The sequence below is a fragment of the Corynebacterium sp. HMSC11E11 genome (assembly GCF_001807025.1).
Classification (GTDB): domain Bacteria; phylum Actinomycetota; class Actinomycetes; order Mycobacteriales; family Mycobacteriaceae; genus Corynebacterium; species Corynebacterium freneyi.
This window is the reverse complement of sequence record NZ_KV787163.1, coordinates 1-50,632: the sequence shown is the minus strand read 5'-3', so window position 1 is coordinate 50,632 and position 50,632 is coordinate 1. Positions and strand designations below refer to the sequence as shown.

At 68.6% G+C, this 50,632-nt stretch carries 46 protein-coding genes, 5 tRNA genes and 2 riboswitches; of the genes, 33 read left to right on the top strand and 18 right to left on the bottom strand.

Annotated features, from left to right (window positions below; all coding sequences use genetic code 11):
• Positions 1–206 precede the first annotated feature (206 nt).
• Positions 207–623: an arsenate-mycothiol transferase ArsC gene (locus tag HMPREF3121_RS10285; protein ID WP_070523126.1), complete on the top strand. Its 417-nt coding sequence runs from the start codon at positions 207–209 to the stop codon at positions 621–623.
• 53 nt (positions 624–676) lie between these two features.
• Here the strand turns inward: HMPREF3121_RS10285 and HMPREF3121_RS10280 are convergent, their stop codons facing one another.
• Complete coding sequence (locus HMPREF3121_RS10280) at positions 677–1,645, bottom strand: acyl-CoA thioesterase (protein ID WP_070523140.1); 969 nt, start codon at positions 1,643–1,645, stop codon at positions 677–679.
• 21 nt (positions 1,646–1,666) lie between these two features.
• Between HMPREF3121_RS10280 and HMPREF3121_RS10275 the strand changes: the two genes are divergently transcribed.
• The 3 genes from HMPREF3121_RS10275 (at position 1,667) to purM (ending at position 4,827) form a co-directional block, all read left to right on the top strand.
• Positions 1,667–2,074, top strand: a complete 408-nt coding sequence (locus HMPREF3121_RS10275; protein ID WP_070523123.1) for a sterol carrier family protein — start codon at positions 1,667–1,669, stop codon at positions 2,072–2,074.
• A 53-nt stretch (positions 2,075–2,127) separates the two neighbouring features.
• Entirely contained in the window at positions 2,128–3,687 is a 1,560-nt protein-coding gene (purF, locus tag HMPREF3121_RS10270; RefSeq protein ID WP_052054321.1) for an amidophosphoribosyltransferase, read from the top strand.
• A 78-nt stretch (positions 3,688–3,765) separates the two neighbouring features.
• Positions 3,766–4,827, top strand: a complete 1,062-nt coding sequence (gene purM / locus HMPREF3121_RS10265) for a phosphoribosylformylglycinamidine cyclo-ligase (RefSeq protein ID WP_035122780.1) — start codon at positions 3,766–3,768, stop codon at positions 4,825–4,827.
• A 140-nt stretch (positions 4,828–4,967) separates the two neighbouring features.
• On the opposite strand, the gene HMPREF3121_RS10260 is transcribed toward purM, so the two are convergent.
• Both HMPREF3121_RS10260 and HMPREF3121_RS10255 read right to left on the bottom strand, forming a co-directional pair.
• Positions 4,968–5,153 (bottom strand): DUF3073 domain-containing protein, encoded by a 186-nt coding sequence (locus tag HMPREF3121_RS10260; RefSeq protein ID WP_070523120.1) that lies wholly within the window; start codon positions 5,151–5,153, stop codon positions 4,968–4,970.
• A gap of 222 nt (positions 5,154–5,375) precedes the next feature.
• Positions 5,376–6,488 carry a CAF17-like 4Fe-4S cluster assembly/insertion protein YgfZ gene (locus tag HMPREF3121_RS10255; RefSeq protein WP_070523115.1) on the bottom strand — a complete coding sequence of 371 codons (1,113 nt, stop codon included), beginning with the start codon at positions 6,486–6,488 and terminating at the stop codon, positions 5,376–5,378.
• 34 nt (positions 6,489–6,522) lie between these two features.
• Between HMPREF3121_RS10255 and HMPREF3121_RS10250 the strand changes: the two genes are divergently transcribed.
• Positions 6,523–7,407, top strand: a complete 885-nt coding sequence (locus HMPREF3121_RS10250; RefSeq protein WP_035122772.1) for an aminodeoxychorismate lyase — start codon at positions 6,523–6,525, stop codon at positions 7,405–7,407.
• Here the strand turns inward: HMPREF3121_RS10250 and HMPREF3121_RS10245 are convergent.
• Together HMPREF3121_RS10245 and HMPREF3121_RS10240 are read right to left on the bottom strand one after the other, a co-directional pair.
• Entirely contained in the window at positions 7,404–8,054 is a 651-nt protein-coding gene (locus tag HMPREF3121_RS10245; protein ID WP_035122769.1) for a heme-binding beta-barrel domain-containing protein, read from the bottom strand. The genes HMPREF3121_RS10250 and HMPREF3121_RS10245 overlap by 4 nt on opposite strands.
• 10 nt (positions 8,055–8,064) lie before the next feature.
• On the bottom strand, positions 8,065–8,904 hold the full coding sequence (locus tag HMPREF3121_RS10240) for an LmeA family phospholipid-binding protein (RefSeq protein ID WP_070523114.1): 840 nt from the start codon (positions 8,902–8,904) through the stop codon (positions 8,065–8,067).
• A gap of 103 nt (positions 8,905–9,007) precedes the next feature.
• Between HMPREF3121_RS10240 and HMPREF3121_RS10235 the strand changes: the two genes are divergently transcribed.
• The 6 genes from HMPREF3121_RS10235 (at position 9,008) to pstB (ending at position 14,874) form a co-directional block, all read left to right on the top strand.
• The gene (locus HMPREF3121_RS10235) at positions 9,008–9,694 is read left to right on the top strand and encodes a winged helix-turn-helix transcriptional regulator (RefSeq protein ID WP_070523111.1); all 687 of its coding nucleotides are present in this window, start codon (positions 9,008–9,010) and stop codon (positions 9,692–9,694) included.
• Complete coding sequence (mshD, locus tag HMPREF3121_RS10230) at positions 9,691–10,575, top strand: mycothiol synthase (protein ID WP_035122763.1); 885 nt, start codon at positions 9,691–9,693, stop codon at positions 10,573–10,575. Before HMPREF3121_RS10235 ends, mshD begins: the two co-directional genes overlap by 4 nt.
• 226 nt (positions 10,576–10,801) lie before the next feature.
• Complete coding sequence (gene pstS, locus HMPREF3121_RS10225; RefSeq protein ID WP_070523108.1) at positions 10,802–11,893, top strand: phosphate ABC transporter substrate-binding protein PstS; 1,092 nt, start codon at positions 10,802–10,804, stop codon at positions 11,891–11,893.
• A 168-nt stretch (positions 11,894–12,061) separates the two neighbouring features.
• A complete protein-coding gene (gene pstC / locus HMPREF3121_RS10220) occupies positions 12,062–13,114 on the top strand; it encodes a phosphate ABC transporter permease subunit PstC (protein ID WP_070523100.1) in 1,053 nt (350 codons plus the stop codon).
• 10 nt (positions 13,115–13,124) lie between these two features.
• Positions 13,125–14,060 (top strand): phosphate ABC transporter permease PstA, encoded by a 936-nt coding sequence (gene pstA / locus HMPREF3121_RS10215; protein WP_070523097.1) that lies wholly within the window; start codon positions 13,125–13,127, stop codon positions 14,058–14,060.
• A gap of 37 nt (positions 14,061–14,097) precedes the next feature.
• Complete coding sequence (gene pstB / locus HMPREF3121_RS10210; RefSeq protein WP_070523092.1) at positions 14,098–14,874, top strand: phosphate ABC transporter ATP-binding protein PstB; 777 nt, start codon at positions 14,098–14,100, stop codon at positions 14,872–14,874.
• 187 nt (positions 14,875–15,061) lie between these two features.
• Here pstB and phoU read toward each other — a convergent pair whose 3' ends face one another.
• The 5 genes from phoU to HMPREF3121_RS10185 all read right to left on the bottom strand — a co-directional run bounded on the left by phoU (position 15,062) and on the right by HMPREF3121_RS10185 (position 20,832).
• On the bottom strand, positions 15,062–15,790 hold the full coding sequence (gene phoU, locus HMPREF3121_RS10205) for a phosphate signaling complex protein PhoU (RefSeq protein WP_070523089.1): 729 nt from the start codon (positions 15,788–15,790) through the stop codon (positions 15,062–15,064).
• 91 nt (positions 15,791–15,881) lie between these two features.
• Positions 15,882–16,991: a tRNA dihydrouridine synthase DusB gene (gene dusB / locus HMPREF3121_RS10200; protein ID WP_070523137.1), complete on the bottom strand. Its 1,110-nt coding sequence runs from the start codon at positions 16,989–16,991 to the stop codon at positions 15,882–15,884.
• A 103-nt stretch (positions 16,992–17,094) separates the two neighbouring features.
• On the bottom strand, positions 17,095–18,912 hold the full coding sequence (locus HMPREF3121_RS10195) for a penicillin-binding transpeptidase domain-containing protein (RefSeq protein ID WP_168161399.1): 1,818 nt from the start codon (positions 18,910–18,912) through the stop codon (positions 17,095–17,097).
• Between the two features lie 70 nt (positions 18,913–18,982).
• Positions 18,983–19,909 carry a serine hydrolase gene (locus HMPREF3121_RS10190; RefSeq protein ID WP_035122752.1) on the bottom strand — a complete coding sequence of 309 codons (927 nt, stop codon included), beginning with the start codon at positions 19,907–19,909 and terminating at the stop codon, positions 18,983–18,985.
• A complete protein-coding gene (locus tag HMPREF3121_RS10185) occupies positions 19,906–20,832 on the bottom strand; it encodes a LysR family transcriptional regulator (RefSeq protein WP_070523083.1) in 927 nt (308 codons plus the stop codon). Before HMPREF3121_RS10185 ends, HMPREF3121_RS10190 begins: the two co-directional genes overlap by 4 nt.
• 159 nt (positions 20,833–20,991) lie before the next feature.
• Here HMPREF3121_RS10185 and HMPREF3121_RS10180 point away from each other — a divergent pair, with 159 nt between their 5' ends.
• Positions 20,992–22,284: an acetyl-CoA hydrolase/transferase family protein gene (locus HMPREF3121_RS10180; protein WP_141743072.1), complete on the top strand. Its 1,293-nt coding sequence runs from the start codon at positions 20,992–20,994 to the stop codon at positions 22,282–22,284.
• 303 nt (positions 22,285–22,587) lie between these two features.
• Positions 22,588–23,616 carry a chymotrypsin family serine protease gene (locus HMPREF3121_RS10175; protein WP_070523081.1) on the top strand — a complete coding sequence of 343 codons (1,029 nt, stop codon included), beginning with the start codon at positions 22,588–22,590 and terminating at the stop codon, positions 23,614–23,616.
• Positions 23,617–23,705: 89 nt separating this feature from the next.
• On the opposite strand, the gene cydC is transcribed toward HMPREF3121_RS10175, so the two are convergent.
• The 4 genes from cydC to HMPREF3121_RS10155 are packed head-to-tail and all read right to left on the bottom strand — an operon-like array spanning position 23,706 to position 29,453.
• On the bottom strand, positions 23,706–25,322 hold the full coding sequence (gene cydC / locus HMPREF3121_RS10170; protein ID WP_070523078.1) for a thiol reductant ABC exporter subunit CydC: 1,617 nt from the start codon (positions 25,320–25,322) through the stop codon (positions 23,706–23,708).
• Positions 25,319–26,848, bottom strand: a complete 1,530-nt coding sequence (locus HMPREF3121_RS10165; RefSeq protein ID WP_083291615.1) for an ABC transporter ATP-binding protein/permease — start codon at positions 26,846–26,848, stop codon at positions 25,319–25,321. The genes cydC and HMPREF3121_RS10165 overlap by 4 nt, the downstream gene beginning before the upstream one ends.
• Positions 26,845–27,864, bottom strand: coding sequence for a cytochrome d ubiquinol oxidase subunit II (gene cydB / locus HMPREF3121_RS10160; protein WP_070523130.1), 1,020 nt, complete (start codon positions 27,862–27,864; stop codon positions 26,845–26,847). Before cydB ends, HMPREF3121_RS10165 begins: the two co-directional genes overlap by 4 nt.
• A 14-nt stretch (positions 27,865–27,878) precedes the next feature.
• Positions 27,879–29,453, bottom strand: a complete 1,575-nt coding sequence (locus tag HMPREF3121_RS10155; protein WP_070523076.1) for a cytochrome ubiquinol oxidase subunit I — start codon at positions 29,451–29,453, stop codon at positions 27,879–27,881.
• A 310-nt stretch (positions 29,454–29,763) separates the two neighbouring features.
• Here HMPREF3121_RS10155 and HMPREF3121_RS10150 point away from each other — a divergent pair.
• The 10 genes from HMPREF3121_RS10150 (at position 29,764) to HMPREF3121_RS10105 (ending at position 34,615) form a co-directional block, all read left to right on the top strand.
• A tRNA-Lys gene (locus tag HMPREF3121_RS10150) sits at positions 29,764–29,836 on the top strand.
• A 120-nt stretch (positions 29,837–29,956) separates the two neighbouring features.
• The gene (locus tag HMPREF3121_RS12465; RefSeq protein WP_070523074.1) at positions 29,957–30,559 is read left to right on the top strand and encodes a TetR/AcrR family transcriptional regulator; all 603 of its coding nucleotides are present in this window, start codon (positions 29,957–29,959) and stop codon (positions 30,557–30,559) included.
• Complete coding sequence (locus tag HMPREF3121_RS10140) at positions 30,556–31,893, top strand: YhgE/Pip domain-containing protein (RefSeq protein ID WP_070523072.1); 1,338 nt, start codon at positions 30,556–30,558, stop codon at positions 31,891–31,893. Before HMPREF3121_RS12465 ends, HMPREF3121_RS10140 begins: the two co-directional genes overlap by 4 nt.
• A 110-nt stretch (positions 31,894–32,003) precedes the next feature.
• Positions 32,004–32,981 carry a PepSY-associated TM helix domain-containing protein gene (locus HMPREF3121_RS10135; protein WP_070523070.1) on the top strand — a complete coding sequence of 326 codons (978 nt, stop codon included), beginning with the start codon at positions 32,004–32,006 and terminating at the stop codon, positions 32,979–32,981.
• A gap of 58 nt (positions 32,982–33,039) precedes the next feature.
• Positions 33,040–33,115: transfer RNA gene (locus HMPREF3121_RS10130), tRNA-Glu, on the top strand.
• A gap of 28 nt (positions 33,116–33,143) precedes the next feature.
• Positions 33,144–33,220, top strand: a tRNA-Asp gene (locus HMPREF3121_RS10125).
• 254 nt (positions 33,221–33,474) lie between these two features.
• A tRNA-Asp gene (locus HMPREF3121_RS10120) sits at positions 33,475–33,548 on the top strand.
• A gap of 26 nt (positions 33,549–33,574) precedes the next feature.
• Positions 33,575–33,647 (top strand) — tRNA-Phe (locus HMPREF3121_RS10115).
• A 134-nt stretch (positions 33,648–33,781) separates the two neighbouring features.
• Entirely contained in the window at positions 33,782–34,252 is a 471-nt protein-coding gene (locus HMPREF3121_RS10110; protein WP_070523129.1) for a hypothetical protein, read from the top strand.
• 84 nt (positions 34,253–34,336) lie between these two features.
• Positions 34,337–34,615, top strand: coding sequence for a GNAT family N-acetyltransferase (locus HMPREF3121_RS10105; protein ID WP_070523068.1), 279 nt, complete (start codon positions 34,337–34,339; stop codon positions 34,613–34,615).
• A 170-nt stretch (positions 34,616–34,785) separates the two neighbouring features.
• On the opposite strand, the gene epsC is transcribed toward HMPREF3121_RS10105, so the two are convergent.
• Positions 34,786–35,379, bottom strand: coding sequence for a serine O-acetyltransferase EpsC (epsC, locus tag HMPREF3121_RS10100; protein WP_070523065.1), 594 nt, complete (start codon positions 35,377–35,379; stop codon positions 34,786–34,788).
• 85 nt (positions 35,380–35,464) lie between these two features.
• On the bottom strand, positions 35,465–36,397 hold the full coding sequence (gene cysK, locus HMPREF3121_RS10095; protein ID WP_070523062.1) for a cysteine synthase A: 933 nt from the start codon (positions 36,395–36,397) through the stop codon (positions 35,465–35,467).
• Positions 36,398–36,585: 188 nt separating this feature from the next.
• A riboswitch (cobalamin riboswitch) is annotated at positions 36,586–36,764 on the top strand.
• Between the two features lie 87 nt (positions 36,765–36,851).
• Here cysK and HMPREF3121_RS10090 point away from each other — a divergent pair.
• Genes HMPREF3121_RS10090 through HMPREF3121_RS10075 form a run of 4 tightly spaced genes read left to right on the top strand, consistent with a single transcriptional unit; the run spans position 36,852 to position 39,475 of the window.
• Entirely contained in the window at positions 36,852–37,607 is a 756-nt protein-coding gene (locus HMPREF3121_RS10090) for an energy-coupling factor ABC transporter permease (protein WP_083291612.1), read from the top strand.
• Complete coding sequence (locus tag HMPREF3121_RS10085; protein WP_070523060.1) at positions 37,604–37,942, top strand: energy-coupling factor ABC transporter substrate-binding protein; 339 nt, start codon at positions 37,604–37,606, stop codon at positions 37,940–37,942. The genes HMPREF3121_RS10090 and HMPREF3121_RS10085 overlap by 4 nt, the downstream gene beginning before the upstream one ends.
• 1 nt (position 37,943) lies before the next feature.
• Positions 37,944–38,684, top strand: a complete 741-nt coding sequence (locus HMPREF3121_RS10080) for an energy-coupling factor transporter transmembrane component T (RefSeq protein ID WP_070523057.1) — start codon at positions 37,944–37,946, stop codon at positions 38,682–38,684.
• Positions 38,681–39,475, top strand: a complete 795-nt coding sequence (locus HMPREF3121_RS10075; protein WP_035122745.1) for an energy-coupling factor ABC transporter ATP-binding protein — start codon at positions 38,681–38,683, stop codon at positions 39,473–39,475. Before HMPREF3121_RS10080 ends, HMPREF3121_RS10075 begins: the two co-directional genes overlap by 4 nt.
• Before the next feature lie 135 nt (positions 39,476–39,610).
• On the opposite strand, the gene metE is transcribed toward HMPREF3121_RS10075, so the two are convergent.
• A complete protein-coding gene (gene metE / locus HMPREF3121_RS10070; RefSeq protein ID WP_070523055.1) occupies positions 39,611–42,031 on the bottom strand; it encodes a 5-methyltetrahydropteroyltriglutamate--homocysteine S-methyltransferase in 2,421 nt (806 codons plus the stop codon).
• A gap of 137 nt (positions 42,032–42,168) precedes the next feature.
• Positions 42,169–42,389, bottom strand: a riboswitch (cobalamin riboswitch).
• Positions 42,390–42,653: 264 nt separating this feature from the next.
• On the opposite strand from metE, the gene HMPREF3121_RS10065 reads away from it, so the two are divergent.
• The 5 genes from HMPREF3121_RS10065 (at position 42,654) to ramA (ending at position 48,411) form a co-directional block, all read left to right on the top strand.
• Complete coding sequence (locus tag HMPREF3121_RS10065; protein WP_070523052.1) at positions 42,654–44,174, top strand: CoA-acylating methylmalonate-semialdehyde dehydrogenase; 1,521 nt, start codon at positions 42,654–42,656, stop codon at positions 44,172–44,174.
• Between the two features lie 83 nt (positions 44,175–44,257).
• Positions 44,258–45,415 (top strand): acyl-CoA dehydrogenase family protein, encoded by a 1,158-nt coding sequence (locus HMPREF3121_RS10060; RefSeq protein WP_070523048.1) that lies wholly within the window; start codon positions 44,258–44,260, stop codon positions 45,413–45,415.
• A gap of 128 nt (positions 45,416–45,543) precedes the next feature.
• Positions 45,544–46,461, top strand: coding sequence for a 3-hydroxyisobutyrate dehydrogenase (gene mmsB, locus HMPREF3121_RS10055; protein ID WP_141743070.1), 918 nt, complete (start codon positions 45,544–45,546; stop codon positions 46,459–46,461).
• 8 nt (positions 46,462–46,469) lie between these two features.
• On the top strand, positions 46,470–47,249 hold the full coding sequence (locus tag HMPREF3121_RS10050) for an enoyl-CoA hydratase (RefSeq protein ID WP_070523041.1): 780 nt from the start codon (positions 46,470–46,472) through the stop codon (positions 47,247–47,249).
• Between the two features lie 325 nt (positions 47,250–47,574).
• Positions 47,575–48,411: an acetate metabolism transcriptional regulator RamA gene (gene ramA, locus HMPREF3121_RS10045; protein WP_035122738.1), complete on the top strand. Its 837-nt coding sequence runs from the start codon at positions 47,575–47,577 to the stop codon at positions 48,409–48,411.
• 66 nt (positions 48,412–48,477) lie between these two features.
• Here ramA and HMPREF3121_RS10040 read toward each other — a convergent pair whose 3' ends face one another.
• Positions 48,478–49,086: a cob(I)yrinic acid a,c-diamide adenosyltransferase gene (locus HMPREF3121_RS10040; RefSeq protein WP_070523038.1), complete on the bottom strand. Its 609-nt coding sequence runs from the start codon at positions 49,084–49,086 to the stop codon at positions 48,478–48,480.
• A 101-nt stretch (positions 49,087–49,187) separates the two neighbouring features.
• Here HMPREF3121_RS10040 and murA point away from each other — a divergent pair, with 101 nt between their 5' ends.
• The gene (murA, locus tag HMPREF3121_RS10035) at positions 49,188–50,450 is read left to right on the top strand and encodes a UDP-N-acetylglucosamine 1-carboxyvinyltransferase (protein WP_210387273.1); all 1,263 of its coding nucleotides are present in this window, start codon (positions 49,188–49,190) and stop codon (positions 50,448–50,450) included.
• The last annotated feature ends 182 nt before the right edge of the window (positions 50,451–50,632 follow it).

Genomic DNA, 50,632 nt, shown 5'->3' with positions numbered 1-50,632 from the left:
CGATTCCTTCGAACATTGGGTAACGATTCGGGTTCGTTTCGCCTCACCGTTCACATGTGCATCGGGCCGCATCCGTACCCGCCGCCGTCGTCAAGCAAAAACATCCGCCCCACAAGAAACGTTCGACGATCCGCCCCCGCACGTATCCTGGTCGCGACCGCGGCCCCGGCGCCACCCCACGCCCCACCTAAGAAAGCGACGCGACGATGTCCGACAAGCCCACCGTCTACTTCCTGTGCAACACCAACGGCGGCAAATCCCAGATGGCCGAAGCCATCATGCGCCTGCGCGCCGACGAAGCCGGCCACGACATCGACGTGCGCTCCGCCGGCCTCACGCCCGCCTCGACGATCAACGCGGACTCCGCGGCCTCCGTCTCCGAAATCGGGGCCGACATGACCTGCGGCACGCCCACCGCCATCGACGACGCCGTCATGCGCGGCGCCGACCGCGTCATCATCGTCGGCGGCGCGGACATCCCGGCCCGCGACGGCATGAAGGCCGACGTCGAGCGCTGGGAAGTCGACGAGCCCAGCCTCCGCGGCATCGAGGGGGAGGAGCGCATGAACCTCATCCGCGACGACATCGACGGACGCGTCCGGAAGCTCCTCGACGACATGTGACCCCGGCTCGCGGACCACCACGCGGGCCGTCGTCAAGCCAAAAACGCCCGGACCTACTCGCTGTCCCGGGAACCGACCAGCGGCATCGGCTTGTACTTGCTGCGCAGCTCCTTCAACGCCAGATCGTGGGCGTACAGGCGCTTGTCCTCGTCCGTCGTCGGCTGGAAATGCGGCACCGGCTGCGGCTTGAAATCATCGTCGATGGCCACGTACGTCATCGACGAATGCAGCGCCAACTGCAGGCCGCCGCGCCCCTTGCGGGGTTCACCCGAATGGACGTGGACGCTCATGTGCATCGACGTCGTGCCCGTGCGCAGAATACGGGCCCGGACCTCCACCAGGTCGCCGATGTGGATCGGCTTGTAGAACCGCACGCCGCCCGCGTACACCGCGATGGTCTGCCGCCCCGCCCAATTCATGGAGCACGCCGACGCCGCCTCGTCGATCCACTCCATCGCCGTGCCGCCGTGTACGTTGCCGCCCCAGTTGACGTCGGACGGCTTGGCCAGGAAACGCGTCACCAGCTCCGGGGCCGAAGACTCGGAGGTGTACGTCTGCGCGCGCATGGCGGCCTCGATGTCGCGGCGCAGCTCGAAGCGGGACAGCGCGGCTTCCCGGGTGCGCTTCTCCTCGTCCGTCTGCGGCTCCCACGGCGGCACCGGGGTCGGCTTCCGGTTTTCGTCCATGGCCACGAAAATGACCAGGCAATCCGCGGCGCGGGTGAACTCGCCCTCGCGGGGGTCGCGCGACAGCACCTCGTTGATGATGTGCATCGACGTGCGGCCGGTGTACGCGATCTTCGACCGGACCTCCACGATGTGGCCGGACGGGATCGGGCGGTCGAAGTGGATGTGGCCGAAATACGCGGTCACGCAGTACTGCCCCGACCAGCCGGTCGCGCAGGCGTAGGCCGCCTTGTCGATCCACTGCAGCACGCGGCCGCCGTGGACGCTGTTGGAGCCGGCCATGAGCACGTCCGTGGGGGCGGCGAGGAAACGGAGGGTCACCGAAGACGAAGGCATGACGTCCACAATAATGCGGGCATGGCAAAGAAGGTCGACCCGATCGAATTGAGGACCGCCATGACGGCGGTGGGGCAGTGGTTGCTTGACGACGGCCAGCCGGCCGCGCGCCCGGGGCGTGCGGAGCTGGCCAAGGCCGTTCGGCTGTCCGCCCGGATGCTCGCCGAAGAAGCGCCCGGGCACAGCGTGGAACTGCGCGTGCCCCCGTTCGTGGCGGTGCAGTGCATCGAAGGGCCCCGGCACACCCGAGGCACCCCGCCCAACGTCGTCGAGATGACGCCCCGGACGTGGCTGCGCATCGCCGCCGGCCTGGTCGGATTCGACGAGGCGCGCGAGCGTGAGGGGGAGGAGCCCGGCGAGTCGATGGACGTGTCGGGCACCCGCGCGGGCGAGCTGGCCGCGCATCTGCCCGTGTGCAGGTTGGGGTGAACGGCAAGGGGCGGTTTGGTCTGCGCCCCGGCGGCGCGACTATCCTGGGCGGCGTGGCCGATACCCTGAACTACGGTTCCCCCGTCCCGGCGTCATCCCAGTCACCCGCCTCCCCGCTCGACGATCTCGGGGAGCAGCCGCCCCGCGAAGAGTGCGGAGTGTTCGGCGTCTGGGCGCCCGGCGAGGACGTCTCCAAGCTCACCTATTACGGGCTGTTCGCCCTGCAGCACCGCGGCCAGGAGGCCGCCGGCATCGCGGTGGGAGACGGAGACCAGATCCTCGTCTTCAAGGATCTGGGTCTGGTGTCCCAGGTCTTCGACGAGCAGTCGCTCGACGCGCTGAAGGGGCACATCGCGGTGGGGCACACTCGATACACCACGGCCGGTTCGCCGTCGTGGGAAAACGCCCAGCCCATGTTCCGCATGGCGCCGGACGGCACCGACATCGCCCTGGGGCACAACGGCAATCTGATCAACCACGTCGCGTTGGCGGAGGAGGCCGCGGGGCACGGCCTCGTCGACCTGTCCGGCCACCTGCCCAGCGACTCCGACATCATGTGCGCCCTGCTGGCGCACGAGACCGGGCTGGTCGCCGACGAGCGTCGCGCCGACGACGGCGCCGCGCACACCGGCACGACGGTGGAGGCGGCGGCCCTGCGTCTGCTGCCGCGGCTCGAGGGCGCGTTCTGCCTGACCTTCACCGACGGCGAAACCCTGTACGCCGCACGCGACCGCCAGGGCGTGCGCCCGCTGGTGCTGGGCCGGCTGTCCAACGGTTGGGTCGTCGCGTCGGAGACCTGCGCCCTCGACATCGTCGGCGCCTCGTTCGTGCGCGAGATCGAACCGGGCGAGCTCGTGGCCATCGATGCCTCCGGCGTGCGGTCCAGCCGTTTCGCCGAAATCAAGCACAAGGGCTGCGTCTTCGAGTACGTCTACCTCGCGCGCCCCGACTCCGTCATCCGCGGTCGCTCCGTCAACGCGGTGCGCCTGGAGCTCGGCCGCCAGCTGGCGCGCGAGTTCCCGGCGGACGGTGATCTGGTCATCCCGGTTCCGGACTCCGGCACCCCCGCCGCCGTGGGCTACGCCCAGGAGTCGGGCATTCCCTTCGGCCAGGGCCTGACCAAGAACGCCTACGTCGGCCGCACCTTCATCCAGCCGTCGCAGACCATTCGCCAGCTGGGCATTCGCCTCAAACTCAACCCTCTGAAGCAGGTCATCGCCGGCAAGCGCCTGGTCGTCGTCGACGACTCCATCGTCCGCGGCAACACCCAGCGCGCGCTGATCCGCATGCTGCGGGAGGCCGGCGCGGCGGAGGTGCACGTGCGCATCGCGTCGCCGCCGGTGAAGTGGCCGTGCTTCTACGGCATCGACTTCGCCTCGCCGGGCGAGCTCATCGCCAATGGTCTGCCCGAGGGCGACCTGGTGCAGGGCATCGCCACGGCCATCGGCGCCGACACCCTCGGCTTCGTGTCCGTGGAGGGCATGACCGAGGCGTCCGAGCAGGCGCCCGCCGACCTGTGCCGCGCCTGCTTCGACGGCGTGTACCCGCTGGGCCTGCCCGCCGGGGACGCCAACGCCGAAGCCGTCGCGCGGATGCAGGCCTCCCCGGCCTGACCCGCGCCGGATACGCTGGACGGCGGATCCGACACAACATTTCCGACAACGAACCTCACCGGGAGACGTGAAGCCGACATGACCGACAACCAGAACACCGGCGCCTCCTACGCCGCGGCCGGCGTGGACATCGAGGCGGGCGACCGCGCCGTCGAGCTGTTCGCCCCGATCGCCAAGAAGGCGACGCGGCCCGAGGTGCGCGGCGGGCTCGGCGGGTTCGCCGGCCTCTTCGCCCTCGGCGACTACAAGAAGCCGCTGCTGGCCGCCGCGTCCGACGGCGTCGGCACGAAGCTGGCCGTCGCGCAGGCGATGGACAAGCACGACACCATCGGCCGCGACCTGGTGGCCATGGTCGTCGACGACCTGGTGGTCTGCGGCGCCGAGCCGTTGTTCCTGCAGGACTACATCGCCATCGGCAAGGTCGTGCCGGAGCACGTCGCCCAGATCGTCTCCGGCATCGCCGAAGGCTGCATCGAGGCGGGCTGCGCCCTGCTGGGCGGCGAGACCGCCGAGCACCCGGGCGTCATGGAGCCCGACGAGTACGACGTGTCCGCCACCGGCGTCGGCGTGGTGGAGGAGGACAAGCTCCTCGGCCCCGACCGCGTCCGCGAGGGCGACGTCATCATCGCCATGGCATCGTCCGGCCTGCACTCCAACGGCTACTCGCTGGCCCGCCACGTCCTGCTCGACAACGCCGGCCTGCCGCTCGACGAGCACATGGAGGACTTCGGCCGCACCCTCGGCGAGGAGCTGCTCGAGCCGACCCGCATCTACGCCAAGGACTGCCTGGCGCTGATGGCGGAGGCGGAGGTCCGCACCTTCTGCCACGTCACCGGCGGCGGGCTGGCCGGCAACATGGCCCGCATCATGCCGGAGGGCCTGGTCGCCGACATGGACCGCGCCACCTGGACCCCGGGCCCGATCTTCCGCACCATCGCCGAGCTGGGCCGCGTGTCCCGCGAGGAGATGGAGAAGACGTTCAACATGGGCGTCGGCATGGTCGCCGTCGTGTCCCCGGAGGACCGCGACCGCGCCCTGGCCATGCTCACCGCCCGCCACATCGACGCCTGGGAGCTCGGCGTCGTCCGCGCCGGCGAGGACGAGCGCGCCGTGCTGCGCGGCGACCACCCGCGCTTTTAGCCAGGGCCGCCGTACGACGGGGAATAAAAGGACGAGGCACAAAAGAAGGGGGCGGGCTTGGCCACATCGGCCGGGGCCCGCCCCCTTCTTTTCACGCTGTGCACGGCATGTTCACCACGGTCGGTGAAACTCCGGGTGCGTCAGCGGTCGTCGCCGCTGTTCCAATCCTCCCAGTCGGAGTAATCGGAGTAGTCATCGTAGGCGCCGTCATCATCCGACTTGCCCACGAGCTCCCGCTGGAGACGCTCCAGATCCATATCCGGAGTGTCGTACTTCAGCTGACGAGCAACCTTCGCCTGCTTTGCCTTGGCACGGCCGCGACCCATGGCCTGACCCCCTTGTTTAGGTCCGGGGCGCGGCACGGGGATTCGGCCGCCCCTCCATCATCTAATGCGTTAATTCCTGAGTGACACCATAGCCCATCTGCGGACGAAGCGTTGACGCCTATCCGCCACACCGCGCCACGGGGCGCGTGATCGGGGGTTGAATCAGGCCGTTGACCTGCGATTTAGATGAAAATGGAGAATTTTCGGCCCACGCCGCGGACGTCAGCGCCCCCGGAGCTTGTCGACGGCCGCCCGTCCCGGCCGCACCGATTCGTCCCGATCCACCGTGGACGGATCCACGGCCACCGCGACGCCGCCCGCGGCGAGATCGACGCCTTCCTGGGAGGACCGCTTCACCAGCGCCAGCGCGACGGGGCCCAGTTCGTGGTGCTCGACGACGGTGCCCACCCGGCCGACGGTGCGCTTGCCCGCGGTCACCGGGTCACCCGGCTCGGGGAGGGCGGAATCGGATCCGTCGACGTGCAGCAGCACCAGGGTGCGCGGGGGTCGACCGAGGTTGTGGACGCGGGAGACGGTTTCCTGGCCGCGGTAGCAGCCCTTGTCCAGGTGCACGGCGGGGCCGATCCACGTCGGGGCCTCGTGGGGGATCATCTTCCCGTCGATGTCCAGGCCCGGCTCGGGGTGCAGGGACACCACGCGTTCGGCCTCCCACGCCATCAGGCCCGTCGGCGTCGCGCCGGCGGAAACCAGGCGATCCCAGGCGTCGGTCAGCCCGTCGCGGGCGACGAACACGTCGCGGGCACCGGTCGCCGGCCACGTCGTGCCGCGCACCACGGTTCCGTCGTCGGACACGGCCACCGCACCGGCGCCCGGGTCCGGCAAACCCGCGGCGGCGAGCACCTTCCCGGCGTCGGGGCCGAGCACCGACACGATCGCCAGGTCCGCGAACTCGACGGTGACGTCGGAGCGGAAGATCATCATGGTCAGGAAACGGTGCAGCGACTCCGCGCCCAACGGGGAGACGTCGAGAAGCACGGAATCCTCCAGGACCGACACGCCCATGTGGTGCAGGACGCGCCCCTGCGGATCCAGGTCGAGGGCCTCGGTGGCGACGCCGGCGCCCGCATCATCGAGCTTCTGGGAAAAAAGGGTGTTCAACCACTCCAGGCGATCCGGGCCGGACACCCGGATGACGCGGAGGTGGGAACGATCCACCAGTGCGGCGCCGTCGGCGATCGCCCGCTGTTCGACCAGAGGCGAGCCGTAATGCCATGCGACGCCCGCCCGCCCACCGGGATCACCGTCCGGGACGGCGACCGCCCCGGCGACGTGATGAACGATCGGACTGAACTCATCGATGGTCACGTCGGCCATCGTAACGCGCCGCCCGGGGAATAAGCTATGGGGCATGACAGCCCCGCATCGCGACATCATCCTCGTCGACGTCCTCTCCGGCGACGCCCCCCGCGTCGCCGACGGTTCGGCGCCCTTCCTCTACCCGGATGACCTCGGCGCCGTCCGCGGCGACGGCGTCTTCGAAACACTGTTGATCAGGGATGGTCACGCCTGCAACGTCGCCCGCCACGAAGACCGGTTCCTGTCCTCGGCCGACATGCTGCAGCTGCCCGCCCCCGACCTCGACCGGTGGCGCGAAGCCTCCGCGCTGGCCGTCGCCGAATGGAACGACGGGGCGATCGACGGCGATGCGTCGATGCGGTGGGTCTACTCCCGCGGCCGCGAATCCACGGGCCTGCCGACCGGCTACATCATGGTCACCCCCGCCGCCGGCGTCGCCGCAGCCCGCGAGCGCGGCGTGCGGGTCATGCTCGCCGAACGCGGCTTCGAGCTCGACCTGGGCAACCGGGCCCCGTGGGCGCTCATCGGCGCCAAGACGCTGTCCTACGCCGCCAACATGGCCGCCCTGCGCCACGCGAAGGAGCACGGCTTCGACGACGTCATCTTCACCTCGGCGGAGGGCAACCTCCTGGAGGGGCCGACGTCGACGATCATCCTCGTCCGCGGCCGCCGGCTGCTCACCCCGAACCCCGGCGAAGGCGTGCTGCCCGGCACGACCCAGGCCGCGCTGTTCGATCTCGCCGCCGAAAAGGGCTGGGAGTGCGTGCCGTCGCAGCTCACGCCGGAAGACCTGCGCACCGCCGACGCGGTGTGGCTGGTCTCCTCCGTTCGCATCGCGGTGCGCGTGACCTCCCTCGACGGCGAAGAGCTCCCCGCGCCCGGCCCGGAAGCGGAAGCCGAGTTCAGGGAGCTCTGCGACGAAGCCCTCGCGCGTTAACCGGCCCAGCGCTTCAGCTGGGCGGACATGCGCGGGATGAACTCATCGCCGCGCAGGCGCTCGTCGACCCACCCGAGGTCGTTGTTCGGCATCAGGCCGTACAGGCGCTTGCCCGGGCCCAGCGACGCCGGTCCGGTGGCGGTGACCATCGTCGACGCCGCCTGGACCTCCCACGCGCGTTCGGTGACCGGCTTGCCGTAGTAGATCTCCACGACGCCGGTCGAGTGGGTGCACAGGAACTCGATCTCGTCGTCGTCGTTGATGCGCCAGAAACCGGTCTCGCGCAGGTCGGGGCCGATGACGTTGTCGTCCTCGTCGATCTTCCAGAACCGCGAGTCGTAGCTGAGGTAGTTCTCGCCGTCGTGGCTGAAGATGATCTGCTGGCCGAAGCGGTACTGGCCGTCGACGACGGTGTCGGCCTGGCCTTCGCCGCGCCACACGCCGACCAGCGGCAGCAGCGCCAGCAGGCCGTCGTGCAGGTTGGGGCCGTGGCGCAGGTTCGCGGTGTTCTCCGCGATCGGCAGTCCCGGCAGGTCCGCGATGTTGCGCCCGCCGGTCGACGCGGATTGCTCGGCGGCCCGGTCGATTGCCTCGTTGCCGTCGAGGCGGCGGGGAACGTCTCCCGTGTTTTCGTTGGTGTCGCTCATGCCTCCGACACTACTGCGAAGAGTCGTCGCCCCGGTCCGTCTCCCCGCCGAGTTCGGGGTCGTGCGTGGCCACGGGCAGGAAGTCCTCGGGCGAGACGGTGCGGAACAGTTCGTCGCCCTCGATGAAGACGGAGCCGCCCGAGACGTAGATGCGGGTGGGCCGCTGGCGCAGGGGCAGTTCGGCCCCGGTCAACTCCAGTTCGAAGGCGGGCAGGATCGCGTCGATGGCGTCGTCGGAAAGCTCCCGGCCCCGACGGACGTCCTTCGAATCCGGTCCCTCGGGCCCCGAGATGACCTCGACGGGGATGAACTTCGCGTCGCCCCGCACGATCCGCAGCTTGACGACGACTTCCGCGGGCGCCGACCACCCCGGGGGAGTGGCCTCGAAGATGGCCTCGGTTTCCCAGCCGCCGGCGGGCGAGATGTCCTCGTGGTTCTGGATGGCCAGGTCGGTGAAGTCGAACTGGCGGCCCAACGACAGGCCGTCGAGCTGCAGCGTCGTGTGGTAGCGCTCGGTGAAGCCGTTCTTGAAATCGCCGGACCACACCGCTGACGGGGGCACCTCGACGTCGACGGCGCCGGATTCGACGGACACCAGGCCGAAGTTGTCGATCTCCAGGTCGCGGGCGCGGACCTGGATGGAACTCCACTTGCCGGTGAAGAACGACGACGCGTAGGCGGCGCCGCCCAGCCTGACGTAGGGGTCGGCGGGCAGGTTCATTTCCTCGCGGATCCGGTTGGCCAGGTTGCGTTCCGCGTGGATGGCGAGCCCGAAATCCGCGCCAACGGCGAGCAGCGCGACGGCGCCGACGGCGGCGAAAATGCGTGTGACCGGGCGAGAAATGCTCACCCCCCATTAGTACCGCATGCGCGTCGGGCCGAGAATGCGCGGCCGTTAAGATGATCCCGGTAGGAGATCCGAGAAGAACCGAAAAGAAGCGGAGTGTGCTCCCGTGCGCCTGGCCATCGTCAGCAACGACCCCGGGGTCCGTGAGCGCGTGCCCAATCTCGGGCTGCTGAACCACGACATCATCCGGATGCCGGCCACCGAGGAATCGGCGACTCTGCTGGAGGACGTCACCGTCGCGATCATCGACGCCACCGGCCCGGATCTGGTGGCCGCGCGCGGGCTGTGCCGGCACATCGCGGGGGCGAACCCGGATCTGCCGGTGGCGGTGCTCGCGGCGGACACGGCGTTGATCGCCATCGACGGTTCGTGGGCGGTCGATGATTTCCTGTTGCCGTCGGCGACGCCGGCGGAGATCGACGCGCGCCTGCGGCTGCTGTTGTCGCGCCACCCGGTGCCGGTGACGGAGCCGGAGGAGAGCCCGGTGCTCACGCTCGGCGATCTGGTCGTCGACGAGCACACGTACACCGCGCGCCTCAACGGTGAGCCGATGAACCTGACGTTCAAGGAGTTCGAGCTCCTGCGGTTCCTCACCCGCAACGCCGGTCGCGTCTACACGCGCGAGCAGTTGCTGCAGGACGTGTGGGGCTACGACTACTACGGCGGCACGCGTACGGTGGACGTTCACGTCCGGCGTTTGCGGGCCAAGCTCGGCCATCGTCACGAGGGGCTCATCGCCACCGTCCGCAACGTCGGCTACAAGGCAGTCGAGCCCGAGGAGGACCAGCCGTGACGTTCCGCATCGAAGAAGGCGCGCCCGATCTCGCCGAGGCCCGGGCCCTGTTGTCCGCCATCGAGGCGGCCGACGGGGTCGAGCCCTTCGGAGAGGCGTTCGTTCTGGGACTGTCGGATCCTTCCGCCGGTCATCGGCACCTGCGGGTGCTTGACGACGGTTCGCTGGTCGGGTTGGCCGCCGTCGCCGACGATTCCGCCGAATTGGCCGTCGCGGTGGAGCACCGCCGCCGTGGGGCGGGCACCGCGCTGCTGCGGGCCGTCGACGAACTCGTCGGAAAGCCCCTTCCCGTGTGGGCCCATGGAGACGTGCCGGGGGCCGCGGAACTGGCGGCGTCGTCCGGGCGGCGCGTGGTGCGCGAACTGCTGCAGATGACCGCCCCCGGGCAGGCCGTGTCGGGGCTCGGCGAGGAGGAACCGCCGGCCGGGATCCGGCTCGAGGACCTGCCCGCGGCCACCGCCCGGATGGGGGAGGACGCGGTCGACGAGGCGTGGCTGGCCGTCAACAACGAAGCCTTCGACTGGCACCCCGAACAGGGCGGGTGGGACCTGGAGCGGCTGCGGCGCGGACGTTCCGTCGAGTGGTTCGACCCGGCCGGCGTGCTGTTCGCCGTCGACGAGGACACGGGGGAGATCCTCGGCTTCCACTGGACCAAGCAGCATGGCGGGGGAGTCGGCGAGGTGTACGTCATCGGGCTCGCCGATGCGGCGCGCGGCCGCGGCATCGGCGGTTGGCTGACGCGCGCGGGGATGCGCCACCTGCGGGATCGGGGCGACGATCGGGTGATCCTGTACGTGGAAGGCGACAACGAACCGGCGGTGCGGACGTACGAGCGAACGGGTTTCGAGGTGGCCCGACGCGACGTCATGTACGGAATGTGAGTGAAGTCTCCGCCCGTGGGGCGGAATTACTTGCCTAGTTCACTCATCGTTCATCTTCTGCATGTGATCCGGCAACCATCGGCCTATACCTTTCTCAGACAGCGGAGTCCGACCGGACTTCGACATCCGTGTGAGGTGCGCCGTTTTTCGGCGCGCATCGACGGATCGAAACGACAGCCCTGTCGGGCCCTTGCCCGAAACCGAGATTTTTCCCGGAGGAACCCCCGTGCTGAAGAACAACCGCCGCGCCGCCATCCTCGGCCTCACCGCCGTCGCCGGCCTGACCCTGTCCGCCTGCTCCGAGGGCGGCTCCAACGCCGAGTCTCAGGTCGAGGGTCTCACCGAGACCACCGGCGAGCTGCAGGGCGAGGGCGCCACCTCGCAGCAGCGCGCGATGGACCTGTTCGCGACCCTGTTCGAGTCCAACTCGCCGGGTTCGACCCTGTCCTACAACGCCACCGGCTCCGGCTCGGGCCAGTCGCAGTTCATCGCCAACACCGTCGCGTTCGCCGGCTCCGACTCGCCGCTGAAGGACGAGCAGATCGAGGAAGCCAAGACCCGCTGCGAGGGCAACGACGCCTGGCACCTGCCGATGGTCATCGGCCCGGTCGCCATCGCCTACAACCTCGAGGGCGTCGACGTGGCCCTGTCCCCGTCCGTGACCGCCCAGATCTTCGACGGCAAGATCACCAAGTGGAACGACCCGGCCATCGCCGAGCTCAACGAGGGCGTCGACCTGCCGGACACCGACATCTCCGTCGTGTACCGCTCGGAGGAGTCGGGCACCACCGACAACTTCATGAAGTTCCTGACCTCGGCCGCCCCGGAGGACTGGGAGCACGAGGCCTCCAAGTCCTTCCCGACCGCCACCGGCGCGGGCGCCAACGGCTCCGCCGGCGTCGTCGACCAGGTCGCCCAGATCCCGGGCGCCATCACCTACGTCGAGGCGGGCTTCGCCAAGGACAAGGACCTGGGCATCGCCAAGATGGACTTCGGTCACGGCCCGGTCGAGCTCAACGCCGACTCCGTGGGCGCCGCCCTGGACAAGGTCGCGTTCAAGGGCGAGGGCAACGACATGGTCGTCGACGCCGAAGCCCTGTTCGCCATGGACGAAGAGGGCGCCTACCCGCTCGTCCTGACCACGTACGAGATCGTCTGCTCCGCGGGCTACGACGAGACCACCCGTGACCTGGTCAAGAACTTCTTCAAGATCGTCCTGGAGGAGGGCCAGTCCGAGGAGCTCGAGGACCTGGGCTACATCCCGGTTCAGGGTGACTTCAAGCAGAAGCTCGTCGACGCCGTCGACGCCATCCAGTAGGACGCTTCGACCGCGGTGACCGGCCGGTGCGCCGGTGACCGCACCCCCACAGCGACACCGCGGCCGATTGGCCCGAATCCTCCCGGGAGGGGAGGCCGAGGGCCGATCGGCCGGTGGCACGTTTGGGGAACATCACCGTCTTCACAGCTCACCAGCTAAGGAAACTCAATGACCTCTTCCACTTCCGCCTCGGGAGAACCGGCGATGGCCGAAAAGGATCGGGCCGCCGCGTCCGCCCTCGACGCGCCGCGCAATGGCTCCGGAGAAGAACCCGCCGGCGGCGAGCCGGTAGTGGCCAAGGGCGTCGTCCGCCCGGGTGACAGGATCTTCAACTTCCTGTCCGTCGGCGCCGCCTCCCTCGTCACCGTGTCGATCATCGCGATCGCCATCTTCCTTCTCCTCCGCGCGGTTCCCTCGATGCGCAACAACGAGGCGAACTTCTTCACGTACTCCGACCGCTGGAACCTGAACGACACGGCGGCGATGTACTTCGGCATCCCGAACCTGTTCCTGGTCACCGTCGCGGTGTCGGTGCTCGCGCTGCTGTTCGCCATGCCGGTCGCGCTCGGCATCGCCATCTTCCTGACCAGCTACGCGCCCAAGAAGGCCGTCAAGCCCCTGGGCTACCTCGTCGACCTGCTGGCCGCCGTGCCGTCGATCGTCTACGGCCTGTGGGGCTTCATGGCCCTCGGTCCGGCGCTGGGCGGGTTCTACAACTGGGCCGCGTCCAACCTCGGCGGCATCTTCCTGTTCACCACCTACCCGAACTCGCCGGCCTTCGAAACCGGCCGCAACCTGTTCACCGGTGGCGTGGTGCTGGCGATCATGATCCTGCCGGTCATCGCGGCCACCACCCGCGAGGTCTTCGTCCAGACGCCGCGCGGCCACATCGAGGCTTCGCTCGCCCTGGGCGCCACCCGCTGGGAGACCGTGCGCATGGCGGTCCTGCCCTTCGGCAAGTCGGGCTACATCTCGGGTTCGATGCTCGGCCTCGGTCGCGCGCTCGGCGAGACCATGGCGCTGTACATGGTCATCTCCCCGTCCAACGCGTTCCGCGGCTCGTTCTTCGAGGGCGGCACGACGTTCGCCACCGCGATCGCCAACGCCGCCCCGGAGTTCAACGACGACCTCAAGGCGGGCGCCTACATGTCCGCCGGCCTGGTCCTGTTCTTCCTGACCTTCGTGGTCAACTCCGCCGCCCGAATCATCGCCAAGAAGTAGGGAGCAGACAATGGCAATCGACAATCAGGCCGTCATCGATCAGGACCCGGCCGCCAAGGTCTCGACCTCCGATTCGGCGTTCACCCCGATCAAGAACTCGCGCAAGGTCGGCGACAAGTTCGCCACCGTCATCATCTACGCCTCCATGGCGTTGGCGCTCATCCCGCTGGGCTGGGTCCTCTACGAGGTCATCACCCGCGGTTTCCCCATGATCACGTCCGCCTCGTGGTGGACCACCTCGCAGCTCGGCGTCACCGTCGGCTCCGATTCGGGCGGCGTCGCCCACGCCATCATCGGCACTCTCGTGCAGGCGCTGGTCACCTCCATCATCACGGTGCCGTTCGGCATCTTCGTGGCCATCTACCTGGTCGAGTACGCGGGCAACTCCCGCCTCGGCAAGATCACGACCTTCATGGTCGACATCCTCTCCGGCGTGCCGTCCATCGTCGCGTCGCTGTTCATCTACTCGATGTGGGTCGTCATGTTCGGCATGTCGCGCTCGGGCTTCGCGGTGTCGCTGGCCCTGGTGCTTCTGATGCTGCCGATCGTCGTCCGCAACACCGAGGAAATGCTGCGCGTCGTGCCCAACGACCTGCGCGAGGCGTCGTACGCCCTGGGCGTGCCCAAGTGGAAGACGATCGCCAAGATCGTCCTGCCGACCGCCCTGTCCGGCATCGTCACCGGCATCATGCTGTCCATCGCCCGCGTCATGGGCGAGTCGGCCCCGATGCTGATCCTGGTCGCGACGTCGCGAATCATCACCTGGAACCCGTTCGGTCAGTCGCAGTCCTCGCTGCCGCTGTTCATGCTCGACATGTACAAGGCCGGCAACACGGGCGCCGCGTTCGACAAGATGTGGGGCGCCGCCCTGACGCTGGTGCTCATCATCGCAGTCATCAACGTCATCGCCCGCGTCATCTCCGCCAAGTTCTCCGTCAAGCAGTAGCGGCCGCCGGCCCAACACAGGAAAGAGACCACGAATCATGGCCAAGCGCCTCGATCTCAACAACGTCGACATCTACTACGGCGACTTCCACGCCGTGAAGGACGTCAACCTCCACGTCCCGCCGCGTTCCGTGACCGCCTTCATCGGCCCGTCCGGTTGCGGCAAGTCCACCGTGCTGCGTTCGCTCAACCGCATGCACGAGGTCATCCCCGGTGCGTACGTCACCGGTGAGGTTCTGCTGGACGGCGAGAACATCTACGGTCCGAAGATCGACCCGGTGTCGGTCCGCAACACCATCGGCATGGTGTTCCAGCGCCCCAACCCGTTCCCGACCATGTCCATCGAGGACAACGTCGTCGCCGGCCTGAAGCTGTCCGGCGAGAAGAACAAGAAGAAGCTCCGCGAGGTCGCCGAGAAGTCCCTGCGTTCGGCGAACCTCTGGGACGAGGTCAAGGACCGTCTGGACAAGCCGGGCGGCGGCCTCTCCGGTGGTCAGCAGCAGCGTCTGTGCATCGCCCGCGCCATCGCGGTCGAGCCGGAGGTTCTGCTCATGGACGAGCCCTGCTCGGCCCTGGACCCGATCTCCACCCTGGCGATCGAGGACCTGATCCACGAGCTGAAGGAAGACTTCACCATCGTCATCGTGACGCACAACATGCAGCAGGCCGCCCGCGTGTCCGACCAGACCGCGTTCTTCTCGCTCGAGGCGACCGGCAAGCCAGGCCAGCTCGTCGAGGTCGGCGCGACGAAGAAGATCTTCGAGAACCCGGACAAGAAGGAGACCGAGGACTACATCTCCGGTCGCTTCGGCTAAGCCGCCTTTTTTCGCTTCACGACGAACCCCGCTCCCGCCCGCAAGGTGGGGGAGCGGGGTTTTTCGTGTGGGAGTCCGACCCCGCATGCGGCATTGAACGGGGAAAAGCGAAGAACCCGCCCATGCCGGAATGGCGTGGGGCGGGTTCGGCTGCGTCTGGTTCGGCAGCGTTCGCGCGGGAGGCGACTCAGGAGTGGAAGTGGCGAGCCATGTCGCTCAAGCGCTTGGAGATCGCGGCGCGACGCTCCTCGGAGTCCAACTCGCGCAGGTAGTCCTCCTGCTTGTAGCCGGTGGCCAGGTAGACGATGCGGGCGGCGACGGCCACGGCGTGGTCGGCGTAACGCTCGAAGTAGCGGCTCAGCAGGGTCACGTCGACGGTCTCGGCCGACGTGTGCGGCCAGTCGTCGGCGGTGGTGAGGGTGAACAGGTGGCTGTGGATGTCGTCGATGGCGTCATCGTCGTCGCTGACCTGCAGGGCGCTGGCGACGTCGTAGTCGATGAGGACCTGACGGGTGTCGTGGGTGATCGTGTCGGCGACGGAGGCCATCTCGCGGAAGTAGCCCTCGACCTGCTCGGGCAGGGCCTTCCCGGGGTGGCGACGGCGGGCGGTGTTGGCGATGTGCACGGACAGGGCGCCCATGCGGGCCATGTCCTCGACGATGTAGATGCCGGAGACCACCTGGCGCAGGTCGCGCGCCACGGGAGCTTCGCGGGCGAGCAGCTCGAAAGCCCGGTCCTCTGCGGCGATGCGGAATTCGTCGAGCTTGTCGAGGGAAGTGAGGACCGACTCGGCGGCCTCGAGGTCGGCGTCGAAAAGCGCCTTGGCGGCGGCGCGGTGCATTCCATGGACGTGGTCGCACATCACGATCAGGCCGTGGGCGAGGTTGTCCATCTGTTCGCGGTAAACGGTGCGCATGGCCACCAATGGTAAGGCCTCGCCCACCCTTTCGCCTGTTGGAACCATCGCCCCCGGCAAACTCGCCGACATTGACCCCGAATAGGGGAAGCTAACCGCCGGAATGCATCAAATCCGCGCCGTCGGGCACGGTTTCATCCTCCGGGTCGTCGAGCCAACCCTCCGGGAGAATGACCTTTCCGGGCGATCCCTGGCGCCCGCGGGCACCGTCGGCGTCGTCGGGGAGGGCACCGGCGTGGGGGCCGTCGTAAAGCGGCGCGAGAACTTCGTCGAGTTCGGCGAGGGTGGTCACCCGCGTCAGGGCGGTGCGGACCTCCGAACCGGCGGGGTAGCCGCGGAGGTACCAGCCGATGTGCTTGCGCAGATCGCGGCAGCCCTTGCGCTCGCCCTCGTGCTCGACGAGGAGTTCGGCGTGGCGGCGGAGGATGCCGGCGACCTCGGCGAAGGTCGGGGCAGGCGGGACGGGCAGGCCGCGCAGCTCGGCGGACAATTGCGCGAACAGCCACGGCCGGCCCAGGCAGCCGCGGCCGACGACGACCCCGTCGCAGCCGGTGTCGTCCATCATGCGGCGGGCGTCGCCGGCGGCGAAGATGTCGCCGTTGCCCAGAACGGGCACGGTGTCGTGACCGGAGTCGACCATGTGCTCCTTCAGGCGGGCGATCTGCGACCAGTCGGCCGTTCCCGAGTAGCGCTGGGCGGCGGTGCGCGCGTGCAGGGCGACGGCGACGGCGCCGTTGTCGGCGGCGATGCGGCCGGCGTCGAGGTGCGTGTGGTGGTCGTCGTCGATGCCGACGCGGAACTTCACGGTGACGGGGATGTCGGTGCCCTCGGTGGCGCGGACGGCGGCGTCGACGATGTTGCCGAAAAGGCGGCGCTTGTACGGCAGGGCGGAACCGCCGCCGCGGCGGGTGACCTTGGGCACGGGGCAGCCGAAGTTCATGTCGATGTGGTCGGCGAGGTTTTCGTCGACGATCATCTTCGCGGCCCGGTACGTCCACTCCGGGTCGGTGGTGTAGAGCTGCAGGCTCCGCGGGTCCTCGTCGTCGGCGAAGGTGGTCATGTGCATGGTCTTGTCGTTGCGTTCGACCAGCGCGCGGGCGGTGACCATTTCACAGACGTAGAGGCCGGCGACGGTGCCCATGCGCTCGCGTTCCTGCTCGCGGCACAGCGTGCGGAACGCCACGTTGGTCACGCCCGCCATGGGGGCGAGCACGACGGGGGAGGCGAGCTGATGGGGGCCGATGCGCAGGTCTGTCACGGTCGCATTGTCGCACCGGGAGGGGCGGAGGCGAAATCGGCGTGCATCAACGATGCAGGGCAACGTCCGCATCCCTGAGGAAGCGTCCGGTGGCGGACACGGCCGGAGCCGAACTATCCGCCCCCATGATCAAAGTGCAGAACACCACGTCTCCTCTTATGCCGGCGAACCATCCGTGTGCCGGGCCGTCGCCGACTTCGGCGGTGCCGGTCTTGCCCTCGAGCTCGGGAATATCCGCCAGCTCCGTGGCGGTGCCCGATGTCACCGTTTCCCGCATCATCCCTCGCAATGCGGAGACGACTTCGGGCGACAGGGGTTGGATCTCGCGATTCGCCGTCCCCGGCGAACCCTCGATGAGCATGGGTTGCGGCACCGTTCCGCCTCTGGCCACCGTCGCTTCCATGAGGGCGATCCCGAATGGGCTCGCGACGACGCGACCCTGGCCAATCGATGCCTCGATCTGTTCCGCCGCGCTTTCGGTCACCGGTACCGAACCCGTCACCGTCGTCAGGCCTTCCGTCACGTAGTCGACACCCAGACCGAACTGCGCCGCCGTTTCGTGCAGCGCGGCCGGGTCAAGGCCCGAAGCGAGCTTGGCTTGGGTCGTGTTGCACGACCGGGCGAATGCCGTGTGCATCGGAACGGTTCCCAGTTCGAAGTCGCCATCGTTCGGAATCGTCCGGGACTCGATTTGTATCCGGGCCGGGCAATCGACCGGGGTAGCCCCGCTCACTGCTCCCTCGTTGAGGGCTGCGGCTGTCGTCACGGTCTTGAAGGTCGATCCGGGCGGGAGCATTCCGGTCAGTGCGATCGGCCCAATATCATCGGCGGCCGTGTTCTGGGCCACCGCCAACACTCCGCCGGTTCGGGCGCTCATCGCGACGATTGCGGCCGGCTTGGACTCCGCGTCAACCGATTGCTGTGCGGCATCTTGGATCGCGGTGTCGAATGTGGTTCGGATTGGTTCGGAGAACGTTGGACGCTCCTGTTCGATTACGGAAACGCCGGACGGATTCGAGACCGCGAAGGTCCAACCGGCCTTTTCTTCGAGGGTGCGCCGCCAATGGTCCGGAAGGCCCGTGAGCGCGGGGGAGCGCATTCCCCGAACGGAGGGGATCAGGCGGCCCTGCTCCACGAGCTCGATTCCGTCGATCGATCCCAGGCGCTCGGCGATCGGTGCCAGATCCTCTTCCCGAAGCACAATTGCTGTGTGGTTGGAATCGGGAGATTGCGCCCGGCTTGTTGACAACCCATCGCCGATTGATTCCGCGGTTATCCCGGGAACGGACTCGGAGAGAGTTGCAGCAAGCAATTGAAGATCGGGTGATGCATCGGGGGCGATGTTGATGAGTGTGACGGTGCGCCAGTCGAAGATCTTCGTTCCCCGGCGATCGACGACGGGGGTGTCATATGCGAGATCATCCGAATACAAGAGGCGGCCACCCTCTTCGAGACGATCATCGAGAACCCGCGGCGACCAAAGGACGCGTGCTTCGCCCCCGACATCCACCACATCGATTTTGCCCACCGTTGTCGCGCTCTTTCCGGAAGGCAGCTCCCATCGCACGGAGAATGTGAAGGAACCATCTTCGACCTCGGAATGGTCGGCGGAAACCGAGGAATTCCCCGCTCCGAGAAACGACGCCTCCAAATCACGGCGCGCCGATACCGGATCCGACGTAAGGGCCGCTGCTGCGTCGGCATTCTTGTCGGATACTGCGCGGGCGAAAGCCGCGACCGTTTCCGACTCCGGATCCCCGAATATGGAGCAGCTCACGAGGGGCGCGACGATGACGATCGGGAGAGCGGCGGCGAAGGCTCTTCGGATGGGTTTTGGTTTGGCGGAAACCTGAATCTGGGACATGGTGGCGACGCTAATCATCGCTGGGGCGGTTCTACCAGGAAGAAGAGGTGCAGAAGTCGATAACGCAGCGTTATGGTGCGTCGTAGGAGGCTCGGAGGTAATCGACCAGGATGCGCGCAATCTTGCCGATTGCAGCATCCGCCTCGGGGAGCGATGGGTCGAAGCGGGCGGCGCGGGTGATCACGCTCACCGCCACGGGGAGTTCGCCGTCCGGTTGCACGACCGCCATCTCCGAGCGGATTCGCCCGATGGTCCCGGTCTTTCCGGCGACGGTGAATCCCTTGCCCGGGAAGCCCGAGGCAATGCGATGACTCCAGGCTTGTTGCCCCAACACCGTCCGCATGAACTCGCATTGCTTCGGCGATGCGGCCCTCCCCGTCCAGATGAGTTCGAGCAATTCGCACAGTGCGTTGGGGGTCGCGTGGCTCAGGAAAGCCGGATCATGGTTCTCGAGTTTTGTGTCGCCCCCGGTGTCAATGGGGCGGCTGGCCCTCTGCAGATAGTTGGCGTCTTCCCATGCCGAGGCGCCCGAGGCCGATTCCAGTTCGGGAGGTGGCCCGAAGACGAGGTCGATGTCTTTTATGTGCAAATCCGACAGTGCGCGTGCAACGGCATCGTGGGGAAGAGCCCTTCGGATGGCCGCTGCCGCCGTATTGTCGGAGACCACGATCATCTGCCTGAGCACGTCCCTCGTGGACGCTGAAATGGGATCGTCGAAAATGCAGAAGCCGGTGGGCCCCGGCACCTGATGACCCTGTGCCGGATCGATCACGATTCGTTCGAGCGGGTCCAATTCGCTGGAGTCGATGGCGCGGCACGCGGCGATGAGCAGTGGGACCTTGTACATCGATGCGGCAGCCACCAGGGGTTGGTCCGGATCGCCGATCGATTGCCCGTTTCCGCCGATCAGACGTGCGTGATACCAGCCGTCGCACCCTGCTTCGGCCAGTATGCCCCGGATGCGCGCGCGAGCCTTTGCCTCATGCGCCGTAGTCATGGACGCGGAGGAATGTCGGGAACCGCGGCCATGGCCCGGTCGATGATGGATCTGATGTCGCCGCCGGCCTGAAACTCGGTGCGGCGAGGATGGACCACCACCCGCAGCCGCCTTTCGAAATGGGAAGGCAGGATCGAACTCACTTCCTGCGCCGCTAGGCCGGCGGTGTCTGGCCCCACGATCGCGAAAGCGCTGCCCGTGGCGACGACGGCCGGAATCTGGGATTCCCCGCATACTTCGATCACTTTGGGGGCTAACGCGTATCGGGCAAACAGTGACAGCAGTTGATCGTGACCGGCGGGATTATCGGATCGCGGTGGGGTCACGAGCTCAAGTTCATCGAGCTTCCGCCAATTGACCTGGCCGTCATCGCGAATCATCGAGGGATCGGGAACCAGGATCCAGCGTTGCTGCGAATGCTGAATTCCTCGCACGAGATCCCCGATCGGAGTGGGTTCATCGATGACGGCTGCGGCGAGTGTCCCCGAACCAACGGCTTCGACCAACTCTCCGCATGTTCCATGAATAGCTTCTATACCGATGCCCCGATTCCGGATGGCGGCGATCACGGTTTGGGCGATGGGCGACGGCACCGAGGGAGCGAAGCCGACCCGTTCCCTCAACCCCAGTTCCGCGAGTCGCCTCGCCTCGCTGCCCAATGCCGCCGCGTCCTTGACCAGGGTTCGGGCCATGGGCAGTAGAACCCGCCCTTCCGCAGTGATTTCGGCGCCGCCGGGGGTTCTCCTGACCAGCACGATGCCCAAGTGCTCCTCCAGCCGGCGCAGCCCCTGGGAGACGCCCGGTTGCGACACCTCGAGTCGTTCTGCGGCGAGTCTGAAACTGCGTTCCTCCGCTACGGCCAAGAAGATCGTCCAATGTCGAAGCAGGTCGATGCGGCCCACCCTGTGCTGTGATCGGGTCATGGCGTTTTCCTCCCGAAGAGTTCTCCATAAGCCTATGGGAATGATGGATAACCGGTCGTGAGTGAGAGAGGAACGGTGGCAGTTCCCCCGGGGGTGGCGGCTCTCACGAAACCATGTAGTTTGTGTGAAGAGTCATTAACTGAACGAAAGGACGCGGCCGTGTACGAGCATCTTGATCTGGCGCCGGAGGCATTGCTGGAGCACATTCGGCCGGGCACGAAAATCCTCGTTCCCGTGGCGGGCTGCGAGCCGCCGACGCTGCTGGACATGCTCGACGCGCACGCCGACCAACTCGAGGACGTGCGCGTCTACCAGATGTGCACCGAATCCCTGCGGCCGTATCAGATGGGGGAGTACCCCGGGAAGCTCACGCACCACGAGTTCTTCCTCGGCGGCGGATCGCGCAAGGGACACGCCAACGGCACCTCGGAGCTGTACCCGGTCAACTTCTCCATGATTCCCGAGCTGGTGCGCGACCACATCAAGCCGGACATCCTCATCGCCTCGGTGTCCGAGCCGGACGAGCACGGGTACATGTCCATCGGGCTCGGCGCGGATTATTCGGTGCAGTTCATCGGAAACCTGCCGATCTTCGGCGAGATCAACGCGAAGGTGCCCCACTCCTTCGGCCAGAACCAGATCCACGCCCGCCAGATGGTCGGTGCCACGCGGTCCGATGCGCCGGTGCTCGAGGTGCCGCCGCTGCTGCCGGCGGAGGGGTCGGCCGAGCATCGGATCGCCGAGCTCATCGCACCGGAGATCGAGGATCGCGATTGCCTGCAGTTGGGCATCGGCAAGCTGCCCAACGCGATCCTGGCCATGCTGAAGGACCGCGAGGATCTGGGCGTGCACACCGAGCTGATGTCCGACGGGGTCATGGACCTGGTCGAATGCGGTGCGGTGACGGGCCGGTTCAAGAGGTCGCACCCGCGCCAGTGCGTGGCGACGTTCATCATGGGAACCCGCAAGCTCTACGACTGGGTCGACCGCAATCCCGTCGTGTACCTCGACGCGGTCGACAGGACCAACGATCCGTTCCTCATCGGGCAGGAGCCCAACATGGTCAGCGTCAACGCCACCACGGAGGTCGACCTGCTCGGGCAGGCGGCGTCCGAGACCATCGCGGGGCGCTTCTATTCCGGTGCCGGCGGGCAGCTCGACTTCGCCATCGGCGCCCGTCGCTCGGAGGGAGGTCGCGGCTACATCGTGTGCCCGTCGGTCACCCGCGACGGTGCGAGCCGGATCAAGGTGGAGCTCGGTCCGAATTCCCCGGTGACCACGCACAAGAATTACATCGACAACGTGGTCACGGAGCACGGCATCGCCCGGCTGCGCGGCACCGACTATTCGACGCGCGCACGCCGACTCATCGAGATCGCCCATCCGGACCATCGCGAGGACCTGTATCGCCGGGCCCGCGAGCTGAACATCATCTCGCGGCTCGCGGAGTAGGCGGGCGGCGCTTTTCGGCGGTGCCCCTCGCTCTCGCACTCGCCCTCGCCCCTTCATCTCCCGTCCGCCATTTCCCGTCCGCGCCCTGCTTTGCCGGCGCCCCTCCTTCGGGTGGCTGCACACATGCTTTCGTGGTGCGAAAGTGACTCGAGTGCATGTCGTAAACGACTGGGAAGGATGGGAAAAGTGATCCGCGACATGCCACCCAATTGACGGGCGGTGGCGGAATGTCACGGTTACGGTGGCACCCGAATCCGCCGGAGAGCGAACAGCGCCCCGGCCCGAGACACTCAGGGGAACCGCATGAAACTGAACCGGAGCACGTCGATCATCGCCGCGATGGTCACCGTCGGGGCGACCTTCGCCGCCCCCGCCGCAAGCGCCCTCACCGTCGGACCGGGCTCCCCGATCCGCATGCCCGAAAAGGACGCGGTCGTCGAGGACGGCCGCCACGTCCGCACCGGCATGTGCTCCACCGGCGTCGCCGGCACCGTCACCGACGCCGAGGGCAACCAGCAGCGCGTCCTGCTCACCGCCGGCCACTGCGTGAACAAGGAGGGCCACGAGCAGATGCCCCAGTCCTCGGGCATCATCTACGCGCCGACGGCCGAGGGCGACGTGCGCATCGGCGAGGTCGGCCCGGCCGGTTTCTTCATCCCCGACGAAGATGACATCGAGGAGAACCCGAACTTCCTCGACTCCCTGTTCAACGGCTCGGACTACGCCTTCATCGAGCTCGACGACGACATCGATGCCACCGCGGTGAGCTACTCCGTCGACGAGCACGGCGACAACCACGGCGAGGGCGCCGTCATGACCGGAATCGTCGATTACTCCGAGCTGCAGCCCGGCGAGGTGTCGGTGGACAACTTCGGCCAGCCGATCTGCTCCGACGGTTCCCGCACCGGCCGCAACTGCGGCGTGCAGATCTTCCGCGTCCGCAACGGCGTTTGGGCGATCTCGCACCTGGATCACGGCGACTCGGGCGGAAACGCCTACAACCCGCACACCAACCAGGTCATCGGCGTCAACTCCATGGCCGTGGGCCCGGTGTCGCGTTACCAGCCGGTCGACCAGGCGCTGGAGGATGCGTACGGCATCGAGGACGGCACGGTCAACGATCACTTCCAGGTGGCCGACTCCACCGAGCCCCACAGCGAGTTCCGCACCATCGGCGAGGACGCCGCGTCCGACGAGGCCTGGATCGCCGAGAACGAGCCGGAGGAGGCCGAGGAGCAGGCCCCGGGTTCGTCCCTCCCGGAGATCCCGGAGCTCCCGCTGCCGGAGCTGCCGCTGCCGAACACCCCGCTGCCGGACCTGGTCGCGCGGTAATCGGGGTATTCGAGTAGGCCGACGAGGCCTGCGCGACGGGGCGGATCAGCGACGGCTGCCGCCCCGTTTCGCTTTTCCGCCTCTTCCGTTCAGCCCCGACCGCCCGTGCGGGGGTGCTCCACGACGATGATGGTCCGCTCGGGGCGCGCGCCGGGCAGGACGGGCGAGTCGAGGATCGCGCGCAGTTCCGCGGCTCCGGCGTCGTCGAGGTGTTCGAAGGGTTCGTCGAGAAGCAGGATCGGCGCGTCGGTGAGCAGGGCCCGGGCCAGGAGCAGGCGGCGCCGCTGTCCGCCGGACATGTCGTCGGCGCCGGCGGCGAGCACGGTGCCCAGGCCGTCGGGCAGCCCCGCCACCCAGTCGCCGAGTCCGACGGCGCGCAGGGTGGCGTTCATCATGTCGTCGGTGGCGTGGGGGGCGCCGACCGCCAGGTTGTCGCGGACGGTGGTGGCGAACACGTGGCCGTCTTCGGCGACGAACAGCGCACCGTCAGCCGAGCATTCCCCGCCGCGGGCGGGCAGCAGGCCGGCGAGCGTCATCAGCAGCGTCGTCTTGCCCGACCCGGATGGTTCGACGATGGTTTCCCTCGCCCCGAAGGGCAGGTCCAGATCGCGCTTGCCCACGTCGCGGTCGTGGCCGTAGACGAGGTTCCGCGCGTGCACGCGGGGTGCCTCCGGGGCCGTGTCCGGGGACGTTTCGCGTGACGACGCCCGCGTGGCGCCCGGTTCGCCGGGTTCGCCAGAGCCGCCCGCGTCGGTCAATTCGGCGAGCCTCCTCGCCGCACCGGCGGCTCCGGTCACGGCGACGGCCGCGCCGGGCAGGGCGGCGACGGATTCGAAGGCGGCCAGGGGCAGCAGCGCGAGCACGCCCATCCACTGGGGAGAATGATCGGGTGCCGCCATGCCCGCGACGACGAGCACGGCGATGACCGTCAGGGCGGAGGACAGGACGGAGATCGCGTTTCCCGCGGCGTCGGCGGGTGCGGCGGATTCTTCGGCGTGGGCGAGCCGGCGGGCGGCGCGGTCGGCGTCGGCCAGGGCGCCGTCGATCTCGCCGCGCACGCGCAGGGCGGGGGAGTCGACGAGCACCCGGTCGACGGCGGCGACGTGGTCCTCCATCGCCGCGGCCCGCTCGGCTGCGGCAATCCGGGCCGCGCGCGCCGCCGCCCACGGTGCGCAGGTGCCCGCGATGATCAGCCCGATCGCCAGCACGGCCGCGGCGGCGGGGGACAGCAGCGCCGTGAACCCGACGGCCGCCGCCGACGTCGTCACCGCCAGGCCCGCCGGCACGAGCGCGCGCACCACCACGTCGGACACGAGGTCGACGTCGTCTCCGAGCCTGGTGAGCAGGGCGCCGCGACCCAGGCGCAGGACGCGCGACGACGGGTCGTCGGCAAGCGCCCGATACGCCGACACGCGGGTCCGTGCGGCGCACCTCAGGGCCAGATCATGCGAGACGACCCGGTCGACGTACCGGAACACGGCCCTCGAAATGCCCAGCGCGCGGACGGCGGTCACGGCGACGGTGAGGTCCATGACGCTCGGCTGCTGCCACGCCTTCGTGATCAGCCACGCCGACACGATGGTCAGCGCCAACGCCGAGATCAACGTCACGGAACCGGCGACGACGGGGGCGACGAGTTCGCGCCACCGCAGCCCGGTCAGCGGACGGGCGGAGCGCAGGGCGCGCAGGTCGGCGGAAAGGCTCATCGGGCCACCTCCACGACGACGTCCGCGGCCGCCAGCACCAGCGGATCATGGGACGCCACCAGCACCGTCGCGCCCGCCGCGGCCCGCTCTCGCAGCAGGGACATCATCTCGGCGGCGTTGTCCTCGTCGAGGTGTGCGGTCGGCTCGTCGAGGATGATCAGCTCGCGGTCGCGCATCAGTTCCGCGGCGACGGCGACGCGCTGCTTCTCGCCGAGGGATAAACCTGCCGCATCGCCGACCAACGCCGCGTCGAGCACCGGCCGCTGCGGCACGTAGGAGGTGCGCGCCCACAGATCGTCGCCGGTCAGCGCACCATTCGGGCCCACGGCCGTCGCGGACCCGGTCACTCCCTCGGCGACGATGCCCAGCAGCGCCAGCAGCGCCGTCGACTTGCCCGAACCGTTGTCGCCGGCCAGCACGGTGATCGCGCCGGGCTCCGCGGTCCCGCACAGGTCGCCGGGTCGGTCGCCGTCGCGCCCCGAGGCGGTGAGGTGGTCGAAGATCACCCGGATGCCCGCGTCCGGGCGATGCTCCCCGGCGTCATCCTGCTTTGCGATGGCCGGCGTGGGGGAGGGGCCGTCGTCAAGCGAAAAGACGTCGTCGATGGCGGCCAACCCGTCCTGGGCGTCGTGGAAGCGGACGCCGACCTCGCGGACGGGGCCGTAGACCTCCGGGACGATGATGAGCACCGTCAGCCCCGCCGCCAACGTCATGCCGCCGTCGAGCAGGCGGAAACCGATGCCGACGGCCACCAACGCCACCGACAGCGTGGCCAAGAATTCCAGGACGAAACCCGACAGGAACGCGATGCGCAGCACCGACATCGTCGACGCCCGGTGCGCCTCCGACAGACGGCGGATCTCGTCGGCGGGCGCGCGGTGGCGGCCGAAGGCGCGCAGCGTCGGCAGACCCGCCACGAGATCGAGCATCTGATCCGACAACAGGCCCAGGTCACGCAGACGACGGGCCGTCCGACCGGCGGTGAGGGTGCCGACCAACCACATGAAGACCGGAATGAGCGGAAGCGTCACCGCCGCGATGAGCGCCGACCCCGCATCGAGCCACCACACCGCAGCCAACGCCGCGGGCGTGGCGATCACCGTCGACGCCAGCGCCGGAAGATACCCCGCCACGTAGGGGCCGACGCCCTCGATGCCCTCGCCGAGCAGCGTCCGCCACTTCGCGCGATCCACATGGCGGGGATCGGCGACGGCCAGGCGGGCCAGGGTGCGGGCACGCAGATCCGCGACGACCTCCGCCCCCGCGCGACGCCCGAAACGCGCCTCCGCCCACGCCACCGCCGCGCGGGCCACGGCCACGCCGACCAGCGCGGCGAGCAGCCCGGAACTATCGGCGATCGTCCGCTCCCCGGTGATGATCCCGGCCGCGATGGTGCCCACGAGGACTCCGAAGGCCAGGACGCCGACGACCCGCAGCGCCGCCAGCAGCGCGGCCGCGACGATCCACCTCCGGGCCGGGGCGGACAGCCGGGCCAGCCGGGGATCGACCGGGCCCCGGCTGGTCATGCGGTGACGGGTTCGGCGGCGACGGGCTCTGCGGTGATCCGCTTCCGGAACACCCAGTACGTCCACGCCTGATACGCGATGACCAACGGGGTGATGAACAACGCCGCCCACGTCATGATCTTCAGCGTGTACGGGTTCGACGCCGCGTTCCACACGTCCAGGCCCGCGCCGTCGGCCAGCGTGGTCGGCATCAGCCACGGGTACATCGACCCGAAGATGAGCACGGTCACCGCTACGACGGCCACCGACGTCGCCGTGAACGCGATGCCGTCGCGATCACGCAGGACCATGGCCACCCCGCCGAGGACCCCGACGAGCGCCAGGACCGTCACGGCCCAGGTCCACGGCTTGCCGTGGGCGATCTGCGTCCACAGGACGAAGGCCGCGCCGAGCACGACCGCCGCACCGGCGACGGGCACGAGCACGCCGTGGGCCTCCTCGCGCAGCCGGCCGGCGGTCTTCAGCCGCAGGAACGTCAGCCCGTGGAGGATGAACACCGCCGTCAGCGCCGCGCCGCCGAGCAGCGCATACGGGTTGAGCAGGCCGACCAGGACGTCGAGGCCGCTGGACATGCCGTGATCGGCGTCGAGCGGAACGCCGCGGACCAGGTTGGCCACGGCCACGCCCCACAGCACCGGCGGCAACCACGAACCGACGATGATCGCGGCGTCGCAACGACGGCGCCACGTCGGATCGTCGATCTTCTTCCGCCACTCCAGGCCCACGATGCGGACGATGAGCGCCAGCAGGATCAGGAACAGCGGCAGATAGAAACCGGAGAACATGGTTGCGTACCACTCCGGAAACGCCGCGAACAGGGCGCCGCCTGCGGTGATCAACCACACCTCGTTGCCGTCCCACACCGGGCCGATGGTGCGCAGCATCGCGTTTCGGCGGGCCTCGTCGCGCCCGAGGATCGGCAACAGGATGCCGACGCCGAAGTCGAAGCCCTCCAGCAGGAAATACCCGGCGAACAGGAACGCCACCAGGATGAACCACAAAACCGGCAGATCCAGTCCGAACATGATGATCACGCGTCCTTTTCGGTGGTGGTCGTGGTGGCGGCGTCGGGTTCGGTCGCGGCGTCGGCGGCGAAGCGGACGGGGGCGCCGGCTCCGACGATGGCCGCCGGCCCCTCCCCGCCGTCGACGGATGGGCCCGACTCGACCGGCGGGCCGCTGACCACCACCCGCCGAATGAGCATGAACCACACCACCGCGAGGATCGCGTAGATGAGCGTGAACCCGACCAGCGTGACCACGACCGTCCACGTCGCATGATCCGACACGCCCATGTCGACGGTCATCCGGATCAGCTCCGTCCTGGGGTCACCGAAGGACTCCGGGTTCGGGTGGACCACCCACGGTTGACGGCCCATCTCGGTGAACACCCATCCGGCGGAGTTGGCCAGGAACGGGAACGGAATCGCCGCCAACGAACCCCACGCGAACCACGTCGCCCACTTGCCCTGCGGCAGACGGCCGCCGCGGGTGAACAGCCAGCTGAAAAACGCGATCGCCAGCGAGCCGACCATGAGGCCGATCATCGCGCGGAAGGACCAGTACGTGACGAACAGGTTCGGCTGGTAATTGCCGGGGCCGAACATCATCTCGTAGCGCTGCTGCAGGTCGAGCACGCCCTCCAGCGTGACCCCGCTGAACTTGCCCTCCGCCAGGAAGGGCAGCACCCACGGCAGATCCAGCACGTGGACGACGGACTCGCAATTGTTGTGCGTGCCGATCGACAGAACGGAGAAGCGCGGATCGGTTTCGGTCACGCACAGCGACTCGGCCGACGCCATCTTCATCGGCTGCTGCACGAACATCAGCTTGGCCTGGATGTCACCCGTCCATGCCACGGCGATGGAGGACAACACCACGGTCCACCACCCCAAACGGTGGGCGGGACGGTGCGCGTCGTGGCGCTGTGCGTCGTCAAGCTCCCGACCCTCCGCCGCCGCGGCCCGCTCCAGTCGCGCGGCCTTGACCATCCACCAACCCGTCACGCCCAGCACGAACGTGCCGGCCGTGAGGAAGGAACCGGCCACCGCATGCGGGAACGCCGCCAGCGCGGTCGGGTTGGTCAGCAGCGCGACGAAGTCGGTGAGCTCCGCGCGGCCCGTCTCCGGGTTGTACACCGCACCCACGGGGTGCTGCATGAACGAATTGGCCACGATGATGAAATACGCCGACAGGTTCACGGCGATCGCGACCAGCCAAATCGATGCGGTGTGCAGCCAGCCGGGGATGCGCCCCCAACCGAAGATCCACAAGCCCAGGAACGTCGACTCCAGGAAGAACGCGATCAGTCCCTCCAGCGCCAGCGGCCCGCCGAAGACGTCGCCGACCATCCGCGAGTACTCCGACCAGTTCATGCCGAACTGGAACTCCTGCACGATGCCCGTGGCGACGCCCATGGCGAAGTTGATCAGGAAGACGGTGCCGAAGAACCGCGTCGCCCGGTACCAGTGGGCCTTCCCCGTCACCTGCCACATCGTCTGCATCAACGCGACCATCGGCGCCAAACCGATGGTCAGCGGCACGAATATGAAGTGGTAGACGGTGGTGATGCCGAATTGCCACCGTGACACGTCCACGACGTCCATGAACTCTCCTCGGCGAAAAGCGGGCAGCGGAAAAGGGCGCGCGAAGTCCCGGAGGGCGATGAGCCTCTCACTGCAACAGTCGTCCCGCTGCCTCGGTTGGTTCCCGGCGGCGATGGGGGTGGGGGTAATCGAAATGCGTAAGACCACTGCTTGACGACGGTCCGTCGAGTGAGAACCGGGGGTGACCGTGCGTGTCGCCGGGGCTTCGCAACCGTTGCGTGGAGTACGGGGCGGTCGCGTGGGGTGTGGGCACGACACGGGACCCGGTTTTCCTCTCGCGGGGGAGGGGGCGGTAGGATTTTCCGGGCATGGGCCTCTAGCTCAGTTGGTAGAGCTGCGGACTTTTAATCCGTAGGTCGTGGGTTCGAGCCCCACGGGGCCCACTTTTCCCCCTTTCCTGTTCGTGCAGGTTAGGGGGATTTTTCATGTGCGCCGTAGATTTTTTCGGGATTTTTGGTCGGGAGTGGTTGCACTGCGGCTGTTTACAGGTGTAAAAAACTTACATGCGTAAAATCCAGAATCCACCGCGACCGGCGTCCCGGTCCCGCGACAAGCTCCGCACCGCGGCCGTCGCGCTCTTGGATGAACGGGCGCCGGTCGACATCACGATCACCGACCTGGTCAACGAAGCCGGCGTCAGCCGGCCCACCTTCTACGCCGTCTACGGCGACCTGGCCGAGGCATGGGCCGACGCCGCCGTTCTCCGCCTGGACGAGGCGTTCGCGGACATCGATCCGGCCTCCGACGGCTTCGACTCCGGCGACATCGACCGTATCCTCGAGGTCATCGGCATCGCCGTCGAAAAGCTCGAGCCGCACGTCGACTTCATGCATCGCGTCCTCGCCGGCCCGGGCGGCCAGGAAGTCCTCCATCAGTCCATCGACTACTTGGCGGGCCGGATCCTCGCCGCCCCGACCCTCGGCGGCAGCCTCGCCGCCGGACCGCTGGCGCCGGAAACCGCCGCCCGCGCCATCGCCGCCTCCATCGCGTGGACCGCGGCGCAGTGGGCGGGCGACGACGACCGCGGCCCCCTCGACGAGCTCGTCTCCGACCTCGGGGTCCTGCTCGTCCGGGGCGTCGACGGCGGATTGGGGGTGGCGCGATGAGCACCCGCGATCCCCGCCGGACACTGGCGTTCTGGTTGGCGCCGACCCTCGCCGTCGCCCTGCTGACGATCTTCTTCGGCGGCGCCTACCTCACCGGCAACGTCAATCCCAAGAAAAACCTCCACGAATTCCCGATCGCCATCGTCAACGCCGACCGCGGCGCCGGCACCCTCGACGGCACCGAGTTGAGGGCGGGCGACCAGGTCGTCGAAGGCCTCGTCGACGGCATCGACGAAGAGCAGTTCGACCTGCGTCAGCTCAGCGGCCAGGAAGCCATCGACCAGATGTCGCGGGGTGAACTGTACGGCGCGATCGTCATCCCCGAGAACTTCAGTTCCCGCCTCAACGCCTGGGGCATCGGCACCATGGTCGACAACGAGGTCGTCGCCCCGGACATCCGCATCGTCTCCAACCCCGCGGCCGGCTTGGGTGCATCGACCATCGTCAAGGAGGTCGGCTTCCAAGTTCGCACGGAGGTCGACGAAGCCGTCGGCAAGCAACTGCTGGAAAAGGTCGAAGCCGCAGCCGCGGACGCACCGGAAGGGCAGGGGCCGACCGGCACCGCCCTGGCCGCCGCGGCGCACCCGGTCGACTTCAAATTCGAGGAATTCCACCCGCTTCCCGACGGCACCGGCAACGGCCTGTCCGCGTTCTACTGGACGCTGCTCATCGTGCTCGCCGGCTTCACCGGTGCGATGGTGACCGGCCAGATCGTCGACAACCGCCTGGGCATCCACTCGCTGGAGTGGGGGCCGGTATTCGTGCGGCACGACCACCATCGCGTGTCGCGGCTGGCGACCCTCGTGGTGAAGTTCGGCATGTCCGCCACCCAGGCCGCCCTCGTCGCGGCGCTGTACGTCGTCATCGGCTCGATGGTCGGCATGCCCCTGCACAAACCGTTCGCCCTGTGGGGGTTCACCGCCGCGATGATCCTCGCCGTCGGCTGGGTCAGCCACGCCATCAACGCGCTGCTGGGCAACCCGGGTCTGGTGGTCAACCTCATCTTGTTCATCGTCCTGGGGCTGCCGTCGGCCGGCGGCACGCTGCCGCTGGAGGCCGTGCCGGAGTTCTTCCGGGTGCTGGGCCTGATCTCGCCGATGCACCAGATCTACCTCGGCTCGCGGTCGATGCTCTACCTCGGCGGCACGTGGGAGTCGGGCGTCGGCAACGCGCTGATCTACGCCGGCATTTCCGTGGCCGTCGCGGTGACCATCGGCCTGATCGCTTCCGTGTGGTTCGATCGGAAGGGCTGGCTGCGCGCACCGGCTCCGGAGTCGGAGCCCGCGCCGGAGTCTGAGTCCGCGCCGGAGTCGGAGCCCGCGGACGCGGTCTGACCTGAGGGGATAAATCGCCGGGAACTCTCGGGGAATGGATTCGACTAATCAGCGTTCGGCCGAACGCTTCCAGTCGCACCCCCGAGTCTTTCCCGAGGAGTTTTGACCCCATGTCCGAAACCCCCACGGCCCGTCGCGTCAACCGCGACCGGCCCGCGCGTTTCCTCCATCGCCTGCACTTCTACGCGGGTTTGATGGTCGGCCCATTCCTGCTGATCGCGGCCATTTCCGGTGCGTTCTACGCGCTGGCGCCGACGATCGAGAAGGTCGTCTACGCCGACCTGCTCACCGTCGACCCGGCGACCGCCGCCGTCGTCGGCGAGGAGCGGACCTATTCCGGGCTCGGCGAGCTGCCGGTGCGCCGGTGGCTGTCCGGTCTGCATCAGCAACTCCACCTGGGCGAACCCGGCGAACTCTACGCCGAGCTGGCCGCTTCGTGGTTGTGGGTGCTCGCACTGGGCGGGCTGTACCTGTGGTGGCGCCGCGTGTCGGCCGCCCGACGTCGTGATCCCGGCACCCGAACCCGCCTGTGGCGCGCCGCCCCCGCCCCGACGGGCGACACGGGCCGCCGTCGACGGTCGCTCAATCTCCACGCCGTTCTCGGCGTGTGGCTGATCGTCGCGATGCTCGGCCTGGCCGCCACCGGCATCACGTGGTCGCAGAGGGTCGGCGCGAACGTCGACGCCGTCGTTTCCGCGCTGGACTGGAAGGCGCCGAAGGTCGACGCCACGCTGCCGCCGGAATCGCCGGGCGCCGGTCGGCCGGCCTCACCCGCGCAGGCCGATCGCGTCATCGCCGTCGGCCTGGGCATCGCGGCGATCATCGTGCTGGGTTACCGCATGTGGTGGCTGCGTCGTCCCACCGTGCGCGGCACTTCGGTTCCCGGTCTGCCGGATGTCCCGTCGTGGCGCATCGTCGCCGGGGTGGTCGTCTTCGCCGCGACGGTCGGCGCGTTCCTGCCGCTCCTCGGCATGTCGATGATCGGCTTCCTGCTGCTCGATCTCGTGCTCATCGGCCGCTCGAGGGCTCGCCGCCGGGCCGTCGAAAAGCAGCGCGAACCTGCGATTTTGTCGGGTGGTGTGCCGTAGGCTAGTGTTTCATACGTTGCCGCGGGGGTTCGTTCCCCCGCGCCCAACGCGAAGACGAGCTCCCTTCGTCTAGCGGCCTAGGACACCGCCCTTTCAAGGCGGCGGCGCGGGTTCGAATCCCGTAGGGAGTACCACTCCCCGAATGGGAGCACAACAGAACAAGGCCCTGTGGCGCAGTTGGTTAGCGCGCCGCCCTGTCACGGCGGAGGTCGCGGGTTCAAGTCCCGTCAGGGTCGCCATTTTTCTGGCGAAGGCGGTCATCCATTTCAGGTGGGTGGCCGCCTTTCGTGTTCGTCGGTGGCGGGTATTGCTTTGCGACGTTCGCCCCTTTCCTTTTTTATCGCGCGGCAAGGGAGCGGCGTGGCGGGGCCGACGTCGGCGACGGGCGTGGCGAATGAGTGGAATTTCGTTGTGAGCTGCGGATTTGTGCCCCCGATGAACGGCTGTGTAGAGTATCAACTCGTGCACGGACGGAGTTCGTGTGCGGCATTAAGGCCCTGTGGCGCAGTTGGTTAGCGCGCCGCCCTGTCACGGCGGAGGCCGCGGGTTCAAGTCCCGTCAGGGTCGCCGACATTCCCCCAGAGGGTTTGTTCGGCCAGATAGCTCAGTTGGTAGAGCGTCCGCCTGAAAAGTGGAAGGTCAGCGGTTCGATCCCGCTTCTGGCCACAATCGAATGACCGGGAGTCCGCCGAAAGGCGGGCTTCCGGTTTTTCGTCGTCCCCGCCGCGCCTTTTTCGGCGCGGAACTTACCCCGCCCTCATCGATTCGGCCGCGGGACGACGTCGGTAAAATCAATGTCCATGAGTACCGAATTCGCATCGGCGGGAACGATGTCCGGCGATGAGTCGCTGCCGTCGGTCATCCGCATCTTCCTCTTCACCGACGAGCCCGGCCGGGTGGCCGCAGCCGACACGATTCGCGGAGCGCTCGAGGAGTTCGTCCCCGGCTCCGGCGCGCGTGTGTACGAGGACGTCATGCCCGACGGTGCCCAGGGTTCGTCCATGTTGGACGAGTGGCGCGAAGCCAACCCCGGTGCCGACGTGGGGGAGCGGGCGCGTCACCGCATCACCGTCGTCGTCCCCGGTCTGTCGCACGCGGAGCTGGCGGATCTGTCGGGATCGCTCGCGGACCTGGTGAGTCCCGGCTGGCGTTCCGGCGTCGCCGCCGAACGGGCCCATGGCACGGGGTCGGTGCCCTGTCGTGTGGCCGTCGGTCGCGCCGACGAGCAGCCCGGCACTCCGCCGGCCGCGGTCGACCACGGCGCCGTCTGACGGTTCCGTCCGTCGATTGCGCGATGGTGTCCGCCGGGCGTGCGTACCCTGGTGGGAAACATCATCGACCGAGGGAGAATCACCATGGCGCACACCATCGATCACGACGAGTCCGGACGTCGTTACGTCATCATCGTCGACGGCGAAGAGGCCGGTTTCGCGGCCTACGAGCCCGCCGAAGGTGCGTTGAATTTCAATCACACCGTCGTCTACGAGCGGTTCCAGGGGCAGGGCCTGTCCAAGCCCCTGATCCAGGCCGCGCTTGACGACGTCCGCCGAACCGGTGGATCCGTCATCCCGTCGTGCTCGGCCGTGGAGCGGTTCATCGCGAAGAACCCCGATTACGCCGACCTGGTCGCGTAACCGCCACGCACCCAATCCACACCACGGGGCCCAAACCACGGGGGCAGTGGCGACCCCGTGGTTTAGCCCGAAAAAGGGGCCGACCCCGTGGTGTGCGGGGTCGGCCCTTTGTCGTCGCCCGGTCGGCGCCGTTCGTGGTTCGACGGCGGAATTGCAGTCGGATGCCGCAGCTAGATCCCGTCGCCGTCGCCCTGGACGTACTCCGCCGGGTCCAGCAGCGGCCGGTGTTCCTCCGGCTGACGGGGGCGGGCCTTGCCCGGAATGCCCACCACGATGGAATCGGGCGGGCAGTCCCGCGTGACCACCGCGTTGGCGCCGATGGCCGAACCGGCGCCGATGACGACAGGGCCCAGCACCTTCGCGCCGGCGCCGACCGTCACGTTGTCCTCCAACGTCGGGTGCCGCTTGACCTTCGCCAGGCTGCGGCCGCCCAGGGTGACGCCGTGGTACAGCATCACGCCGTCGCCGATCTCGGCGGTTTCGCCGATGACCACGCCCATGCCGTGGTCGATGAAGAACCGGCGGCCGATCTTCGCGCCCGGGTGGATCTCGATGCCCGTGAGGAACCGGGTGAACTGGGCCAGGATTCGCGCCAGGCCCTTCGCCGCGCCCCCCTTCTGCCACAGCGCGTGGGCGGCTCGGTGCGCCCAAATGGCGTGCAGGCCCGAATAGACCAGGGCGTTTTCCACGTCACCGCGGGCGGCGGGGTCGTGCGCGCGGGCGTTGTCCAGGTCCTCCTTGAGGATCCTCAGGAACGAATTCATGGTGACCAACTTTACATAGCGCACCGCCGACGCCCCGGTATGAGGGAGCGTCGGCGGCGGATGCGGGAGGGGGCGCAGTCCGGGTTTAGTCGCGCAGGTCCTGGTACAGGATGGAGGAGACGTAGCGCTCGCCGAAGTCCGGGATGATGACCACGATGGTCTTGCCCTCGGCCTCGGGGCGGGCGGCGATCTCGAGGGCGGCCTTGACGTTGGCGCCGGCCGAGATGCCGCCGAGGATGCCCTCCTGCTTCGCCAGCTCGCGGGAGGTGGCGATGGCATCTTCGTTGGTGGAGGTGAGGACCTCGTCGAGCAGGTCCCGGTCGAGGATCTCCGGGACGAAGTTGGCGCCCAGGCCCTGGATCTTGTGCGGGCCGGCCTTGCCCTCGGTGAGCAGCGGGGAATCCGCCGGCTCGACGGCGACGAGCTTGACGTCCGGGTTGTGCTTCTTCAGCGTGCGGCCGGCGCCGGTGATGGTGCCGCCGGTGCCGATGCCGGCGACGAAGTAATCGACCTTGCCGTCGGTGTCGGCCCAGATCTCCTCGCCGGTGGTGGCGGCGTGAACCTCGGGGTTGGCCTGGTTGGCGAACTGGGAGGCCAGGATGGCGTTGTCGGTGTTCTCGACGATCTCCTTGGCCTTGTTCACCGCGCCCTTCATGCCCTCGGCGCCCGGGGTCAGCACCAGCTCGGCGCCGAATGCGCGCAGCACGACTCGGCGCTCCTGGCTCATGGTGTCCGGCATGGTGAGGATGACCTTGTAGCCGCGGGCGGCGCCGACCAGCGCCAGGGCGATGCCCGTGTTGCCCGAGGTGCCCTCGACGATGGTGCCGCCCGGCTTCAGCTCGCCGGAGGCCTCCGCGGCGTCGATGATGGCCTTGCCGATGCGGTCCTTGACGCTGTTGGCCGGGTTGTAGAACTCCAGCTTGGCGACGACCGTGCCGGGCAGGCCCTCGGTGAGGCGGTTGAGCTTGACCAGCGGGGTGCCGCCGATCAGGTCGGTGATGTTGTCGTGGATGGTCATCCAGTCGGTTCCTTTCTCGTTTCCTTCGTCGGTGGGCGAGTGTACGCCGCGATGCCCTCTTTGTACAGACAGGTACGTCTAGTTTTGGGGTGGGGGCACCTGCAAGCCCGCGACCAGGGGGAGAGTCGCCGCCCGCGCCGCATCGCCGTCGGCTGCGGGGCATAGGATGGGAGGCAGATTCGCGGTGGACGGGAACGCCCTGCAAGTGGGCGGCGGCCCTCGCCACTGTGATCGGGGTGACCCCGGTCCGGCACATGCCACCGGGCTCCGCACGGCCGATGGCAAAGGACCGGCGGGGCGCGGGAAGGCGTCGGAGCGGATGTTTCGCGGCACGTCCCGCGGGGCAGCCCCGTCAGCCAGGAGACCGGCCGTGGATCGGCCCCGGCGTCGATGGGCGCCGGGTGGATCGGTGCGCCACCCGCGAGGTGACGGGGGCGCGTGAGGATAAATTCACATGCATATCGCAGAGGGCTTTTTGCCCGTCGGCCATGCGGTGGGGTGGACGGTGGCCGCGGCGCCGTTCGTCGTCCACGGTGCGTGGCGAGTCAACAAGCTGCTCAAGGAGAAGCCGGGCACCGGTTTGCTCCTCGGCGCCGCCGGCGCGTTCACGTTCGTGCTGTCGGCCCTGAAGATCCCGTCGGTGACCGGCTCGACGTCGCACCCCACGGGCACGGGCCTGGGCACGGTGATGTTCAGGCCGCCCATCATGGCCGTATTGGCCTCCATCGTTCTTCTCTTCCAGTCGTTGCTGCTGGCCCACGGCGGCATCACCACGCTCGGCGCGAACGTGTTCTCCATGGGCATCGTCGGCCCGTGGGTCGCGTGGGGCGGGTACGTCCTGACCAGGCGTTTGGGCGGCGGTTTGCTGCCCTCGGTGTTCGTCGCGGCGTTCCTGGCGGATCTGTCCACCTACGTGGTCACGGCCACGCAGCTGGCGTTGGCGCACCCGGCGGATCCGGGCGGGTTCGGCGGTGCGCTGGCGACGTTCCTGTCGCTGTTCGCCGTCACCCAGATCCCGCTGGCCGTCATCGAGGCGCTGCTGACGGTGCTGGTGGTCAAGGCCCTGCGCACCGTCGCGGAGAAGGAGCTGTTCTCCCTGGGCGTGCTCAAGAAGAACGAGCTTTCCGACGTCGCGATCGCCGACGCGGTCGCCCATGACGAGCGCCTGACCGCCCCCGCCGACGCCGACGAGAAGGAGACCGTGCGATGACCGCCTCGAATCAGACCCACACGCCCCCGAAGCGCTCCGGTGCGGGGGTGACCATCGGCCTCATCGTCCTGGCCGTCGTCATCGCGGTGTTCCCCATGTTCTTCAACCTGGGCGATCCCGAGGAGGAGCCCTTCGGCGGCGCGGACGGTGCCGCCACCGAGCTCATCGAGGAGAGCAACCCGGACTACGAGCCGTGGTTCGAGCCGGTCGTCGACGAGCTGCCGGGCGAGGTCGAGTCCGGTCTCTTCGCGCTGCAGGCCGGCCTGGGCGGCGGCGTGCTCGGTTACGCGCTGGGCTTCTACCGTGGCCGCAGCAAGGAGCGGGAGTCCTCGTAGCGTGAACGCCCTCGAAACCGCCGCGGCCCGCAATCGGTGGGCGCGGCGCAACGTCGGCGAGAAGGCCCTGTTGTGCGGTGGCCTGCTGTTGCTGGCCATTTCGTTGCCCCCGTGGCCGGCGGCCGTGCTGATCATCGTCGCGGTGGCGGTCGCGGCCGTCATCGCGAGGGTGCCGGCGGGGTTGTTCCTGACCCTGTGGTCCGCTCCCGCCGCGTTCGTCGCGGTGGGCATTCTGCCGTTGTTGTTCACCATCACGCTGGACGGACTGGTCTGGTCGCCGACGGGGCCGCAGCGCGCGGCGGAAGTCGTCGCGCGGGCGACGGCGGCGATCGGCTGCACGATGTTGTTCACGGTGACCACGCCGTTGTCGGAGGTGCTCGCCTGGTTGAATCGGTCGGGCATTCCGCGCACGTTGACGTATTTGGCCGAGCTCATCTATCGGATGGTCGGCTCGTTGGCGGGCACGGCGAAGATGATGCATGAGGCGCAGGCCCAGCGCCTGGGCCACGTCACGCGGCGCGGGTTGCTCACGGGCGTGGCGGCGCAGTCGGCGAATCTGTTCGTCTTGTCGTTCGAGCGGGCCCGCCGTCTCGGCGAGGGCCTGGAGTTGCGCGCCGAGCCGGGTGCCGCGGGGGTCATGGTCGTCGACCGCCCGCGCGACGCCCGGTTCCTGGTCGCATCGGTCGTGGTGCTCGTCGTCGTCACGGCGGTCACGGCCGCGGTGCGGGGGTGGTTGCCGTGAGCATTCTCGCCGCGCGCGGCGTCGGGTTCCGGCATCCCGGTGTGCGCGTGCTTGACGACGTCGACCTGGAGATCTTCGCCGGGGAGCGCATGGCGCTGCTGGGGGCGAACGGTTCCGGCAAGTCGACGTTGCTCCGCTTGTTGGCCGGTGCGATCCGGCCGTCCGCAGGGCGGCTCGACTTCGACGGTTCGCCGTTTTCCTATTCCCGCCGCGGCCGCAATCATCTGCGGCAGCGGGTCCAGCTGGTGCTGCAGGATCCCGACGATCAGTTGTTCGCCACCTCCGTCGCCGCCGACGTTTCCTACGGCCCCGTCAATCAGGGGTTGCCGGACGACGAGGTGCGCGTGCGCGTCGCCGAGGCCATGGCCGCCGCCGAGATCACCGATCTCGCCGACCGTGTGCCGCACCAGTTGTCCTACGGGCAGCGCAAGCGGGTCGCGTTGGCGGGTGCGCTGGCCATGCGGCCCGACGTCCTGCTTCTCGACGAGCCCACCGCGGGACTCGACCCGGCGGCGACGCGCACTCTGCTGGACACCCTCGGCGCGCTCCACGATCGGGGCGTGGCCGTGGTGATGGCCACCCACGACATCGACGTCGCCTGGGCCTTCGCCGCCCGCGCCGCCGTCCTCGTCGACGGGTCGGCGGTCACCGGAGACGCCGCCGACGTCCTCGTCGACGCCGATCTGGTGACGCGGGCGCGACTGTCCCTGCCCTGGGCGCCGGTGGTGGCCAGGGCGCTGGGACGCGACCCCGCCACCATCCGCGGCCCGGAGGACCTGCTGGGCCGATGACGCCCCAGGTGGGCGTCGTCAAGCGAAAAGAACCGCTCCACCCGCGCGCGGACTGCCGGAACGCGCGCGGGGGAGCGGTCTTTCATTCATCGCCGCAGCATGCGGCCGACGGTAGGAGGCCCGTCGACCCGACTGCTACAGCGACGCCCGGACCTTCCGGGCGGCTTTCACGAGAGCGTCCAACGACGCCCTGGTCTCGGGCCAACCGCGGGTCTTCAACCCGCAGTCGGGAACCACCCACACCCGGTCGGGGCCGAGGGCGCGGGAGGCGTGGTCGATGCGCGCCGTGACCTCGTCCACGCCCGGTACGCGCGGCGAATGGATGTCCCACACGCCGGGGCCCACGGGCAGGTCGAAATCGGAGGCGGCGATGGCGTCGACGAGCTCGAAGCCGGCGCGGGCCGCCTCGATCGTGGTGACGTCGGCGTCCATGTCCCGGATCAGATCGAGGATCGACTCGAAATCCGAGTAGCACATGTGCGTGTGCAGCTGGACGTGGTCCGCCAACCCGCCGGTGGCGGTGCGGAACGCCTCCACCGACCACTCCGCGTAGGCGGCGCGGTCCTCCGGGCGCAGGGGCAACAGCTCGCGGATCGCGGCCTCGTCGACCTGGATCACCCGCGCGCCCGCCGCCTCCAGGTCCTCGCACTCGGCGCGGATGGCCAGCGCCACCTGATGCGCGGTGTCCGCCAGGGGCTGGTCATCGCGGACGAAGGACCAGGCCAACATGGTCACCGGGCCGGTGAGCATGCCCTTGACCGGCCGCTCCGTCATGTCCTGCGCCGCGCGGAACCAACGCACCGTCATCGGCTCGGGGCGTGAGACGTCGCCGTGGAGGATCGGGGGACGCACGCATCGGGTGCCGTAGGACTGCACCCACGCGTTCGACGTGCAGTGGAACCCGTCGAGCTGCTCGGCGAAGTACTGCACCATGTCGTTGCGCTCCGGCTCGCCGTGCACCAGCACGTCCAGCCCCAGCTTCTCCTGTTCGTCGATGACGTGCAGGATCTCCCGGACCATCGCGGCCTCGTAGGCGGGCGCCGACGACTCGCCCCGTGCGAACGCCGCCCGGGCCGCACGGACCTGCGGCGTCTGCGGGAAGGAACCGATCGTCGACGTGGGCAGCGGCGGCAGGTCCAGGCGCCGGCGCTGGGCCTCCCGGCGCTCCGGGAACGGGGCCCGGTCGTGGACCCCGCCCTTGCGTCGGGGCACACGGTGCTCCACGCCTGCCGCGGGTGCGTCCGAATCGGGCTGCCCGGCTCGCCCGGCTCGCCCGGTCTGCTCGGCCTGCTCGGCCTGCTCCTCGTTCGCGGCGGTCTCCGCGTCGGCGAGGATCCCGTTGCGGCGGATGCGCTCGCAGTTCGGGTGGTGCAGGGCGCGGGCGAGTGAGACGACCTCGATGATCTTCTCCTCGCCGAACGCCAGGCGGGCCCGCAACTCCGGTTCATCGGCCAGCGACGGCTCGGCGGCCAACGAATGGGGCACGTGCAGCAGCGAGCAGGACGTGGACACCGCGACCGGGTGCGACTGCGCGACCTCGGCGAGCGTGCCCAGGGCCCGGGCGCAATCCGTGCGCCACACGTTGCGGCCGTCCACGACGCCCGCGACGACCAGCGTCGACGTCGGCAGGGCGGACAGATCCGGGGCGGCTCCCGCGACGTAATCCACGCCGACGGCGTCGACGCCGGTGCCGGAGAGAAGGTCCACCGTTCGCTGGGCGTCGGTGAAATACGTCTGCGCCAGCACGCGCACGCCCCGGACGTGGGCATGGACGACCAGGCGGCGCCACTGCTCCGACACCTCGCCGTCGCGGCCCGTCGGCAGATGCCCGGTGTTGAGGGCCGGTTCGTCGAACTGGATCCACTCCACGCCCTCGTCGGCGACGGCATCGACGATGTCGCGGTACGCGTCCACGAGTTCGGGCAGGCGGTCCAACGGCGCGCCGACGGTGCCGTCGGCCATCTTCGACAGGGCCAGGAACGTCACGGGGCCGATGAGCACCGCCCGCGCCGGCGCATGATGGCGGCGGGCCCGGCGCAACTGCGCCACCAGGAACGACGGGTCGGCGGCGAAGGGTCGGGCCGGATCGAGCTCCGGGACCAGGTGGTGGTAGTTCGTGTCGAACCACTTGGTCATCTCCAACGGCGCAATCCCCTCCGCGCCGCGGGCGGCGGCGAAATAGCGGTCCAGCCACGTCGGAAGCAGGTCGTCGGCGGAGGGGTCACGTTCGGGGTCGGACCCGGAACCGGGCTCATGGTCGGCGATGTCGTCGACGCGCGCGGGCAGGGCGCCCACCATCGCGGCGACGTCGAGCATCTGGTCATAGTGGGAAAACGTGCCGACGGGCACCGAATCCAGGCCGGTCGCGGTCGCGCGCGTGAGGCGGCGATCGATCAACGTGGCGGCGGTGTCGGCCAGGTCCGGTGCCAGGGCCGGGTCGCGCCAATAGGCCTCGATGGCCTTCTTCAGCTCCCGGTGGGCGCCGATGCGCGGGAAGCCCGGCACCGTCGCGGTGAACGGCGGGCGTTGGCCCGCCCGGGTCGAACGTGTGGTCATGGGGGTGATCTCCTCGATCCTCGTCAAGAAAGACCGGGGTCGCACCTGAACCTGCGCCGAAGCCACCGACGGGGAGACTCGCCCGTCGGTTTACGCCACGTCGCGCCAGTCCACGAGCGCCCTCGGTGAGCCGGATCGGATGAGCCGGCACAACGGGCAGGTATTCGGGCTCGCCGGCGTGCGCCCAAGTGGGCGGGGCCTACCGGCCGTCGCTTCCCGGGGCATCGACCCCAGTGCCTTTGACGGCTTTCGTTCCGGCATACCGCTGCGGGACAGCTCCGGATTCTCACCGGATTCCCTCTTGCGTCCGACATCCCGCGACAACCGCGGGGGCGGAACCAGTTGCGCAGGTCACCTTAGGATGAAATTCGCAAAAAGAAAACTCGGGTGGCGAAGGTCTGCCAGGTGGTCGTCGTACAGCAAGGTTGGCCGGGGTAAAATCGGGCACCAAGCAGGGAGGCGAAGAGTTAACAGTCAATTCGCAACATTAACACGGTGCCCCCAAATGTGGTCGCGCCATACCTCCTCCTAGATTTCGTGACCCGCGTCACATACGTTTTCGGTTAGCGATCGTTAACCAAAACATGACGGGCGGAAGCCCGCGGCGAAGGGAAGAACAGGCATGACCATCCGCATCCCCCACATCATCGGCGGCGAAGAAGTCCACGCCGACGGCGCCACCATGGACGTCACCATCCCCTCCACCGGCGCCGTCCGCGGCACCGTCGGACTGGCCGACCGCGCACTCGTCGACCGCGCCGTCGCCAACGCCAAGGAGGCCCAGAAGGACTGGGGCGCGTGGAGCCCGCTGAAGCGCACCCGCGTCCTCAACGAGTGGATCCGCCTCATCCGCGCCAACGCCGACGACATCGCCCGCGACCTTTCGCTCGAGCACGGCAAGACCTTCGCCGACGCCCACGGCGACCTGCAGCGCGGCCTCGAAGTCGTCGAGTTCTCCCTCGGCGCCCCGCACCTGCTCAAGGGCGAGTTCTCCGAGTCCGTCGGCACCGGCGTCGACGTCCACTCCGTCCGCCAGCCCCTCGGCGTGGTCGCCGGCATCACCCCGTTCAACTTCCCGGCCATGATCCCGCTGTGGAAGGCCGGCCCCGCCCTCGCCGCCGGCAACGCCTTCGTGCTCAAGCCCTCCGAGCAGGACCCGTCCGTGCCGGTCACCCTGGCCAAGCTCTTCCTCGAGGCCGGCGGCCCGGCCGGCGTGCTCAACGTCGTCCACGGCGCCCACGACGCCGTCAACGGTCTGCTGGAGCACCCCGACGTCAAGGCCATCGGCTTCGTCGGCTCGACCCCCGTCGCCGAGCACGTCTACGTCACCTCCGCGAAGCTGGGCAAGCGCGCCCAGTGCTTCGGCGGCGCGAAGAACCACATGATCATCATGCCGGACGCCGACCTCGACCGCGTCGTCGATGCGCTCATCGGCGCAGCGTACGGCTCCGCCGGCGAGCGGTGCATGGCCATCTCCGTCGCCGTGCCGATCGGTGACGAGGTCGCCGACGCCCTGCGCGACGCCCTCGTCGAGCGCATCAAGGAGCTCAAGGTCGGCCACTCCCTCGACCCGGACGCCTCCTACGGTCCGCTGATCACCCCGCAGGCGCTCGAGCGCGTCCGCGACATCGTCGGCTCCGCCGAGTCCGAGGGCGCCACCGTCGTCATCGACGGCCGCGAGTCCGGCGCCACCGACGCCGAGTTCGAGGGGGAGTCGCTCGCCGACGGCCTGTTCATCGGCCCGTCGCTCATCGACGACGTCAAGCCCGGCATGCGCTGCTACGATGAGGAGATCTTCGGCCCCGTGCTGTGCATCGCCCGCGCCAAGGACTACGAGGAGGCCCTGGCCCTGCCGAACGAGCACGAGTACGGCAACGGCGTGGCCATCTTCACCCGCGACGGTGACGCCGCCCGCGACTTCGCCTCCCGCGTCGAGGTCGGCATGGTCGGCGTCAACGTCCCGATCCCGGTCCCGGTGGCCTTCCACACCTTCGGCGGCTGGAAGCGGTCCGGATTCGGCGACCTCAACCAGCACGGCCCGGACGCCTTCCGCTTCTACACCCGCACCAAGACCATCACCACCACCTGGCCGAAGGGCCCGCGCGAGGGCGCGTCCTTCAACATGCCGGTCCTGGGCGCCTGACCGCCGGAACCGCCCGCAGGAACCGAAGCACCCGCCGGAATCACGGCACCCGCCGGAATCGAAGGAAGATCAGGAAGGCACCCATGACCTGGATCACCGAAGACCAGAAGATGCTCGCCGACACCATCGACGCGTACGTGGCCAAGCACATTGCGCCGTACGCCGCCGAGTGGGACGCGAACCACCATTTCCCCGTCGACGAGATGCGCGGCCTGGCCGAGCTCGGCGTCGGCGCCCTCTACTGCTCCGAGGACCACGGAGGCACGGGGCTGACCCGTTCCGACGGCGTGGTGGTGTTCAACCGCATCGCCCGCGGCTGCCCGGTGACGTCGGCGTTCCTGTCGATCCACAACATGGTGACGTGGATGGTCGACGAGTTCGGCACCGAGGAGCAGCGCGCGGAGTTCGTTCCGCGGTTGGCGTCGATGGAGGTTTTGGGTTCGTACTGCCTCACCGAGCCCGACGCCGGTTCCGATGCGGCGTCGCTGTCGACGCGCGCGGTCAAGGACGGCGACGAGTGGGTGCTCGACGGCGTGAAGCAGTTCATCTCCGGTGCCGGCGCCTCGGACGTCTACCTGGTCATGGCCCGCACGGGCGCCGAGGGCGCGAAGGGCATCTCGGCGTTCCTGGTGGACAAGGGCACCCCGGGCCTGTCCTTCGGCCCGAACGAGAAGAAGATGGGCTGGCGCAATCAGCCGACCGCGCAGGTCATGTTCGACGGGGTGCGCATCCCGGCCGACCGCCTCATCGGCGGCGAGGGGGGCCTGGGCAAGGGCTTCACCATGGCGATGCGGGGTCTCAACGGCGGCCGCATCAACATCGCGGCCTGTGCGTTGGGCGGCGCGGAGTTCGCCTTCGGCCGCGCGGTGTCCTACCTGCGGGACCGCAAGGCGTTCGGCGGCACGCTCATCGACAATGATGCGCTGCGCCACCGCATCGCCGACATGGCAGCGGGCCTGCAGTCGTCGCGTCTGATGCTGTCGCATGCGGCCAATGCGCTGGACACGAAGGCCCCGGGGTACCCGGAGGCGTGCGCGATGGCGAAGCTGCACGTCACCGAGACGTGTTTCCACGTCGCCGACGAGGCCCTGCAGTTGCACGGCGGCTACGGCTACCTGGAGGAGTACGACGTCGAGCGCATCGTCCGCGATCTGCGCGTCATGCGGATCCTCGAGGGCACCAACGAAATCATGCGCATGATGCTCGGTCGCGCCGCCGCCAAGGGCGCGCTGACCTTCTAGACCCTTCAGATCTTCCGGCCCCGCCGGCCCCGCCGGCCCCGCCGACTCCGGTCGGTCCGGGTCGGCTCCGTTGCGGCACCGATTGCTTGACGACGACCCACCCCCACACACGAGGAGCGAGAATCCAGATGAGCACCACCGACATCCGCACCGTGGCCGTCATCGGCCTGGGCAACATGGGCGGCCCGATGGCCGTGAACCTGGCCAAGGCGGGCCTTGACGTCCATGGCTCCGATCCGTCGCCGGAGGCGCGCCAGACCGCCGCCGACGGAGGCGTGACCGTCCACGAATCCGCCGTCGACGCGGTTGCGGCGGCCGACGCCGTGGTGACGATGCTGCCGAACGGGAAGATCGTCGGCGCCGTCTACGACGAGCTGCTGCCGGTCACGCCGGCCGGGGCGCTGTTCATCGATTCGTCGACGATCGCCGTCGACGACGCCCGGGAGCTGTCCGCCCGCGTCGCGGCGGCCGGCCACCGGCACGTCGACGCCCCGGTGTCCGGGGGAATCTCGGGCGCGGCGGCGGGCACGTTGGCCTTCATGGTCGGCGGCGACGAGGCCGACGTCGAGCGCGCCCGCCCGGTCCTCGAGCACATGGGCCGTTCCATCGTGCACTGCGGCGACTCCGGCGCCGGTCAAGCCGCGAAGGTGTGCAACAACATGGTCCTGGCCGTCGAACAGATTGCCATCGGCGAGGCGATGTTGCTCGGCGATAAGCTGGGCCTGACCCCGGAGGCGTTCCACGAGGTCGTCTCCAACTCCACCGGCGCCTGCTGGGCGTTGACGGTCAACTGCCCGGTTCCGGGTCCGGTGCCGACGTCGCCGGCGAACAACGGTTTCAAGCCGGGCTTCGCCACCGCCCTGATGGACAAGGACCTCGGCCTGGCCGAGCACGCCCTGGACACCGCCGGCACCTCGGCGCCGATGGGGCGGCTGGCCCGCGAGCTCTACTCGCGATTCCTGGCGGACGGCAACGGCGGCCTGGACTTTTCTGCCATCATTGAACAGACCCGGGCCGATGGCGCGGCCTCCGACGAAAGGAACTAGAAAAACCAATGTCCGAAGGCACCTACGAAACCATCCTGACCTCCGTCGAGGGGCGCGTGGCCACGATCACGCTGAACCGCCCGAAGGCGCTCAACGCGCTGAACACGACGGTGATGAACGAGCTGGCCGACGCGGTGGAGGGCTTCGACCGCGACCACGGCATCGGCGCCATCGTGATCATCGGCTCCGAGAAGGCTTTCGCCGCCGGCGCCGACATCAAGGAGATGAAGGACCTTTCGTACAAGGACGTCTACCTGGACGACCTTTTCGGCGGCTGGGATCGCCTGTCCCGCGTGCGCACGCCGATCATTTCCGCGGTGTCCGGCTACGCGCTGGGCGGCGGCTGCGAGCTGGCGATGATGGGCGACATCATCCTGGCCGCGGACAACGCCAAGTTCGGTCAGCCGGAGATCACCCTGGGCGTCATCCCCGGCATGGGCGGTTCGCAGCGCCTGACCAAGGCCGTGGGCAAGTACAAGGCCATGGATCTGGTGCTCACCGGCCGCATGATGGACGCGGAGGAAGCCGAGCGTTCGGGCCTGGTGTCGCGCATCCTGCCGTTGGAGGGCTTCGCCGAGGAGGTCGCGAAGATCGCGGAGAAGGTGGCGAACATGCCGCTGACCGCGTCCTACATCGCCACCGACGCCGTTGACCGCGCGCTGGAGACCACGCTGACCGAGGGCATCCACTACGAGCGCCGCGTGTTCTACTCGCTGTTCTCCACCGCCGACAAGTACGAGGGCATGAACGCCTTCGCGGACAAGCGCAAGCCCGAGTGGGAGCGCTGATCGGCGGCCTCGGGTAGTCCGGGACGAAGTCGTACGGGGCCGGCCGTCGTCAAGCAGGATGTGCTTGACGACGACCGGTCCCGCCCCGTTTCCGCCGGTCGCCCCGCATGCCCCGGGGGTGGGAAACGGGCCCGCGACGGTCACCCCGGGAACGCGAATGGAGATATTTCCGTATCGCGGGGGTGGGATATCCGCCAAAATTGTGAGGATCGCCGCAATGCAGGGGCACCCTTTTGGAGGGTATAGTTTCCGGTGTACGGAAATGCGCCCCCCGCTCGGGGCCACCTGGCGGTGGGCGGCAGGTAGGGCAGCAGGAGGCACGTTCATGGATCCCCACCGAATTCTGGACGACGACGAGGTAGTCAAGTCGTCTCTGGTCACCCTGAAGAACGCGACCGGGATCCCGGTGACCATGTACGCCGACGTGATCGACGGCGGAAAGATGCAGATCAGCCACTGGGTGGGGCTGCGCACCCCGGCGTTGCACAACCTCATCGTCGAATCCGGTGCCGGCGTCGGCGGCCGGGTGATGTCGACCCGCCGGCCCGTCGGTGTCAGCGACTACCTCCGGGCGAAGGTGATCACCCACGAGTACGACCAGAACATCAAGGACGAGGGCCTGCATTCCCTCGTCGCGGTGCCGGTCATCGTGGCCCGTCAGGTGCGCGGCGTGCTGTACGCGGGCGTGCATTCGTCGGTGCGGCTGGGCGACAAGGTGCTCGAGGAGGTCACCATGACCGCCCGCTGCCTGGAGCAGGATCTGTCGGTGGCCGACGCGTGCCGCAACATGGACCGAGCCTCCGGCGGCAAGGGCGGCCGCGTCATGAACGGCGCGGAGTGGGAGCAGGTGCGCTCCACCCATTCGAAGCTGCGCATGCTGGCCAACCGCGTCGACGACGAGAAGCTGCGCCAGGAGCTCGAGGAACTGTGCGACCAGATGGTCACGCCCGTGCGGGTGAAGCAGACCACGAAGCTGTCGGCCCGTGAGCTCGACGTCCTGGCCTGCGTGGCGTTGGGCCACACCAACGTCGAGGCGGCGGAGGAGATGGGCATCGGCGCCGAGACCGTGAAGTCCTACCTGCGGTCGGTGATGCGCAAGCTCGGCGCCCACACCCGCTATGAAGCCGTCAACGCCGCGCGTCGCATCGGCGCCCTGCCCTGACGGCGGGCGCGGTTTCGCGCAGCGTGTTTCGCGTGACGACGGGTCGGCGTGGGGGCCGGGCCGCCGTCACGCGTCGTCGTTGCCTTGGGTGGAGGAGTCGGATCCGCGTTCGCCGCCCGGCACCCACAGCACGTCATCGCCGTCGTTGGCGACGCGGGAGAGGATGAACAGCAGGTCGGACAGCCGGTTGAGGTATTTCGCCGGCCATGGCGACGTGGTGTCCGGGAATTCGCGCACCGCGGTCCAGGCCCTGCGCTCCGCCCGGCGGGCGACGACGCGCGCCGAATGCAGCAGCGCGCCGGCCTTCGTGCCGCCCGGGAGGATGAAGGACTTCAGCGACGGCAGGTCCTCGTTGAAGGAATCGCACCACCGCTCCAGCTGGGTGACGTAGTCCTCCGTGATGCGCAGCGGCGGGTACTCCGGGTCGGCTTCGATCGGGGTGGCCAAGTCGGCGCCGGCGTCGAAAAGGTCGTTTTGGATGTGGCGCAGCACCGCGGCGATGTCCTCGGACGGTTCGCCGAGCGCCAGGACCTGGCCGATGGCCGCGTTGGCTTCGTCGCAATCGGCGTACGCCTCCAGGCGCGGGTCGTCTTTGGGGACGCGGCTGAAATCGGACAGGCCCGTGGTGCCGTCGTCGCCCGTGCGGGTGTAAATGCGGGTCAGGTGAACGGACATGGCCCCACTCTAGGCGGCGCTTGCGGCGGTGGTGGGAGAAGGAGCGGCGGCCGCGGGGGAAGTCGCGGCGGCGACGGCGAAAGTGTGGTTTCGTGGGGGCCGTGGCGAATGAACGATTCCTGGTCAAGGGCGGCGCGCGGCTGAGCGGACAGGTCCGCGTGTCCGGCGCGAAGAACTCCGTGCTCAAGTTGATGGGTGCGGCGCTGTTGGCGGAGGGCACCACGGTGCTGACAAACTGCCCGGCCATCGACGACGTGCCGCTCATGCAGAAGGTCCTCGAGGGGCTCGGGTGCACCGTCGAGCGCGAGGGCGACGTCGTGCGCATCGACACTCCAGCCGAGCTGTCGCCGCAGGCGGACTTCGACGCGGTGCGCCAGTTCCGCGCGTCTGTGTGCGTGCTCGGCCCGCTGACCGCGCGGTGCCGCAAGGCCATCGTCGCCCTGCCCGGCGGTGACGCCATCGGTTCGCGGCCGTTGGACATGCATCAGTCGGGTCTGGAGAAGCTCGGCGCCCGGACGTACATCAACCACGGGTGCGTCGTGGCCGAGGCCGATGGGCTCACCGGCGGGCACATTTCGTTGGACTTCCCGTCGGTCGGTGCCACGGAGAACATCCTCACCGCCGCCGTGCTCGCGAAGGGGCGCACGGTGCTGGACAACGCGGCGCGAGAGCCGGAGATCGTCGACCTGTGCGACATGCTCGTGGCCATGGGCGCCCGCATCCGGGGCGCCGGTTCGAACACCATCACCGTCGATGGGGTGGAGAAGCTGACCCCGACGCAGCATGAGGTCGTCGGCGACCGCATCGTCGCAGGCACGTGGGCGTACGCGGCGGCGATGACCGGCGGCGACGTCACCGTCGGCGGCATCAGCCCGGCTCACCTGCATCTGGCCCTGGAGAAGTTGAAGAACGCCGGGGCGCAGGTGGAGACCTACGGGTCGGGATTCCGCGTGCGCATGGAGGGCCGGGCGAAGGCCGTGAATTACCAGACCCTGCCGTTCCCGGGGTTCCCCACGGACCTGCAGCCCATGGCCATTGCGTTGGCGGCGGTGAGCGAGGGCGTCAGCGTGCTCACCGAGAACGTCTTCGAGTCCCGTTTCCGGTTCGTCGACGAGATGATTCGCCTGGGCACCGACGCGACCGTCGACGGCCACCACGTGATGATCCGCGGCAAGGAGCGTCTGAGTTCGGCTCCCGTGTGGTCGTCGGACATTCGCGCCGGCGCCGGATTGGTGCTGGCGGGATTGTGCACCGAGCCCGGCGACGTCACGGAGGTCCACGACGTCTATCACATCGATCGCGGCTACCCGACGTTCGTGGAGACGCTCAATTCGCTCGGCGCCGACATCGAGCGCGTGCGGTAGCGCCGAACTGCGGAGTGACCTGGCGTTTTGCTTTGTTCGGCGCGGCGTGTGTAATGTTCTGGTGGTCAGCGCGACCGACACCGCAAGGTGATCGGGTCACTGGCTGGGGGAAGAGCGAGAAACATTCTGGTTCGAGCCGTTTGCGCGGCAGATTCCGGGTGTGGTAAGTTCTTCTCTTGCTG

Bases quoted from the DNA above. Each gene is read 5' to 3' on its own strand.
- HMPREF3121_RS10285 (WP_070523126.1), top strand. From the start codon at position 207: ATGTCCGACAAGCCCACCGTCTACTTCCTGTGCAACACCAACGGCGGC.
- HMPREF3121_RS10280 (WP_070523140.1), bottom strand. From the start codon at position 1,645: ATGCCTTCGTCTTCGGTGACCCTCCGTTTCCTCGCCGCCCCCACGGAC.
- HMPREF3121_RS10275 (WP_070523123.1), top strand. From the start codon at position 1,667: ATGGCAAAGAAGGTCGACCCGATCGAATTGAGGACCGCCATGACGGCG.
- purM (WP_035122780.1), top strand. From the start codon at position 3,766: ATGACCGACAACCAGAACACCGGCGCCTCCTACGCCGCGGCCGGCGTG.
- HMPREF3121_RS10260 (WP_070523120.1), bottom strand. From the start codon at position 5,153: ATGGGTCGCGGCCGTGCCAAGGCAAAGCAGGCGAAGGTTGCTCGTCAG.
- HMPREF3121_RS10255 (WP_070523115.1), bottom strand. From the start codon at position 6,488: ATGGCCGACGTGACCATCGATGAGTTCAGTCCGATCGTTCATCACGTC.
- HMPREF3121_RS10250 (WP_035122772.1), top strand. From the start codon at position 6,523: ATGACAGCCCCGCATCGCGACATCATCCTCGTCGACGTCCTCTCCGGC.
- HMPREF3121_RS10245 (WP_035122769.1), bottom strand. From the start codon at position 8,054: ATGAGCGACACCAACGAAAACACGGGAGACGTTCCCCGCCGCCTCGAC.
- pstC (WP_070523100.1), top strand. From the start codon at position 12,062: ATGACCTCTTCCACTTCCGCCTCGGGAGAACCGGCGATGGCCGAAAAG.
- pstA (WP_070523097.1), top strand. From the start codon at position 13,125: ATGGCAATCGACAATCAGGCCGTCATCGATCAGGACCCGGCCGCCAAG.
- pstB (WP_070523092.1), top strand. From the start codon at position 14,098: ATGGCCAAGCGCCTCGATCTCAACAACGTCGACATCTACTACGGCGAC.
- phoU (WP_070523089.1), bottom strand. From the start codon at position 15,790: ATGCGCACCGTTTACCGCGAACAGATGGACAACCTCGCCCACGGCCTG.
- dusB (WP_070523137.1), bottom strand. From the start codon at position 16,991: ATGGCGGGCGTGACCAACGTGGCGTTCCGCACGCTGTGCCGCGAGCAG.
- HMPREF3121_RS10195 (WP_168161399.1), bottom strand. From the start codon at position 18,912: ATGTCCCAGATTCAGGTTTCCGCCAAACCAAAACCCATCCGAAGAGCC.
- HMPREF3121_RS10190 (WP_035122752.1), bottom strand. From the start codon at position 19,909: ATGACTACGGCGCATGAGGCAAAGGCTCGCGCGCGCATCCGGGGCATA.
- HMPREF3121_RS10185 (WP_070523083.1), bottom strand. From the start codon at position 20,832: ATGACCCGATCACAGCACAGGGTGGGCCGCATCGACCTGCTTCGACAT.
- HMPREF3121_RS10175 (WP_070523081.1), top strand. From the start codon at position 22,588: ATGAAACTGAACCGGAGCACGTCGATCATCGCCGCGATGGTCACCGTC.
- cydC (WP_070523078.1), bottom strand. From the start codon at position 25,322: ATGAGCCTTTCCGCCGACCTGCGCGCCCTGCGCTCCGCCCGTCCGCTG.
- HMPREF3121_RS10165 (WP_083291615.1), bottom strand. From the start codon at position 26,848: ATGACCAGCCGGGGCCCGGTCGATCCCCGGCTGGCCCGGCTGTCCGCC.
- HMPREF3121_RS10155 (WP_070523076.1), bottom strand. From the start codon at position 29,453: ATGGACGTCGTGGACGTGTCACGGTGGCAATTCGGCATCACCACCGTC.
- HMPREF3121_RS12465 (WP_070523074.1), top strand. From the start codon at position 29,957: ATGCGTAAAATCCAGAATCCACCGCGACCGGCGTCCCGGTCCCGCGAC.
- HMPREF3121_RS10140 (WP_070523072.1), top strand. From the start codon at position 30,556: ATGAGCACCCGCGATCCCCGCCGGACACTGGCGTTCTGGTTGGCGCCG.
- HMPREF3121_RS10135 (WP_070523070.1), top strand. From the start codon at position 32,004: ATGTCCGAAACCCCCACGGCCCGTCGCGTCAACCGCGACCGGCCCGCG.
- HMPREF3121_RS10110 (WP_070523129.1), top strand. From the start codon at position 33,782: ATGAGTACCGAATTCGCATCGGCGGGAACGATGTCCGGCGATGAGTCG.
- HMPREF3121_RS10105 (WP_070523068.1), top strand. From the start codon at position 34,337: ATGGCGCACACCATCGATCACGACGAGTCCGGACGTCGTTACGTCATC.
- epsC (WP_070523065.1), bottom strand. From the start codon at position 35,379: ATGAATTCGTTCCTGAGGATCCTCAAGGAGGACCTGGACAACGCCCGC.
- cysK (WP_070523062.1), bottom strand. From the start codon at position 36,397: ATGACCATCCACGACAACATCACCGACCTGATCGGCGGCACCCCGCTG.
- HMPREF3121_RS10090 (WP_083291612.1), top strand. From the start codon at position 36,852: ATGCATATCGCAGAGGGCTTTTTGCCCGTCGGCCATGCGGTGGGGTGG.
- HMPREF3121_RS10085 (WP_070523060.1), top strand. From the start codon at position 37,604: ATGACCGCCTCGAATCAGACCCACACGCCCCCGAAGCGCTCCGGTGCG.
- metE (WP_070523055.1), bottom strand. From the start codon at position 42,031: ATGACCACACGTTCGACCCGGGCGGGCCAACGCCCGCCGTTCACCGCG.
- HMPREF3121_RS10065 (WP_070523052.1), top strand. From the start codon at position 42,654: ATGACCATCCGCATCCCCCACATCATCGGCGGCGAAGAAGTCCACGCC.
- HMPREF3121_RS10060 (WP_070523048.1), top strand. From the start codon at position 44,258: ATGACCTGGATCACCGAAGACCAGAAGATGCTCGCCGACACCATCGAC.
- mmsB (WP_141743070.1), top strand. From the start codon at position 45,544: ATGAGCACCACCGACATCCGCACCGTGGCCGTCATCGGCCTGGGCAAC.
- HMPREF3121_RS10050 (WP_070523041.1), top strand. From the start codon at position 46,470: ATGTCCGAAGGCACCTACGAAACCATCCTGACCTCCGTCGAGGGGCGC.
- ramA (WP_035122738.1), top strand. From the start codon at position 47,575: ATGGATCCCCACCGAATTCTGGACGACGACGAGGTAGTCAAGTCGTCT.
- HMPREF3121_RS10040 (WP_070523038.1), bottom strand. From the start codon at position 49,086: ATGTCCGTTCACCTGACCCGCATTTACACCCGCACGGGCGACGACGGC.